Here is a 52712-nt window from a genome sequence, read left to right as displayed (position 1 = left end):
GCCGCACCACTACGCGCCAAGCGCACCAGAGCTTACGGGCGCAATCGGCGCCAACAGGTGCGCTCCCCTCAGTGCGACCCCACCCGCAATCGTGCCGCTTTCCGTTCCGTGTGCACCCGCTGTGCGATGACCAGACCGGCCGCGGCCAGGCCGATGGTCACCGGATACCCCATGAACCGCTCCAAAAGGCCAGGCAAGGGCACCTCCATCCCAGTGAGTCCGCCGATAATGAGCGCAGCGATACAGAGCAGGCCGCACACGCCAAGGAACCAGCTCACCGGTGTCTGACGGAACCACAGGATGCCCAACAACAGCAGTGCGAATCCGCCACCGATGAAGAACATCAGGGCACCAGCAAAATGCCATGGCGAGTCGAGGTCTTCGGGCACCAGGCCAACAAGGACGGTTCCAACGCCGGCCACTCCGGTGAGGATACGGATGGCCACAGCAAGGATCCACGGCACGGTCAGCACGCGGGCGGCAGCAGAATCAACCGCAACAGACCGGAACCGGCGGGCAGCAACACCAGGCTTTGCCGCGACGCACAGAAGTCCCGCGGTCAGGAACAGCGCACCCAGTATCAGGGCCAGCCCCTGGACCACGAACGAGGCATTCATCAGCACGTGCAACGGCGAGCACACGGCCCGGTCCTCGTACACGCCGCAGGACACCGCTCCGAGGTCGCTGATGTATCCGGCTGCGCGGCTGTAGGGCTCGGGACCGGCCCACGCCTGAATGACGGCGGCCTCGGCCACGAAGTATTGGACGACGCTCAGCTGCGCCCACCCGCCGATGTTGGCCCGGATGTTACGGACGTCGGGAAAGAACGATCCGGCCTGCGCCGGTGCAGTCGAGGGCCCTGTCATGCTCGCCAGCCTAGCGGTGTTCGGGCAGCGCCCCGGCAGCTTGTATGCTTGTAGTCGTGTCCGGGCCCTTGAGCTCCAGCAGTGGGATTCAGAGCCATGGACATACAGGCCCTCGTAGCTCAGTGGATAGAGCACGGCTCTCCTAAAGCCGGTGTCGTTGGTTCGATTCCAATCGAGGGCACTTGAATCACCAGCAACCCACCCAGGACTTGCAGGCCTACCTGGCCGGCAGCTGGAGTGTGGAGCGAACCCTCCTGGACCGCGCCTCAGGCACCAACGGTACGTTTACCGGCGTCGTGCGCTATTCGTTGAATCCCGACGGCGGCCTGGACTACCGCGAAGACGGAACCATGCACTGGCCTTCCCATTCCGGCCCTGCTTTCCGCGAGTATGTCCTCGCACCAGGCGCCACAGCGGATTCGATGGACGTGTTCTTTCCCGACGGCAGGCCTTTCCACGTCATGAGCTTCTCCGAGCAAGGCAACCGGGACAAACACTGGTGCGATCCCGACGACTACCGCGTCAGCTACATCTACTTAGGCCCGGATTCGTTCAGCTTCACGTGGGATGTCCACGGACCGGCGAAGGATCTCCTGCTGGAATCGCACCTGGTCCGCATCGATGCCGGGAGGCAAGCATGAGTGGAACCGGCACGGACCTGATCGTGGTCAGCGCCGTCTGCATCTACAACGCGGATGGCCAGCTGTTAACCGTCCGGAAGCGCGGCACGGACAAATTCATGCATCCTGGCGGCAAGCCGGAACCCGGCGAAACGGCGGCTGAAGCAGCGTCGCGGGAACTGCATGAAGAGGTGGGCATCAAGGTTGCGCCGGACCTCCTCCAGCCGCTGGGTGTCTGGCTCGCGGTGGCCGCCAACGAAGCGGCGACCAACATCGAGGCCACCGTTTTCACAGCTCCCGGCACCTGGGAAGCCCACCCCTCGGCGGAGATCGCCGAGATCCGCTGGCTGGACCTCAACGGGCCTTTGCCCAGCGATCTGGCGCCGCTGCTAACGGATCACGTTATCCCGCTGCTGACCACGCCCACCTAAGGACAGCGCTACAGCTCCGGGACAGCTTCCTGCGCCACCGCCGTGGCCTCCGCGAACTGCGTTTGGTACAGCTCGGCGTAGCGACCGTCGGCGGCCAGCAGTTCGGTGTGCGTGCCGCGCTCCACGATGCTGCCGTCCTCCACCACCAGAATGGCGTCGGCCGCTCGGATGGTGGACAACCGGTGTGCAATTACGACGGCGGTACGCCCCTCGAGCGCCTCACCCAGGGCCGCTTGGACTGCGGCCTCGTTGGTGGAGTCCAGCGCTGCCGTGGCTTCATCGAGAATCACCACGCGGGGCTGCTTGATGAGCAGGCGGGCGATGGTGAGCCGTTGGCGTTCGCCGCCGGACAGACGGTAGCCGCGCTCCCCCACCACGGTTTCGAGGCCATCGGGCAGGGACCGGATCATTGGTTCCAGGCGTGCCCGCCGGAGCACATCCCACATGTCTTCTTCGGTGGCATCCGGTCGGGCGAGGCGCAGGTTGGAGGCGATGGTTTCGTGGAACAGGTGCCCATCCTGGGTCACCATGCCCATGGTGTCCCGCAGGGAATCGAAACTGAGATCGCGAACGTCCACACCGGCTCCTGGCTCTCGTCCGCCAAGGCGCACCGCGCCGGAGTCGACGTCGTACAAGCGTGAGAGCAGTTGTGCCACGGTGGACTTGCCGGCGCCGGAGGAACCCACCAGAGCTACGGTCTGTCCAGGTTCTACCCGGAAGCTGAGGCCGTGCAGGACTTCCTCCCCGCCCCGGGTATCCAGGGTGGCAACGTCTTCCAGGGAAGCCAGCGACACCTTTTCGGCGGAGGGGTAGGAGAAGCGGACGTCGTCGAATTCCACGGCCACAGGGCCTGCGGGCACGGTAAGGGCGTCAGGCTTCTGCGTGATGAGTGGCTTCAGGTCGAGGATTTCAAAGACCCGCTCGAAACTGACCAAGGCACTCATGATTTCCACACGGGCGTTGGACAGAGCTGTCAGCGGGGCGTAAAGACGGGTGAGAAGGAGAGCCAGGACCACCACATCGCCCGGTGCAAGCTGTCCGCCGAGCGCCAGCCAACCGCCCAGGCCGTAGACCAAGGCCAAGGCCAGCGCCGACACCAACGTCAGGGCCGTGACGAACGTGAACTGCAGCATGGCGGTCCGGATTCCGATGTCCCGGACCCGGCCCGCCCGGTCGGCAAATTCACGGGATTCCTCATCCGGGCGGCCAAACAGCTTCACCAACGTGGCCCCGGGGGCAGAGAACCTTTCGGTCATTTGCGTGCCCATGGCGGCGTTGTGCGCGGCCGCTTCACGGCGGAGGTCGGCCAGTTTTGAGCCCATGCGCCGGGCCGGGATCAGGAAGATCGGCAGCAACACCATGGCCAGCACCGTGACCAGCCATGAGGTGTTCAACATGACCACGAGGGTCAGGGCCAATGCCACCACGTTGCTGACGACGCCGGACAGCGTGCCGGCGAAGGCGGACTGCGCCCCGATGACATCGTTGTTCAGGCGGCTGACCAAGGCACCGGTCCGCGTCCTGGTGAAGAACGCGATGGGCATGCGCTGCACGTGGTCGAACACGCGGGTGCGGAGGTCCACAATGACGCCCTCGCCAATGATGGAGGACAACCAGCGGGTCACCAGCCCCACACCTGCCTCGCCCACCGCGACGATGGCGATCAGGACCGCAAGCCAGATGACCGTGCCCACCCCGGCGTTGGCAATGATGGCATCCACCACCTGGCCTGCCAGCACGGGCGTGGCGACAGCCAGGAAAGCACCTGCGATGGAAGCGATCACGAAGGCAATGAGCTTGCCCTTGTGCGGGGCGGCGAAGGCCATGACCCGCTTCAGGGTTTCCTTGGAGAACGGCTTGGATCCGCTCTTGGCAGTGGTGATGTTGTACAGCGAGCTCCAGGCCACGCGGTCCATGCTCATGGTTGCTTCTCCTGGCTGGGGGTGTGGTGCAGTTCCTGGACCTGTCCGTTTTCAAGGTGCCAGCGTGAATCGAGCCGCACGTTTTCCAGCAGCCGGCGATCATGGGTGACCAGCAGGAGTGCGCCTTCGTAGCTTTCCAGCGCCTCTTCGAGTTGCTCGATCGCCGGGAGGTCCAGGTGGTTGGTGGGTTCGTCCAGCACCAGCAGGTTCACGCCGCGGGCCTGCAGCAACGCAAGGGCCGCACGTGTCCGCTCCCCCGGAGACAACGAATCCACGGTGCGCGAGGTGTGGTCGGCCTTGAGTCCGAACTTGGCCAGGAGCGTCCGGACATCGGCGCTGTTCCAGTCCACCAGCACGGCTTCGACGGCGTCGCCAAGCGGCTGCCCGCCGTCGAGCAGTCCACGCGCTTGGTCAATTTCGCCGATGGCTACAGAGGCACCCATGGAGGCATCGCCGTCGTCCGGTTCCTGCGTTCCAAGCAGCAGGCGCAGCAGCGTCGATTTGCCGGCGCCATTGGGTCCTGTGATGCCGATGCGTTCGCCGCCGTTGAGTTGGAGGTTCACCGGTCCCAGCGTGAAGTCACCTTGGCGCGCGACGACGTCACGCAAGGTGGCGACGACGGCACTTGAGCGGGGTGCCTGGCCGATGCTGAACTGCAGCTGCCACTCCTTGCGCGGTTCCTCCACCTCGGTCAGGCGGGCAATGCGCGACTCCATCTGCCGGACTTTCTGGGCTTGCTTCTCCGACGACTCGCTGCTCGCGGCGCGACGGATCTTGTCATTGTCCGGGTTTTTCTTCATGGCGTTGCGGACACCCTGGGAGCTCCACTCCCGCTGGGTGCGTGCGCGGGAAATGAGGTCTGCCTTGGTGTTGGCGAACTCGTCATACCGTTCACGGGCGTGGCGCCTGGCCACGGCGCGCTCCTCGAGGAACGCCTCGTAGCCGCCGTCATACACGGCCACGGAATTCTGGGCCAGGTCCAGTTCCACCACGGTGGTCACGCAGCGGGCCAGGAATTCGCGGTCGTGGGATACCAGGACAACACCGCCACGAAGGCCCTGGACAAAAGCTTCGAGGCGGGCCAGTCCGTCAAGGTCAAGATCGTTGGTGGGTTCGTCAAGGAGGACCACGTCGAAGCGGCTGAGCAACAGTGCTGCCAGAGCCACGCGGGCAGCCTGCCCACCGGAGAGCCCTGTCATGAGGGCGTCGGCACCCAGTTCCAGACCGAGATCGGACAGCACGGCCGGTATGCGGTCTTCAAGGTCCGCCGCCCCCGAGGCCATCCAGCGGTCGAAGGCCAGGGAGTAGGCGTCATCGGCTCCCGGGGCCCCGGACCCGAGGGCTTCTGCGGTGGTTTCCATCTCCACAGTGGCCTGGGCGCACCCTGTCCGGCGCGCAACGTACGCCGCGATGCTCTCCCCCGCGGTGCGCTCGTGTTCCTGGGGCAGCCAGCCCACAAACGCGTCCGAAGGCGCCAGGCTGACGCTGCCCGCCTGCGACTGGTCCACGCCGGCAAGGATGCGAAGCAGCGTGGACTTCCCGGCGCCGTTCGCACCCACGACGCCCACAACATCGCCGGGCGAAACGGTCAGGGAAAGGTCGGAAAAAAGGGTGCGATGGCCGTGGCCACCGGCAAGATCCTTGGCCACCAAGGTTGCTGTCATGTGTGTATCCTCCAGCAGGGAAACGCAGGAATTCAGGCCGCGATTCCCGCAGGCATGGAAAAACCCGTTGGTCCGGACTTGGGGGGTGTACGGACCAACGGGTTCAAGCATCAAGCATAATTCAATGTGGCGTCGGCGTAAAATCGTTTCGTACTCCCACTTACGGCTTCCTGAAGTCCTGCCCCGCGACCCGTCCCGGAAAGTTCCCCATGCCCTTACCCTCCAAGGCGTTCCAGCGCTGGCTTCACGGCGTCGCGCCCGATGCCAGCACCGCTGATGTCTGCAGGATCGCCGGCATCAAACGAACAACCCTGGCCCAGCAACTGGTCCGCGGCAAGGTTGCCGAGTCAACGCTGGTGAGCATCAGCCGCGGATTCCAGGTGGATCCGGTGCAGGCCCTGGCCACCTTTGATCTCTATGCCGATCTCAGGGGCGGCCCGGTGCCGCCGACACCCTGCGAACTGGTCAGCCAGGTCGCCACCATCGATCTGCTGCGGGCAGTAGTGGAACGCAGTGAACAAAGCCCGGCCCCCGCGGCCTTTCTTTCTGAACCGCCGCACCCTACCTCGGTGCGGAACTGGGTGGACGCGATCGACGACGGCGAGTTGCGGCACCGGGTCAGCGAAGCCACCGGGATTGCGCCACAGAACTTCTCTGCCCACCTGACGGCCAACAGGCTGCCGCCGGAACTGGCCATCGCCACGTCCCGGGCTGCCGGCGTCGGACCTGCCGGGGGGCTGGTGGCTGGAGGGTTGATCACCGAGGCCGAGGCCGGGTGGCCACCGAATGTCCGCCGGGAAGCCCTGGACCGAATGACCCGAAGCTCGCTGGTTACTCTGGCCGGCGAACGGCTCCTGGCACTGGGCAAGACCCTGAAACGCCAGGAACAAGACCACGAACGTACTGAACGAATTTGGGAGAACCTCGGATGACGGCTGTGCTGCCTTGGGTGACGCTGGTTGTATGCCTGGCTGTCACCGTTGCACGGATCCCCAGCGCGTTGCGGGGCGAGAACCGCGTGGTGTTCTATATTTTCTCGTTGATCTCGCTGAGCATCTTCATCAGCATCGAAGCGCCTTATCTGGTCCTTGACGGCTGGCTTGGCGGAATCAACGTCGGCAATCTGGTTCTCCGTTTCCTCCTGTATGCCACGTTCTTCCTCATGGGCATCAAGATCGCCACCGCGTTCGGTTCGCCGTCCGCCGTCCGTGCCATCCGGGGTCCGGTTGGTCTTACTGTCGGGGCCATCGTGGCCATCCTTACCGTGTACTTCTTCGTCATCACGGACACGCGAGGGTCCTCAGCGGGCATGAGCGGACTGACGTGGGGGCCGTCGCTGGAGGCCTATGCGTTCATGGGCCGCTTCTACCCGGGCTTCGTTGCCGCCTGCCTGGTACCCGCAATCTGGCGGACGGTGGCGAGCGCGGCACCTGTCCTGCTCCGGGTTGCTTCAGCGTTGCTGCTCCTGGGGCTGGGCTTGCTCCTGCTGTCCCAATTTTTCCCGTTGATCCCCTTCTCGGAGGCGTGGCTGAGGGTACTCATCAACTACTCGGCAGCCATGTCCACGTGCATCGGACTGGCCGGAATCTGGTTCTCCAAGGCCTATTCGCGACGAAAACGACGTCTCGCAGCGTAAGACTTTCACAAAAGCATTAGATCGTGGCACAATCATGAATGTGTGAACACGGTTGCAGCCTGACACCGGAATCAGAGAACGGGTTTCCGGTGGATGTGGCGCCCATGGGATCACAATTGGGGGGATGAGTGGTGGCGGGCTGTTGGGGACCGCCCCCACTCAGCCTTTTTAACGCCCCTGTTGCCGGTCACCAGCGCCCCACACCCAGCAAGGCTCCTTACGGTGGCTAAGATGGCTCCATGAACAGCCTTCGCACCCGCCGCTCCGTCATTGCCGCAACTCTGGCCTCGGCCGCCCTTGTGCTCACAGCGTGCGGTGGAGGTTCAACTCCCGCGCAGTCAGGCGGAGACACCTCCCTTTCGGACGTCAAGTCCAAGGGTGAGCTGGTCATCGCCACCGAGGGCACGTACCGCCCCTTCAGCTTCCATGCCGAAGGCGCCGGGGACCTCACCGGTTTCGATGTCGAGATTGCCCAGGCTGTGGCCGGAAAGCTCGGCGTGAAGGCAACGTTCCAGGAAACACAGTTCGATGGCATCTTCGCCGGCCTGGACTCCAAGCGCTTCGACACCATCGCCAACCAGATTTCCATCAACGACGAACGCAAGGCCAAATACGAGTTCTCCACCCCGTACACCATCTCCACCGGAGTAGTGGTGACCAAGTCGGACAACACCAGCATCAACAGCTTCGCGGACCTGAAGGGCAAGACCACCGCCCAGTCGCTGACCAGCAACTTCTACAAGATGGCCGTGGAAGCCGGCGCCAATGTGCAGGCCGTGGAAGGGTGGGCGCAGTCCGCCACGCTGGTCCAGCAGGGCCGCGTGGACGCGACGGTGAATGACAAACTGACCTACTTGGACTACGCCAAGAACACACCGGACTCGGGCCTGAAGGTTGCTGCGGAGGCACCGGACAAGACGGAAAGCGCGTTCGTCTTCCGCAAAGGTTCAACGGAGCTCACCTCGGCCGTGGACAAGGCCCTGGCCGACCTCCAGGCAGATGGAACCATGGCGAAGATCTCCGAAAAGTACTTCGGCGCGGACGTCACCAAATAGATGAACTGGGACCTCATCTGGAGTTCCTTCGGCCCGCTCATCACCGGCGCCGTCACGGGGACCATTCCTCTGACGCTCGCTTCCTTCGCCTTCGGCCTGGTGCTCGCTTTGGTGGTGGCCCTGATGAGGCTGAGCCCCAACTGGCTGCTGTCCGGAATCGGCCGTTTCTACGTCTCGGTCATCCGTGGCACTCCGTTGCTGGTACAGCTGTTCGTGATTTTCTTCGGACTCCCCAGCATTGGCATCCGGCTCGATCCCTGGCCGAGTGCCATCATCGCGTTCTCGTTGAACGTGGGCGGTTACGCGGCCGAGATCATCCGGGCAGCCATCCTGTCCGTGCCCAAGGGCCAATGGGAAGCCGGCCACACCATCGGCATGTCCAGGCCGCAAACCCTGGTGCGCATCATCCTCCCCCAAGCAGCCCGGGTATCCGTTCCCCCGTTGTCCAATACCTTCATCTCGCTGGTGAAGGACACCTCGCTGGCATCCCTGATCCTGGTGACCGAACTGTTCCGCAATGCCCAGCAGATCGCTGCTTTCAGCCAGGAGTTCATGGCCCTGTACCTGCAGGCCGCCTTGGTGTACTGGGTCATCTGCCTGGTCCTTTCCACCGCGCAATCCGCCGTGGAAAGGAGATTGGACCGCTATGTCGCCCACTAACGAATCACGTTCCCCATCGGTCCTGAAGGCCCGGAACCTCGCCAAGGCATTCGGCAGCAATGTGGTGCTGCGCGACATCGACGTCGATATCCGCCGCGGTCAGGTGGTGGCCCTCATCGGGCCATCGGGATCCGGCAAGACCACCGTCCTGCGATCACTCAACGGCCTTGAAATTCCCGACGGCGGCACGGTGGCCTTCGGGGACAGCGACGGCGGCGGGGAACTCGCCATCGACTTCGGCGCGAAGGTTGGCAAGAAGGACTTGGCCGCCTTGCGTGACCGCAGCGCCATGGTCTTCCAGCACTACAACCTGTTCCCGCACATGACGGTCCTGAAGAACATCACCGAAGGCCCCATCCAGGTCCAGAAGAGGCCACGTGCCGAGGCCGTCGCGGAGGCAGAACGGCTCTTGGAACGCGTGGGACTGGCCGATAAACGCGACGCCTACCCCTTTGAACTCTCCGGCGGCCAGCAGCAACGCGTAGGCATCGTCAGGGCGCTGGCGCTCAAGCCCCAACTGCTGCTGTTCGACGAACCCACCTCAGCGTTGGACCCGGAACTGGTGGGTGAAGTCCTGGGTGTCATCAAGGAACTCGCTGAGGAAGGCTGGACCATGGTGATCGTGACCCACGAGCTCGCCTTCGCCCAGCACGTGGCGGACGAGGTCATCTTTATGGACGGCGGTGTGGTGGTGGAGCGGGGCCCCGCTGCCGAGGTCCTGCGTGCGCCCACGCAGGAACGGACCAAGCTTTTTGTGAAACGGCTCCAGCACGACGTCTAGGAGAGACAAGAAAATGGGGGAAAAGACTTTGGATACAGCAGCCGATCCCGGCCGCAGGAAGTCCCGTCGTACCGTCATCATCGCTGTGGTGGTTGCCATCGCTGTTGTGGCTGGAGGGCTTGGCACATGGTTTGCCCTCTCCCGCCCGGCAGGCGTCCAGCGCGCAGATGTTGTCCGCCTGGACAAGGAACGGGTAATACTGGACAACTCAATGAATCTCTACGACCCGCTGTTCAACCAGTTTTCGCTCCGCTACTCCAGCGTCATGTCCGAAAACGCGGAGCAGCAGGAAAAGGACAAGGTCCTCAACCGGGATGGTGAACGATTGAAGCGCGAGTCGCGGACCAACCTGGACCGGCTGGAACGGATGGGATCCTCTGCGGCAGTGAAGGAACAGGACATCAGCGACGCCTTCAACGGCTTCAAGGAGCACTACGGTGCTGTGATCTCCTACAACGACCAATTGGTGATCAACACGGCAAACATCACCCAGTCCGTTGGGGGACCCTGCGCACCATTGCATTCAAGCCTGAATGTTGGCGCCGAGTCGTATTCCGAAGACTACGTCAAAGGGGCCGATGCCTGCCTCGGCGCGATCGCCGCTGCCAAGGTCAACACCGATGCTGAAACAACCGAATTGCTGACTTCTGTGGAAGGCATTATCCGCGGGCAACGTGATAAGCAGCAGGAAGTCCTGGACGCCAAGGACGACTTTGAGCGGCTCGCCAAGCGCACCCTGGCAGGCCTGGCCATGCTGGACATCAATGATGCTTTGGCCAAGGCCGAAACCACGTATGAGGGCTCCGCGAAGGCGAAGTACAACCAACTGGTGACCAACGCCAATGACTCCAACAAGGCGTTTGAAAGTGCTCTCAAGAAACGCACGGATCAATTTGATGCTTCCGGCAAGGACGGGGAATAGGCCATGACGATTGAACCCGACCCCACGCAACAGCCCGATCCCCTGCAGGAAACCCCTCCCAGCCAGCAGCCGACCCCCAGGAAGCGCAGGCTGGCACTGGTCTTGACCTCTTGTGCTGTTGTCCTGTTGATCGTTGCCGCAGTGGCTGTTGTGGCCGTGACGCAATTCTCCGGACAGCAGCGCAAGGAAAACCTGCAGCTCCTGAAGGAAGACAACCTCACTGCCCTGGTGGACGCACGGAGCAAGCTTCAACCCGCGGCCAATGCCTACCTTGCCGCGTATAAGAAAGCACGGAACGCCCCAGCCTCACAGGAGGAGGCGGAGAAGAACTCCGTGAAGGAGCGGGACGAGTTCCAGCAGGCTGCGGACGCGGCCCGGGCAGCGATGGCGAAAGTGAAGTCCGGCCACGACTCCGGTGGGGACGGAATCGACGTCGCAGTGGGACAACTCGAAGAGTCGTACCAAGGCTTCATTGACCACATGGAGGGCTTGGTGGAGTCATACCCGCAGTTTGAAGGTCTGTTCAGGGCTGACGGGGCAGGCTGCAACGGCCTGTTTGTCGGTTCCAAGGCCGCCACGCTTCGGGAACGTCAAACCTTGCTGGGCCAGGCCGCAGCCCCTTGCCGCGAAGCAGCCGGCCAGCTCAAGCAATCCAAGAACGTGGCCTACGTCGAATTTGCCCGAACCTTTGACAACCGGGTGGCACAGCTCGAATCCAACTCCGAGATCACGGCCAAGTCTGAAGAGAACTACAACGAATTTGTAAAGCTCAAGGACCAAATGGTCCAGAAGACAGCTGAAGCGACCGCGCGCAACGCCTCTGAGGAGGAATTGTTCAAGATTGCCGACGAAGCCAAGGCCCTCAACACCCGGATCAAGAACAACAGGTCGGAGTTTGACTTTGCGGCCAAGCGATACCTGTCGGGAGTCAAAGACATGCCTGTCCTGGTGGAGGAAGTCTTCACGAAGAAAATCGCGGCCGAGATCAAGAGCTACGACTCTGTGATCCCCCTGCGTGTTCAGATTCTGAAAGACGCAGTGGACGTCGAATTGGTCGAATAACCACCCCGGCACCATCACAAAACGCCGACGGCTTTGCAGGATTTCCCTTGCAAAGCCGTCGGCGTATCTTCTGTCCTTCCGGGTCAGCGTGCGAAGCGCAGGGTCACCAGTTGGAACGGCCGAAGCACCAACTCCACCTCTGAGCGTTCCCCAACAGTCACTCCAGGCGCCTCTGCAACGCGTTCAAGCAGATCGGTGGCAGTGGCACCGGCCGCCGCAAATCCGGGCCTTACAGTGGCAGCTGAGCGCTCCCCCAGCGACTCGTAGAGCCGGACGATCACGTCGCCGGATCCGTCCTCGGCCAGTTTCACGGCTTCCACCACAATGGCCGGGTTGGAGACCAACACCAGTGGTTCCACAGAGTGCCCACCCGTCACGAACCGCGGCTTCAGGTTGGTGCGGTAGCCCTCTTCCACGGCGTCGGCGATCGCAGCGCCGGGCCTGATGGAAACCTCCAAGGTGTGCTCTCCCCGGTCTGCTTCAGGGTCCGGGAACCGGGCCGAGCGCAGCAGCGAGGTGCGGACCGTCGTCGTGGTTCCGCCGTCGGTGCGGACCGCCCTGGTGACGTCGTGTCCGTAGCTGGAGGAGTTGCTGACCGCTACCCCATAGCCGGGCTCGGCGACATGGATCCAGCGGTGCGCGCAAATTTCGAACTTGGCAGCTTCCCAGGACGTGTTGGTGTGGGTCGGCCGGAAGACGTGGCCGAACTGCGTCTCGGACGCCGAACGATCCGCCCTGACGTCCAGCGGGAAGGCGACCTTCAGCATCTTTTCGCGTTCCTGCCAGTCCACCGTGGTGGCGATCCCCAAGGACTTGGCACCGGCGTCGAGCGTGATGCGCTGCGTGATGGTGGAGGCGCCCACCTTGCGCTGGACCACCACGACGGCGCCAACCGGCGTGCGCTCGAGGTCGATGGTGTCCGCTTGGGTCAGTTGGGTGACGTTCCTGCGATAGAACTCTTCGATGTCCCACGCGTCCCACTCGTTGGGCGTATCCCGGAACAGCTCCAGCAGGTTGCCGGCCTGCCCGGGGGCTATGGCGTCACGGCCGCCGGCATGGTCCACCAGGGAGGTCAGCAGGCCGTTCCCGTCCAGGACTGCACGAATGATGCCGTTGTCCAGCACGAAGCCTTCGCCGGATTCCTCCACCTGGACACCGGTGCCGGATCCATTGGCTTCAGCGATTGCCAAGGCGGGCACGCCGCTGCGCGAATGCGGCGCTGCGTTGAGCAGGTAGCTTGTGCTGCCAGTCCCCACCAAGGCCTGGGCGGCATGGCTGATGATGGCCTCAAGGTCACGGGAAATGGCCTCATAGTTGCGCTCGGCATCCTGGTGGACCCAAGCGATGGAGCTGCCCGGCAGGATGTCGTGGAACTGCTGCAGGAGCACCAGCTGCCAGAGCCGCTTCAGCTCGGCTTGGGGATACGTGTAGTCCGCACCGAGACGGACGGCGGCTGTGGAGCACCACAGCTCGGCTTCGCGCAGCAGATGTTCGCTGCGGCGGTTGCCGCGCTTGGTCTTGGCTTGGCTGGTGTAAGTTCCGCGGTGCATTTCCAGGTACATCTCGCCCACCCAGACCGGCAGGTTGGTGTATTCCGCCTCGGCCTTGGTGAAGAAGTCCTTGGCAGTGCCCATCCGGACCTTCGGCGAACCTTCAAGGTCTGCAGTGCGGTGCGCGGCGGCCACCATTTCGCGCGTAGGTCCGCCACCGCCGTCGCCATATCCGAATGGCACCAGGGACATGGTTCCGCGGCCGTGGTCGCGGTAATTGCGTTCGGCGTGAGCCAGTTCGCGGCCGTGCAGTTCAGCGTTGTACGTGTCCACCGGCGGGAAATGCGTGAACAGCCGCGTTCCGTCGATGCCCTCCCAGGTGAAGGTGTGGTGCGGCATCCGGTTGACCTTGTTCCAGGAAATCTTCTGTGTCAGGAACCACCGGGAACCGGCCTCCTTCACGATCTGCGGGATCGCACCGGAGTAGCCGAAGGAGTCCGGCAGCCAGGCCTCCTGGCATTCGACGTCGAATTCCTTCAAGAAGAAGCTCTTGCCCTCCACGAACTGGCGGGCCATGGCCTCGCCGCCGGGCATGTTGGTGTCCGATTCCACCCACATACCGCCCACGGGGATGAACTGACCTGCCTTAACCTTTTCCCGGATCCGGACAAAGAGCTCAGGGAAGTACTCCTTGATCCACGCCATCTGCTGGGCCGAGGAGCAGGAGAACACAAAGTCAGGATCCTCATCCATGAGTGCCACCACGTTGGAGAACGTCCGGGCACATTTACGGATGGTCTCACGGACGGGCCACAACCATGCGGAGTCGATGTGGGCGTGGCCTGTAGCCAGGAGCTGGTGGGCGGAAGCATAGGCGGGCCGGCCCAACACTTCCTTCAGCGCTTCGCGACCGGCCGCCGCAGTCCCGGCGACGTCGTCCGGGTCCATGACGTCCAGCATCCGTTCCAGCGCCCGCAGGATTTCATGGCGGCGGGGAAGTTCCATGGGAAGTTCATGCATGAGTCCACTCAGCGTCCAGATGTCCTGGTTGAGTTCCCACACGGTCTCGTTCAGCTCTGCCATGGCGATGCGGCCCAGGCGGTACCGGGGCTCGTCGCCGGACGTAGCTTTGTCTCCCAGCGGAGTGGGAGCAAAGGACCATCCCTGGGCAACGTCGGGGTTCGCTGCAGCTTCAACATAGAAATCCACTGAGTGTCCGCCGCCAAGCAGCTTGACGGGGACGTGATAGTTGCGCGGCGAGATCGCCTTGATGATGCTGCCGTCGGCGCGCCAGGCAGTGCCTTCGCACTGGAACCCGGGGACATCGCTGTTGAAGCCGAGGTCCACAATGATTTCCACTGACGTGGATTCAGCCATGCCCCAGTCCTGCGGGACTTCACCCTGCAGGTGGAGCCATTTGGTGCTCCAGGCCTTTCCCCACGGGGCGCCGTGCTCCTGCGGGGTGAAGAGCTGGCGCACGGCCTCGGCCGCCGGCACGGGCTCGCCCGGAACATCCCAACTGCTGAGCTGCAGCGGTATGGCTCTGCCGTAAATGGCCGGAAGAATGCGTTCCCGAACGAATCGATCGAGGCGCTGTTCAGTGATCCGGCGGTCGTCGTGCAATTAATTCCCCTTTGGGCTTTAGCTGAATTTCACGCTTGGCACACGCACCAGGGGTGCAGGTTCGGACGGCGACTCTGGGTTCGCCGCGCTTCCAATCGATGGATAAAATCTACGTTGTTCCAGCCTATTAGCCAAGTGATTGTCGGCTATCTCCCACGGACACCGCGTCTGCCGGGGCAGGTTCCGCGACGATTCTGTCCCGCCCGGCGTAGACATTGAGACTGTGCCCACGGCTGAACCCGGCCAATGTAATGCCCGTTTCTTCGGCCAATTCGGCCGCGAGGCTTGAAGGTGCGCTGACCGCGGACAGTACGGGAATACCCGCCATGGCCGCTTTCTGGACCAGTTCAAAGGACGCCCTGCCGGAGACCTGGAGGACCGTGCCACTCAGCGGCAGCATGCCCGCCCGCAAAGCCCAGCCCACTACCTTGTCCACCGCGTTGTGCCTGCCGACATCTTCCCGCAGGCAGAGCAGCTCGGTAGTGCCGTCGTCGTGGATCCGGAAAAGTCCCGCAGCATGGACGCCGCCTGTTTTATCGAAAACCGCCTGCGCCTCCCGGAGACGGTCCGGCAAGGCGGCCAGGGCGCGGACCGGGACCGTGACGTTGTCCTCGTGCGGACTGTGATGGGAGGACTTGCGGACAGCTTCGATGGAGTCCGTGCCGCAGATTCCACAGGAGCTGGAGGTGTAGACGTTCCGGCCGGTGTCGGGCCGCACCACGTCAGGCCGAAGTTGGGCGTCCACCACGTTGAAGGTCTGCACGCCGTCTTCGTTCTCCCCCGCGCAGAATCGCTCGGAGATCAGTTGGGCAGGCTCCCAGATGATCCCTTCCGAGACGAGGAATCCCGCCACGAGGTCGAAGTCGTCTCCGGGGGTCCGCATGGTCACGGAGAAGGACATCTCCCCCAACCGGATCTCCAGGGGCTCCTCCACTGCCAGGACGTCTTCCTTATATCGGACGGGATGCTCCAGCGCTTGCGGGGAGCCATCCAGGACAAACTTATGCACCTTGCGGCGCTGGGTCACACGTCCCATATCAGGCTCCGCCCTCCTCTGTCTTCACAAAACGTACGGTCATGGCTTTGTAGCCGGGGGTGTTGGATTCCCGTGCCACCAGTTCGCGATGCACCAGCGCGTTGGCCTCAGGGAAGTACGCCGCGGCACAGCCCTTGGCCGTGGGGTATCCGATGAGCCGGAACTTGTCGGCCCGCCTTTCCGTTCCCGCGAAGGTGGAGATGACATCCACCAGGTCCCGGTCCTCGAAGCCCAGTTCCTTCAGGTCATCCGGGTGGACCAGGATGACCCGCCGCCCCTCCGAGACACCGCGATACCGGTCATCCAAACCGTAGAACGTGGTGTTGTACTGATCGTGGCTGCGGACGGTCTGGAGGATCAAGTGGCCCGGCGGTGCCTCAAGGTACTCAAGCGGCCGCACGGAGAAACGTCCCTTGCCGATGTCCGTGGCGAAGGTCCGCGTATCCCGGGGCGGGTTGGGCAGCACGAAGCCGTTCTTGGTCCGAACCCTGGCGTTGAAGTCCTCGAAGCCCGGTATGACCCTGGAGATGTGGTCCCGGATCACGTCGTAGTCCTCGGCCATGGACCGCCAGTCCACGCTATGGTCATCGCCCAGGGTCGACTGGGCCATCCGGGCGACGATCACCGGCTCACTCAGGAGGTGCTCAGAGACCGGCTCCAGCCTCCCCTGCGTCTTGTGGATGACGGACATCGAGTCTTCCACGGACAGGAACTGCTTGCCCTTGGGGTGTTTGTCGTCGGTGTCCGTCCGGCCCAAGGTGGGCAGGATCAGGGAGGTCTTGCCGTGCACCACATGGGCACGGTTGGGTTTGGTGGAGATGTGGACCGTCAGCCCCGCCCGCTTCAACCCCTCTTCCAAGGCTGCCGTGTCGGAGCCGGCCGCAGCGAAGTTCCCACCCATGGAGACAAAGACATCCACGTCGCCCTTTTCCAGGGCGTGCTGGGTCTCCACGGAGTCATAGCCGTGGTCGCGCGGCATGTGGAAGCCGAATTCCTTATCCAACGCAGCCAGGAATGATTCCTTGGGTTTCTCCCAGATCCCCATGGTGCGGTCGCCCTGCACATTGGAGTGTCCACGGACGGGGCAGGCTCCGGCGCCACGCTTGCCGAAGTTCCCTTGAAGCAGCAGGAGGTTGATGATCTCGCGCAAGGTATCCACCGAGTGCGGCTGCTGGGTCAGTCCCAGGGCCCAACAGATGATGGTTGCCTTGGATGCAGCCATCATTTCCGCGGCCTTGGTGATTTCTGCACGGGTCAGGCCGGTGGCCCGCTCGGTCTCCGCCCAGTCCAGCACCGAACGCGCGTCTTGGTATGCGGCGAATCCCTCCGTCTGCGCCGCAATAAAGGAATGATCGACGACGGTGCCCGGGTTGCGCTTCTCTTCCTCCAAGAGGAGGTGGCCCAGTGCTTGGAACAACGCGAGGTCGCCACCGACCTTAATCTGCAGGAATTCGTCCGCGATGGTGGTGCCACCGCCAATGACGCCGTTGAGGGACTGCGGGTCCTTGAAGTTCAGGAGGCCGGCCTCGGGGAGCGGGTTGACGGCAACGATCTTCCCGCCGTTGTTCTTGCAGTCCCGCAGTGCGGACAGCATCCGGGGATGGTTGGTTCCCGGATTCTGGCCCACCACCAGGACCAGTTCAGCGTGGTGGATATCCTCCAGCGAGACCGTGCCCTTGCCGATTCCAATGGTGGGGTTCAGGGCGCTGCCAGAGGATTCATGGCACATGTTGGAGCAATCAGGCAGGTTGTTGGTGCCCAGGCTCCGGGCGAACAACTGATACATGAAGGCGGTCTCATTGGCCGTGCGGCCGGAGGTATAGAAAACGCATTTGTCCGGCGTGGTGGCGTTGATGTGCTCGCCGATCAGGGCGAACGCCTCGGTCCAGCTGATGGGCGAATAATGGGTGTCCCCGGGCTTGATGACCACGGGTTCGGACAATCTTCCCTGGCTCCCCAGCCAGTATTCCGTCTTGTTTTCGAGGTCAGCCAGGGAGTGTTTCGCCCAGAATTCAGCGCCCACAGTGCGGGTAGTGCTCTCCTCGGCGATCGCCTTGGCGCCGTTCTCGCAGAACTCGGCGGGGCTGCGCCTGCCTGTGATGGATTCGGGCCAGGCACATCCCGGGCAATCGAAGCCGTCGTGCTGGTTGACCCTGAGCATGGATCGGACCGTGCGGGCTACACCGGCCTGGGCGTAACCGCGTTCAAGGGCCACCGTGACAGCTTTGAGGCCGGCAGCGGCCTGTTTGGGCGGGTGGATTTGCAGGTCATCTTCATTGATGTCCTGTTCTGGAGCATGCCTGTTCATGAGTCCATCATTGCACTTTGTCGGCACCCTTTACCCGGTTCGCTGCAGTGCTCCGGAGTCCAGCGCTCAAGCGTCCAGCGCGCTCCAGTCCACCGGGCCGGAGGGGGCCTTCTTTGCCTGGCGCGCAGGAGCCTTGCGGGGTTTGTCGTCCGCGGCTTTGGGTGCGGGCAACGGTTTGCCCCACGGCAAGGCAAACGCCGGGACCAGCTCGCCCAGCTGGACCCCGTGGGGCGGAACCACCATGATCCCGTCCGCGCCGGCCAGGCCCCGCATCATCCCGGGACCCGTGTGCTGCGCCGGCGACGCCAGGCCATAGACCAGCTTGAACGGCATCAGCCGGGTCCGGCCGGGATCCGCCTCGAGCATAGCGCCGCAAGGAACTTCACCTACCCCGTCCAGCTGCCGATGACCCAATGCCGCCAGCAACGGAGCACCCACCGTCAACAGCGCCATCATCGCGGCAAGTGGATTTCCCGGCAGTCCCAGCACGAACCGGCCATCGGGCAGTTCAGCCAACACGGCAGGATGACCGGGGCGCATGGCAATGCCGTCGATCAGCAGCTGGCCGCCAAGTTCCGCCACCGCCCGCCTGAAGTGGTCGGTCCCCGAGCGACCTGTCCCGCCCGTAGTGATGACGACGTCGGCCGGGGGTTCAGTCTCTCCGTAGGGGTCATCCGCTGTGAGTTCGCCCAGGGCCGGCTCGGTGTCCTGGAGGGCGGAGATCCACTCTTCATAGTTGTCGCCGACCCTGAGCTGCTCTCCTGCGATGCCACCCAGAAGCTCCACAACAGCACCCAATTGCGGGCCGAAAGTATCACGCACTTGTCCGGGCCGAGGGACCCCCTGGGCCACAACCTCGGAGCCCGTCAGCAGAAACCTGGCCAGTGGCTTGCCGAGGACCTCCAAATGGTCCAATCCGGCCAGCGCGGCCAAAGCGATGTGGGCCGGATTGAGCACGGTTCCGGTGGTAAGCAGGACTTCCCCCTCCGCTGCCTCTTCTGCGGCTTTGCGGATGTGCTGGCCGTTGCGGGGTTCGCCGGGCTTGGCGCTTCCGCCCAGCGCAAGGACCGGGAGGCCGTCGTCGTCCGTGGTGATGACGCCGCTCTCGCTGCGAAGTACTGCCTTGGCGCCCGGCGGAATCAGCCCTCCCGTCACAATGGGACTTGCCTGGTGGGGGGCAAGCCTCTGGCCTGGTTCGCTAAGGATCCACGGCCCGCTTCCGTTGACGGCCCAGCCGTCCATGGCTGAGGAAGCGTAGTGCGGCATATCCTGCACTGCCAGGGCATCGGCAGCGAGGGTGCGTCCGAGGGCTGAGCTGAGCGGCACAGGACCCGCAGGGATGGGAGTGGCAACATCGAACGCGCGCTGCCGGGCCTCCTGCCACGTGTGTGCCGCGTGATGGCCCTCTGCAGGGGCCTCCGTCATTCGGCGTCAGCCTCGGACTCCGAGTACTCCTTGGCAATCTTGCGGGCCAGTTCCAGGGCGGCGTTCATGGCCGCGTCATCGCTTGCCTGGCCGATGCCGCGGGCCATGCCTGCCGCGTAACCGGCGATGAAGGTGGTCAAGGGCGCTGCGGGGCGCACCACTGAATGCGCGGCCACTCCGGCAACGGCGAGCACTTCGTTGACGTCCACTTCAACGCCTTCAAGCTCGAATGCCTGCAGCAGTGTGCGGCACCATTCCTCGAGCGTCTCTTCCTGGCTCTTCACGTCCGCCTCCAACTTGTAGTCAATGCCCAGGGCCGCAGCGTCCTCCCATGTATCCACGTCATCCGTGGAGCCTGCGGGGACGCCAACGTCCAGCAGGTTCAGCCTAGCAAGCAGGCGGAACACTGAAGAGTCCGTTAACCCGGAACCTTGGGAAGCTACGGCCACTTCGCGGTCCAGGGCTGCGGTGTCGTATACCCCCAGGAGCGGTTGCTTCCGTCCGTCCTCGGAAACTGCCATGGCACCCTCCACTCCGGGGTGCGCTGCCAGCGCTTCCCACAGATGGGAGATTCCACGGGAGGCATGCGGCATGTCGCAGGCGAGAATCAAAGTCCACGGGGCGCCCGCACCGCTGCCTTCCAGCGCAGTCAACCCGGCAGCAATAGCAGCGGCCGGACCCGCGAATGCCGGTTCCTCCCGTGCCCGCAGCACTTCGACCGGCAGTGTCCCACCGCCCGTTCCTGAAGCATCAGGACCTACCACCACCACGGCCGTTGCACCCCGGACCGATTGCAGGGCACGCGACAGGAGCGTTTCGCCGTCGTACGTCAACGATGGCTTGGGCACGCCACCGAGGCGGGTGGCCCTGCCACCCGCCAGAATCACGGCATTGAACTCCATCCGCCCAGATTACCGGGGCGGCCGGAGTTCAGCAGAAATCGATCAGGCAGCGGATTCCGGCAACAGGAACGGGTCCCAGTCCGGCGCAGGTTTCTCGAGTTCTTTGATCTGCCACATGGTTCCCTGGGGCACCCCGGGCGTGAAACGGAGTTTCCAACCCATTTCAGCCAGCGTGTGGTCGCTCTTGGCGTTGTTGCATTTCAAACACGCCGCAACCAGGTTTTCCCAGGAATCCGCGCCGCCCCTGGATTTGGGGTGGACGTGGTCTATGGTGTGGGCTGTTTTCCCGCAGTAGGCGCAGCGATGGCCGTCGCGGCGAAGGACCCCGCGTCGGCTCACGGCGGTAATCCTGTTGTACCGGGGACGGATGTAGCGGTTAAGGAGGATCACGGAGGGGCGTCCAAGAATCTCCTGTGGCCCGACGACAGGCTCGTCGCCTTCGGCCACTACGCTAGCTTTCCCAGTCAACACAAGGACCAGCGCCCGGCGGAATGTTATTACCGCCAGCGGTTCATATCCAGCATTCAGAACGAGTGTGCGCATGCACGTACCTCTTCACGGCCGCACCCGTCAGGGGCACGAGGGCCGGCTGCCCTCTGCTTGTACGGGCTGTGGATCGACAAGATAAGGGTAAGCACTCATATGCCGTATCAACGAATTTTTCCGTCGTTTCCCGTGCAGTGTCGTTAAGAGTTCATGCGAGGTTAAGGCGTCGGGAGCCGAATCCGTCCGTTAAAGCAGAACACCCCGCCGGCCTGAGCCTGCGGGGTGTTGCTGTCAAAGCGGAATGCTGGATCAGCCGTTGACGCGGATGAAAACCGGGCCGGAGCCGACGTTGACGCTGAACAGTGCCGTGGTGGATCCGTTCCATCCACCGTGGACTGCCTGGCCGTTGCCGACGTACACAGCGATGTGGGCCTGTCCGGCGAGACCGCCGTTGGCGTAGTAAGCGAGGTCGCCGGGCTGTGCTTCCGCTGCGCTGACCGTGCGGCCAAGGGAGAGGTAGCCGGCCGGCCAGTCGTGGAAGTTGATGCCAACTGCTGCCAGGGAGTTCGTCACCAGCATGGTGCAGTCCTGGGTGACGCCGAGCTGTGCGTAGGCGGCAGCGGCGATTGCAGCGCCAAGGCCACTGGCAGCGGCCGGAGCCTTTGCCGCAGGAGCCGCGGGGTTGACGGCCAACGTGGCGTTGCCGGCAGTCGCCGTGCTTTCTGCGGCCTTCTTGGTTTCTACCTTCGCAGGAGCCTTCTTCTCTACGGGAGCCGGAGCCTGCACCGTGGTGACCACGGGGCGCTCGTAGGAGATGGCAACGGTGGAGTCCGCAGCGATGGTGGCCTGGACTACCGACTGGACGTCAAGGGTGGACGTCGAGGTGGACTCACGGTCCACGTTGGTGTCGGCTGCGTTGGCAGCAACACTGCCGGTCAGGACCAGGCCTGAAGCTGCGGCAATAACAGCCGCCTGGCGGCCTACGCCGCCGGCGTTTTCACTGACGGCCTTCGCGATCACGGCAAGCGAGCTGGTCTTGGGGGCCTCAGCGCGATGCCGTGCAACCTTGGATGCACTGGTCATGGTTTTCTCTTTTCGTATCCGCGTGTAGTTGGGGTACACGCGGCTCATTGGTGCGCCAGCACTTGGGGGCATGCTGGCGAACCCCGAACCGGATTGTTTCTAGCGGAGGGTAAAGAAGGAGGACGTGCCCGTGGAGGCAGCCGAGTGCAGGAGCGTGCCCTGTCCCGGGTTCAAGGCGCTGATCATCATGCCGTTGCCAACGTAGATGCCTACGTGTGCTCCGCCGTTCTGCATGACCAGGTCACCGGGGGCAGGAGTGCTGGTGGGCTTCATGGCAGTCCAGGCGTTGACGCGCGGGATGCTGATGCCAGCCTGGGCGTAGACCCACTGGGTGAAGCCGGAGCAGTCCCATCCGTTGGGCGTGGTGCCGCCCCAAACGTACGGGTGGCCGATGCCGGTGTAGGCGATCGCGGCGAGGCCGGAAGCGGCGGCGCTGGAAGCAGCGTCCTTGGCTTCGGACGACTTCGCGGTCACAGCGGCTGCGGTGGTCTGGTTGCCATTGGCCGCGGTCCGCTGGGTGGTCTGCGAAGCGCGCTGGACAACCTTGGGAGCTTCCTTGGTGGCCACTACAGGGCTTTCGAAGGAAACAGTGGCGGTGGGCTCTGCGGTGACTACCGCAGTGGTGACCATCTGCTGGGTGCTGGAGGCTTCCGACTTGGAAACGTCGGTGTCCGCTGCCTGGGCCGGAAGACCGACACTGAGGACGAGGCCTGAGGCTGCTGCCAGGACGACGGCCTGGCGGCCAACGGTACCGGCGTTGGATGAAACAGCCTTGGAAAGCGTGTTCAAGGGGTTCGTGCGAACCGATTCAGCGCGGTGGCGCGCAGGGGTAGTGCGTGATGACACGTAGGTAGCCTCTCCCAATGCCTGCGAGGTGAGCTGTCGGATTCGGATGGGAGTCATCCGGCCACGCTGCTTCAAGGAAGCTTTGCGACTTAACCCCAAGGCCTTCTTGCGAAGACCAGAAGTGGTTCCCCCGCCCCTGCCAGACGATTTATGCGAACGGACCTCGAGTGGTGGCAGAGCTAGGCAATCCACTCAAGTGCACCGGCCCCCTAAAAAGCCGATGCGCTTTGTACGGTACAACAGTTGAACGCGAATGTCACATTCAGGTCACGGGGTGTGTCACGAATGCGAGAGACAACCATCAACTGGACTTAGAGCCAGCCCATGGGGTCAACGACTTCACCGTTGACCTGTACTTCAAAGTGGAGGTGGCAGCCTGTGGAGGCGCCCGTGGTGCCGCTCAGCGCCACAGTGTCGCCGCGGCTGACCGTCTGGCCTACTTTGACGGTGAAGGACGACAGGTGGTTGTACGTGGTCTCCAGGCCGTTGCCGTGGTCTACCACGACGCGGTTGCCTCCGCCGTACTCGTGCCATCCGGCAAAGGTGACCTTGCCACTGGCCGCGGCATGGACGGCGGTGCCGCACTGGGCCACGAAGTCCTGGCCGCGGTGGAAGTCGCCGGAACCACCCGTGAGGGGGCTGACGCGGTAGCCGAACGGGGAAGCCGTCGTCAGGGTGTCCAGGGGGCTGGCCATGGTGCCTGTGGACGAGGCGCGCTGGATGCTGCCGGCGGACTGCGCGCTGAGCAGTTGCTTCAGCTTGCCGTCGGGGTCGGCTGCGGTAGCTACTGCGGCACGGCTGAAATCGATCTTGGCTGATGCAGCGGCGGAAACCTCGGGCTGGCTGCCACCTGTGACGGCCAGGGCCGACTCGGTCTGGCCGGATTCCGAGGTGGCCATGACCGGGCTCGTGGCCGGCAGACCGACAGTCAGGGCAAGTCCGGTGGCGGCAAGCGCAACTCCGGCCTTTTGCCCGACGCCACTGGCTGCGGCGAAGTCGGCAACCTGGCGCAACGGGCTCTTACGGCGACGCACCTGGCGTTCGGTGTCGCGTGGCCGGATCTCCGATACGACGCGGGCTGGCCGCAGCTCAGCAGCGGGGCCGGACGCGCGGCGGCGGCCCCTGACGTTCTGCGTTGTCAAACTCTGTTCCTCTCTGAAAAGCCTGCGAAGTTAGCTGTCGGATTCGGGTCAGAGAGTTCAAAGACCCGGTCCGCACGAAGCGCTCACGGCACACAGGTATCCCAGGAGGGACTTGCGTCAATGGGCACTTCTGCTGCGGACTTCACCCCAAGGCTGCTTCTTTAGACAGCCGCTTGTGGTTCCCCCGCCTCTGCCAGTGGTGGATGACACACCTGTTCCGTTGGCAGAGCTCGGCTCCGGAACAGGTAACGCTTTGGTATCAGCGCTAGTAGATAACTATAGGCGATTAAGCCCCGCAGTAATAAATTCGTTATCAACAGGAACAGGCATGGCGCGGCGGTCCCTTATCACTAATCCTGAAAAACCGCAGGTCACACGCGCGCCAACAGCTCGAAAGTGAGATATGACACCGCGTGAAGGGAAGGGGGCGTCAGCTGACGGAGACGAAGACGTGCGCCGCCACCTCGGGCGGAAGTTCCAGTGCACCCTCGATGCCGGGGACCCGGACGGAAATGTACTCGCCCACGCGCTCCAGCGAGACAGCCGCGCCGGGGCGGATACCGCCCTCATCCAGTTGGGTGAGGAGTTCAGGCTCAACCTGGATGGGCTCCGCCAAGCGGGTGACCGCCACGCGGGAATTCGGCGCATAGCCGTCCATGGCCTGCAGGAGGTTGACGTCGAGGCGGGGGAACGGTTGGCTGGCAAGTCCACCGAGCGCTTCAAGGCCCGGGATGGGGTTGCCGTACGGGGATTCGGTGGGGTGTTCCAGAAGTTCGTAGAGCCGGCGCTCCACACGCTCGCTCATCACGTGCTCCCAGCGACATGCTTCGTCGTGGACATAGGCCCAGTCCAAGCCAATGACATCAGCCAGGAGACGCTCGGCGAGGCGGTGCTTTCGCATGACCTCGGTGGCGCGCTTCCGCCCCACCTCGGTCAATTCCAGGTGGCGGTCGTTGGAAACAATCACCAGGCCGTCGCGCTCCATGCGTCCGATGGTCTGGGAAACAGTGGGTCCGGAGTGCCGCAGCCGCTCGGCGATGCGGGCCCTGAGAGCCACAATGTTTTCTTCTTCAAGCTCCAAAATGGTCCGAAGATACATCTCAGTGGTATCGATCAGATCCGTCATCCAGCTCAGCTCTCCTCGAACGCAGTTCCTTGCGTAATCTCCACCGTACCGCGTCCCTTGCCGGGTGGACGGTGTGCACCGCCGCCCCATGAACGCCAACCACCAGCCTAGCTTATTTGGAATTACTCTGGATAATTCCGGTCGCATATGGTTGGCCGGCGTTCCACGTGGCGGACTATGACGGCCACAGGTTCCTGCCTCCGCGCCCGGTCAGGCAGAATTGGGGTGTCGAAGGGGCAGATAATGCCACCTGCCACGACCCATCTCTAGCCGATACCCATTGGAGCCACACGTGAGCGACAACAGCATCACCATTCCCGCCGATCTGCTGCCCAAGGACGGCCGCTTCGGCGCTGGACCGTCCAAGGTCCGTCCGGAACAGATCGAGGCCTTGTCTGCCGCGTCGTCCACCATTCTCGGCACGTCCCACCGCCAGGCTCCGGTCAAGAACCTTGTGGGTTCGGTCCGGGAAGGCCTCAGCCAGTTCTTCCGTGCGCCCGAAGGATATGAAGTTGTCCTCGGCGTCGGCGGATCCACGGCATTCTGGGATGTCGCCGCATTCGGCCTGGTGGAGAAGAAGGCCCAGCACCTCTCGTTCGGCGAGTTCGGTTCGAAGTTCGCTGCTGCCACCAACAAGGCGCCGTTCCTTGATGCCTCCTCGATCATCAAGGCCGAGCCTGGCACCCGCCCGGTGTCGCAGGCCGAAGCCGGCGTCGACGTTTACGCCTGGCCCCAGAACGAGACCTCCACGGGTGTTGCGGCTCCCGTCAAGCGTGTCCAGGGCGCCGACGACGGCTCCTTGATCCTGGTGGACGCCACGTCCGCTGCCGGCGGCCTGGATGTCGACGTCGCCGAGTCCGACGTCTACTACTTCGCCCCGCAGAAGAACTTCGCCTCCGACGGTGGTCTCTGGCTGGGCCTCTTCTCCCCCGCCGCCCTGGAGCGTGCGGCACGGATCAAGGCCAGCGGCCGCTGGATCCCGGACTTCCTGGACCTGCAGACGGCCATCGACAACTCCAAGCTGAACCAGACGTACAACACGCCTTCCCTGTCCACGTTGGTCACCTTGGACGCCCAGGTGCAGTGGCTCAACAGCAACGGTGGCCTGGACTTCGCCAGCAAGCGCACGGCGGACTCCGCCAACCGCATCTACTCCTGGGCCGAGGCCTCGGAGTACGCAACGCCGTTCGTCACGAACGCCGAAGACCGCTCCAACGTCATCGCTACCATCGACTTCGACGACTCCATTGATGCCGCAGCCATCGCCAAGGTCCTGCGCGCCAATGGCGTGGTGGACACTGAGCCTTACCGCAAGCTCGGCCGCAACCAGCTGCGCATCGCGACGTTCGTCGCCATCGAGCCGGACGACGTTTCCGCCCTGCTCGCCAGCATCGACTACGTGGTGGGCGAACTGAAGAAGTAGCACCACAGGCTGCCAGTCGGCGTCGTTCGGAAAGTTCCGGACGGCGCCGCTGCCGTCTAACGCCGCTGCCTGTTAAGCCACGACGACTAAGCCGCCACCCACGAGAGCCCGCTTAGCGAACCAGCCCCGGGCCGTCGTCGTCCTCGTCGGTGACCGGACGGGCCAGCAACGACTCCACCCGGAAATGCCGCAGGCCACTGGCGCGGCGGTCGAAGCGGAGGCGCAACTGCTTGGCGCGGATGATCCAGGCCAAACCCACGACGGCGGCGCTGACGCCGGCCAACGCTGCAACGCCCACGGCCCACCGCGGCCCGCCAACGTTGGCCACCCACCCCACCAGCGGCGCTCCAATCGGGGTGCCACCCATGAAGATCGCCATATACAGGGACATGACCCGCCCGCGCATGACAGCCTCGGTGGTGGACTGCACGTAGCCGTTGGCGCTGGTGATCAGGGTCAGGGCGAACAGGCCGCAGGGAACCAGGGCCAAGCCAAAGAGCATGGCATTGGGGGCCAAGGCCGCCAGCGCGCTGGCGACGCCGAATCCACCGGCGGCAATGAAGATCAGCCGCAGGCGGGGCCGTCCGCGTCGGGCAGCCAGCAAGGCACCGGTCACGGATCCGATGGCCATAACCGAGTTCAGGAGTCCAAAGGCTCCGGCATCCATCCCGAACTGGGTGCCCACCATCGCGGCAATGAAGAGGGGAAAGTTCAGTCCGAACGTGCCCACAATGAAGACGGCTGCCAGAACCACTTGGATATCGGGTCTGTTGCGGACGTAGCGGAGGCCCTCACGGATCCGCCCTTTGCCCGCGGCTGCCCGAGGCTGGACTCGAAGCGAGGACGCCGGAATGAGCTTCAGCGCCCAGAGCATGGCAACAAAGGACACAGTGTTGATCAGGAACACCCAGCCGGGACCCACCACCACCGTCAGCACACCGGACACGGCCGGTCCAATCATCCGTGCCACATTGAAGGAGGCACTGTTGAGGGCTACTGCGTTGGGCAGGTATTCGTCGGTCACCAGCTCGGAGACGAAAGTCTGGCGGACGGGGGCGTCCAAGGCCGTCACGATGCCCAGCAGCAACGCGAAGACATAGACGTGCCACAGTTCAGCCACCCCCAGCAACACCAGGATTCCCAGGCCCGTACTCAGGAGTGCCATGGCTACCAAGGTGATGAGGAGCAGTTTCCGCCGGCTGTAGCGGTCGGCCAGCAGCCCTGCCCAAGGGGCGAGGAACAGCTGGGGACCCAGTTGGAGGGCCAAGGTAATACCCATGGCTCCGGCGTCGTGCGCGGTCAGGTGGTCAAAGACCAACCAGTCCTGCGCGGTACGTTGCATCCACGTGCCGATGTTGGAGATCAGGGCACCGAAGAACCAGATGCGGTAGTTGAGGATTCCGAGTGACCTAAAGGTGGACATCAGCGTCCGCCTCCACTCTGGTCACCCCGGGTTTCCGCAATGCTTATTCAGCCCCGGCTTCGTCGTAGTCCTCGTCGGAATCTTCGGACTCGTCCGCGTCCCCGGCATCCTCAGCGGACTCAGTCGCCTCGTCTTCGTCGGCCTGTACGGACTCTTCCGTGACATCCTCCACGGTTTCCTCCACCAACGGTGTCTCGTCCTCAGGGCGGACACGCTTGGCCCACGGCACCCATTCGGGCGCCAGGATGGAGTCATCGGAGGGCAGCAGGCCAAGTTCGCTCACGGTGACAATCTTGGACCGTGAATTGCGGGTCACCACGGCATACCACTGCCACCCACCGTAGCCGGCAAGCCTGGATTCAAACAGGTGGGTCACCACACGGTCGCCCTCGGACTTGGCACCGAGGTGTGCCCCGACTTCGCCGGGGCTGGCAATGCCCTCCACTGCCTCACGGGCAACCTCGACGGCGGCAGCGAGGAAGGCGTCCGGCTTGCCGATGCGCCACACGGGCAAACCGGCACGCGGCCTGTCGGCAACCGGCTTCCGCGCGGGGGCTTCCCCGATGCCAGGAGCCTGGGCAGCGTCAGGACCGGCTGCAGGGTTTGCCTGGGCGCCCCTTCCGGCCTTTGTTTCCTGTGCGGATTCCGATGTCATGGCCAGTCCTAGGCTTCCAGCTCGTCTGCAACCTTGCGCAGCGCCAGGCTGATGGCCTTGGCCTTGTTGCCGTCCGGGTATTTGCCGGAGGACAACGAGCCGGAGAGGTTGTCCAGAACAGTCACCAGGTCCTGCACCATGGGGGCGAGGTCCTTGGCGTTCATCCGCTTGGCCTTGGCAAGGGAAGGCGTCTTTTCCAGGACGCGCAGCCCCAGTGCCTGTGCTCCGCGGCGACCGTCGGCCACGCCGAACTCCACGCGGGTTCCAGCTTTAAGCTCCGTTACGCCCGCAGGCAGGGACGTCTTGGGCAGGAATACTTCCTGGCCGTCCTCAGCCGCGAGGAATCCGAAGCCTTTTTCCTTGTCATACCACTTGACCTTGCCGGTAGGCACGTAATCAACCTTCTTCGTTTCTTGCTCTGGGAGACACGTCGGGCCAAACACCGCATCCGCAGGGTTCTGCGGGATCGAGGGTGACAGCCCGGTCCGTGTTGGTCTGTTCCTTCAAGGTTATCCTGCCCGGCCCGCTATTCCCGCCTTGCCGCGATCACAGAGGGCCGGAGCCGTTCCGAAAGGGCGGCCTCGACGCAGCAATACCTCCCATTCCGGCGCTGCTGCTAGCGTTGGGGACATGACTTCCCCGGGTTACCGCCGCCCCCTCATGATCATCGCCGCAGTGATCGCGGTGGCCTCCTTGGCCGCCGTCGGCGCTGTCATGGCGATCGCTTACAACAGCGGAACGGCCCCGGCGTGGATTACGTCGACTGCCCTTTACGGCCTGCCCGTAGCCTTCATGCTCGCAGTGGTCCTGGTGCTGGACGCTGTCCGCCAGCGCCGCCGGCAATAACCGCCCCACTGACAACCAGCTGACCTGCTGACAGGCAGCAACGGCCCGGGGGCGGTAACGTTGGATTGATGTCCCTCATACGCGCGCTCAGCAAGGAACTGGAAGCGCGCAGCGACGATTCGCTGCGGGCCTTGTTTGCTGCGCGACCGGACCTGATCTCCCCCATGGCCCCCGACTTCGCGGCCCTGGCTGCCAGGGCGAGCGCCCGCGTCAGTGTGCAGCGGGCCTTGGAACGCCTGAACAAACCTGAGATGCAGGTCCTTGAAACACTCCATCTCTGCACCAACGCCGATACCGGCCACAGCATCTCCGCAGCCGGCCTGAAGAAGGTCATTGCCGGGTCCACTCTTTCGGCGCTGGACCCGATCCTCGCCAAATTGCAGGATCTGGCACTCGTCCATCGGGCGGACCCGCCCGCTGGCGCACCGGCCACCTCCTCGCGCCAGCGCTTCTACCTTCCGGTGGGCAGCCTCAAGGACGTCATCGGCATTTACCCGGCAGGCCTGGGCAGGAGCTACACGGAATTGGTGCGGCTGCAGCCCGCCTTTGCCCAGCGTGTTGTGCAGTTGGTGGCCGAACTCCACCAGAGCGGTGCCGGCATCCACCCTGCCAGCACCCCCATGGATGCTGCCCTTGCGCTCCAGCGCTGGACCTCCACACCGGAAAGCCTGCGCTCCATCCTGGCAACGGCACCGGAGCGGACCGTTGGCCTCCTGGACAAGTTCGGCAGCTGGGCCATGGGCGCAGTACCCCAGGCTCAGCGGCGGGCCTCCGTCACCCACGAAAGTCACGACGTCGGGCCTATCGACTGGCTGTTGGCGCGCGGCTTGCTGGTCCCCTTGGACGCCGGCCACGTGGAGCTCCCCCACAGTGTGGGCCTTGCGCTGCGCGGCGGCGCCATTGTGGATGACTTCACGTTGTCGCCGCCGGTTCCGGAGCTGGGCCACACCAGCGCTGCCCTGCGGCGCAACGCTGCCATGGGGGCCATCGCGGAGATCCTGCGGCTGACCGGTGAACTCCTGTTCGCTGTGCGGGAGCAGCCTTTGGCCACCCTCCGGAGTGGTGGTGTGGGTGTGCGCGAACTGCGGCGCCTTGCCGAGTCCATCCGTATGGGCGTCCATGAAACCGCCGTCCTCTTGGAGTTGTGTGCCATGGCCGGGTTGCTCCGCCTGGACGTGGACAGCTCTACATGGATACAGCCACCGTCGCTGGAGTGGCTCAACCTCCCCCGCCAGGAACAATGGCTTTGGTTGGTCAATGCCTGGCTGGCCAGCGAGCGTGCACCTTCCCTGGTGGGCCAGCCTCTCACCGGTCCTGCGTCGTCGGCCTCCCATCAAGGCGCCGCCGGTACCACCATCAACGCGTTGTCCGCTGAAGCGCAGCGGCCTGATGCCCCGGTGGTCCGACGACGCGTCCTCGAGATCCTGCATGAACTCACCGCGGAAGCCGCCGCACCGGATGGCAAAGCGCCCGTCCTGGATGCCAGGGCAGTGCTGCAGCGGGCCGAATGGTCGCAACCGCGGATGTCGCGGCGGTTCAGTTCACTGGTCCGCGGCATTCTTGAGGAAGCCACGCTTCTTGGCCTGATGGGTTCAGGCGCTTTGACCCAGTTGGGTGCCGCTATTGCCGACGCCCAACCCGAACAGGCCATGACCATCCTCGGCGAGCATCTGCCCGCCGCGGTGAACCACATCCTCCTGCAGGCCGACCTCACCGCCGTGGCACCCGGCTACCTGGCGCCGGAGCTGAGCGAGACACTGCTGTTGATGGCCGACGCCGAGGGCCAGGGCCCTGCGTCCATCTACCGTTTCTCGGCTGCCACCATCCGCAGGGCGCTCGACGCCGGACAGGATGCGGAATCGCTGTTGGCGTTCCTCCGGGAGCACTCGGCCACGGAGGTGCCCCAGCCCTTGGCGTATCTGGTCCAGGACACTGCGTCCCGGCATGGCCGCCTGCGGATCGGTACGAGTGCCAGCTTCATCCAAAGCGATGACGAAACGGCCATCACCGATCTGTTGCGGGAGGCCCGTACGTCGGCATTGAGCCTGGTGCGTATAGCCCCGACGGTCCTGACGTCCTCAGCCAGCCCCCGGGAAACTGCCCGCGTGCTGCGCGAGCTGGGACTTTCCCCTGCCGTGCAAGAGGCCGAGCCCGCCGTCGTGCGTTTCAAACGGACAACAGCGGTGCCGGGCAGTGCCCGCCCTGTCTATACCGCGCCGCGGACGGCTCCCCCGGACGACGACGTTGACGCACAGTTGTCGGTCCTTCGGCAGCACCGCGGAGTGCGGTCCGAAGCGGCGGGCGAGGCGTCCACGCAGCTCGGCCTGGAGACGCTGCAAACCGCCATCCGACTCAAACAGGCCGTCACCATGAATGTGGTGGACAGCTTGGGGAATGCCAACACCGAAACCGTTGTTCCTGTATCCGTCTCCGGTGGACGTGTCAGGGTGTTCGACCCCGCGAAGGACACCGAACGGGTGCTTTCCATCCACCGGATCATCGATGTGGAACCCGCAGGAGAGCTGCGCTCGTGAAAAGGACTCAACAGTGACCGACGGTCCGCTGATCGTACAAAGTGACAAGACCATCCTGCTGGAAGTGGACCACGAGCTCGCCACCGAGGCACGCCATGCCATTGCCGCCTTTGCAGAGTTGGAACGCGCCCCCGAGCACATGCACAGTTACCGGCTGACACCGCTGGGCCTCTGGAACGCGCGGGCCGCGGGGCTGGACGCCGAGCAGGTGCTGGACACCCTGCTGAAGTACTCCCGCTTCCCCGTGCCGCACGCCCTGCTGATCGACATCGCAGAGACCATGTCCCGCTACGGTCGGCTGCGCCTGGAAAAGGATGCCCAGCACGGCTTGGTGATGCGCACCGACGACTACCCCGTGTTGGAGGAAGTCATCCGTGCTAAGAAGATCGCTCCGCTGCTGGGGCCCAGAATCGACGGCGAAACGGTGGTGGTGCACTCCTCGCAGCGGGGCCAATTGAAGCAGCTGCTCCTCAAACTTGGGTGGCCGGCGGAAGACCTGGCCGGGTACGTGGACGGGCAGCCCCACCTCATCATGCTGAACGAGAGCGGCTGGCAGTTGCGCCCGTACCAAAAGCTGGCCACGGAGAACTTCTGGGCCGGCGGCAGCGGCGTCGTCGTACTCCCCTGCGGTGCCGGTAAGACGCTGGTGGGTGCGGCCGCAATGGCGACGTCCTCCACCACCACACTGATCCTGGTCACCAACACCGTCTCTGCCCGTCAGTGGAAGGATGAGCTGCTCAAGCGGACCTCCCTGACCGAAGACGAGATCGGCGAATATTCCGGCGCCGTCAAGGAAGTCCGCCCTGTCACCATCGCCACGTACCAGGTCCTCACCACCAAGCGTGGCGGGCTCTACCCACACCTGGAGCTCGTGGACGGGCACGACTGGGGACTCATCATCTACGACGAAGTCCACCTCCTGCCCGCCCCGATCTTCCGCATGACCGCCGACCTCCAGGCGCGGCGCCGCCTTGGCCTCACGGCCACCTTGGTTCGGGAAGACGGCCGGGAGGGCGAGGTCTTCAGCCTCATTGGGCCCAAGCGGTACGACGCACCGTGGAAAGACATCGAAGCGCAGGGCTACATCGCCCCTGCAGACTGCGTGGAAGTCCGCGTGGATCTGCCTCGGGACGAACGGGTGGCTTACGCCATGGCCGACGACGCGGATAAGTACAGGCTCTGCGCTACCTCGGAAACCAAGACCAAGCTGGTGGAAGACCTCGTAGCGGTCCACAAGGGCGAACAGCTGCTGGTGATCGGCCAGTACATCGACCAGTTGGACGAGATCGCCGAACGCTTGGACGCTCCCCTGATCAAGGGCGAAACCACAGTCAAGGCGCGGCAGAAACTTTTTGATGCCTTCCGCAAGGGTGAGATCCATACGTTGGTGGTGTCCAAGGTGGCCAACTTCTCCATCGACCTCCCCGAAGCCTCAGTGGCCATCCAGGTGTCGGGCTCCTTCGGCTCACGCCAGGAAGAGGCACAGCGGCTGGGCCGGCTCCTGCGCCCCAAGCAGGACGGCCGCGCTGCCCGCTTCTATTCATTGGTAGCCCGCGACACCCTGGACCAGGATTTCGCCGCCAAACGGCAGCGTTTCCTGGCCGAACAGGGTTACGCCTACCGGATCATGGACGCCAAGGACGTGGGCAACGACGTGGGTCAGGAACAGTAAAGCCCCGGCCTGAAGCGGCAAACCCTTGCTATTCATGTCCAGCAACTTTACGATTCCAAGTGAAGCTCTCCGCCCTTAATGGTTGCCCCTGGTCCAGGCATCCAGGCGGCCAGCCGTCGGCGGTGGGGGAAGCCCGCAGCCAGGGAGCCGGCGGTTCGAAGGCCTAGAAGAATCTGAGAATTTTCCACCAGAGGATTCCCCAATGCGCAAAGCCCTCCTGGTCCTCTCCGCGATTGTCCTGCTGTCAGCACTCGCACAGCTGTTCTTCGCCGGATACTTCCATTTCCAGAACACCATCGAAGCCCAGCGTGAAGCGGGCGTCTACCACGCGGTGAACGGACAGTACGTACTCCGATATTCAGCACTGCTCGCCGCGATCGTCGCTGCCATTGCCCGGGTGGGATCCCGGACGATCTGGTTGGCCGCAGGCATTTTCCTGCTGACGTGGCTCCAGTTGTTCATTTTCATCATCGGCGGCATGCTGACAGGTTCTTCGCCGGAATTCATCACCCCGGCAGGTTCGTGGGTTGTCTCAATCCACCCCATCGTCGGCGTGATGATGATCTTCATGTCGTACTGGCTGTTCATCCGCGCCCGGGCGGCAGCCCTCAACCCACAACCTCTGCCTCCCAAAGCTGCATCCACGGATGCTTCAACGTCGCCCTCCACAGCCTGACCAGCGGCAGCTGTGACCACCTCACAGCTGTTGGCGGTTGACCTGGTGTTGTCCGTCCTCGCGGCCGGCGCCTGGATCACCGCTGTTTGGTTGACTGTTTCCTCAACCAGGTCCACCACCAACCGCGCTGTGGACGCGTCACGGGCAGCCGGCCTGGGCGTGCTGGTGGTGGGTGTCGCCGTCGCATTGACGGTGGCGCGTTATGCCTTACTTCCTGCTTTGGTGGCCGGCAGTTGGTGGTTTGCCAGCGAACGCACAACCATCAACCTGCCTCTGACCGCCATCCCCGCGGCTTGGGCCGCGCTGGCCGGTGTTCCGTACTTGCTGAGGAGGCGGAACACCGGCTCCACTACTGAGGGAACAACACCGCCGCACCCGGCCCGGGAACACCCGGCCCGGGCCCGGGAGTGGGCAGTCCTGGCCGTGGTGGCGGCTGCGGCGTCGGCCGTGGCTTCGCTCGCCCTGACGTTCATCCTCGGACCTTTCCCAGCACCGTGGAGCGTCGCGGTGCTATTGGCCCTGATGGTGTTGACGGTGCTGCTGGCCAAGCTCGTGCTGTTCACGCCCCGCCGCCTCAACCGGACAGGGGGTGGAGTTGAGGGCGACGTTGCGGCAGGACTTGAAGGTCGCACCAGCGGCGCTCCGCCATGGGGCAGGCGTCCGACGGCGGCTGCCGCAGTTGCCGGGCTCATGGCGTGTACCGCTTTGGGCTCCGGAGTCTTCGCCTGGCTTGGGAGCCGGTCAGCCGACGGCGCGGTGATCGCGGCCGCCGTCGGGCATCACGAGGGCGGCAACGCCGCGCCCGTTGCGAATCCGACGCCTGTAACCAGCCTGCTGGGCGAGTCCCCTGCCAATCCCGTGGTCAGGCGCTACGAACTCACGGCCCGGGTGGAGCAGGTGACGCTGCCGTCCGGTCAGCGCACGGAAGCCTGGACGTTTGGCAGCCTTCCGGGCCCTGCGTTGGAAGCCACGCTGGGCGAGGTGATGGAGGTGGAGCTCAAGAATCGTGATGTGACTGCCGGTGTCACCCTGCACTGGCACGGCTACGACGTTCCAAATGCCATGGACGGAGTAGCCGGTGCAACCCAGGATGCCGTGATGCCCGGGCAGTCCATGACCTATCGCTTTACTGCTGCCCAAGCCGGCACGTACTGGTATCACACCCACCAGGATTCAGCCGAGGGGGTCCGCAAGGGCCTCTACGGCACCTTCGTCGTGCACGATCCCACCGTGTCCCGCGCAGAAACGGACATCGTGGTGGCCGGACACGACCTCAGCGGTCTGGGGTTGCTGGGCTCCTCAGACCGCACGAGTACGTACTCGGCCGCGCTGGGATCGAGCGTAAGGATGCGGCTCATCAACACTGATTCCCTGCCGCAGCGCTACCTCGTGGAGGGGACATCCTTCAAGGCGGTGGCGGTGGACGGAACCGAGGTGAACCAGCCTGGGGAGGTGTCCGGCCAGCTGGTGCGGCTGGGGGCCGGTGGCAGGGTGGACATCGCCTTCACCATGACGGACCGGCCCGTGACCCTTCGCTCCGACTCCGCGTCCAGCGCTGTTGTTGTGGCAGCTCCGCCCGATTCCCCTGACGTCACCGTCCCTGAGAAGGCCCCTCCCGGGATCTTCAACACCACCCCTGTGCTCGACCTGCTGGACTATGGCGAACCGAGGGCCGGGTCAGGGCTGGAGGAAGCCGCCACCACCCGGGAAGAGGTGGTTGTCCTGGACCGGCAGTTCCGTTTTGTTGACGGCATACCGCGATACGCGTTTACGGTGAACGGCGCTGCGTACCCACTGGTTCCGTCCATCGATGTAGCCCTGGGCGACACCGTGAAAGTGACGGTGATAAACCGCACCGCGGACCCCCATCCCATGCATCCCCATGGACACCATGTCCAAGTGCTCAGCAGGAACGGTGTGGCACCCACGGGCTCGCCGCTTGTCCTGGACACCGTGGACGTGCTGCCCGGCGAAGTGTGGGAGCTTCTGCTCCACGCTGACAACCCGGGGATCTGGATGGACCACTGCCACAATCTGGATCATGCCGCCGAAGGAATGATGATGCTGCTGAAGTACCAAGGCGTGTCATCGCCGTTTGTCCATGGCGGCCATGCGGGGAACCGGCCTGAATAGTGCAGGCGGTTCAGCGCCTAAGCAACCATCCGGCGGGTGTTCTGGACGGTGACGTGGTCCACCACGGCCCAGCAGTCCTCGTCACGGAGCTGGGCACTGGCGAAGCGCTCGGCGGCCGCGAGGTCATGGAAGTCCTCCCGCCTGACCCTGCCGGTTTCGCTGTCAAGGTAGGTCACATGGAACTCGGTTTCCACCGTGTCCTGGTGCTGGTGAATGCTGACTGGAGCTGCTGCGTTTGCCATGTTTAAAGTGTGGAACGGGGCACTGACATTATTGGAAGCATCCCCGGGCGTGTTCGGAATTAGCCGCATTCAGGCGGCGGTGAGGTACCGCGCGGATACTTCACGCACTGTATCGCTGAGAACGTCCAACACCCTGGAAGCCGTCTTCCATCGCTGCCAATAAAGCGGGACATCGAAAGGCCTCTCCGGGGCAAGTTCAATGAGGCTGCCGTCGGCAATATCGGGTCCGCATTGGACCTCCGGGATCAGCCCCCAGCCCAGGCCAAGCCGGATCGCGTCACCGAAATCGTGGGAGGCCGGAACATAGTGGCGGGGCCCGCGTCGTTCCGTCACTGGTTTTCCGGCTTCGCCCGGCCACGACTGCACAAAGGCCCACTGATAGGTGTCCTTACGGTCGAAATCCACAGTGGGGGCTGCGTTGAGGGCCTCTCCGTCCAGGCCTTGGGGGAAATCAGGGAACCACCGGTCCACATAGCCCGGCGCCGCGACGGCCCTGTACCGCATGACGCCCAGGCTTTCCACACGGCACCCTTGCACGGGCTCGGGGGTCGCAGTCACCGCAGCCATGACTGTACCCGAGCGCAGGAGGGACGTTGAGTGCTGTTCGTCGTCCCGGTGGAGGTCGAACGTGACGTTGAGATCGTTGGGGACGCCCGCCAGTGCCTGCAGAAACCACACGGCCAGCGAATCCGCGTTGACCACGATCGGCACGGCAAGCTGTGCCCCGTCCGCACCCAGCCCGAGCTCCCTTCCTGCATCCGCTTCGAGCTGGGCCACTTGGCGGGCCAAGCGGAGAACCACCTCGCCCGCTTCGGTGGCTTTGGCCGGATTGCTCCGCTGCAGCAGGACACGACCCGCGGATTGCTCCAAGGCCTTCAATCTCTGGGACACCGCGGAAGGCGTGATGTGCAGGAGGCGTGCTGCGGAGTCCAGTGTGCCCTCGGCGAGGACGGTGGCGAAGGTCAGCAACTGTTCGGAAGGAAACTGTGGCATAAGAGAATCTTATGCCACATCAGTATCATTAGCTGGTCTAAAGGCAAGGCCGCCCGTAGTTTCAAATGGTGACTTATACCGACTTCCTCCATTCCGCAGGCCTCGGCCTTGCCACAGGCCTGGCCCTCATCGTCGCCATCGGCGCACAGAACGCCTTCGTGCTGAGGCAGGGCATTCGTGGCGAGCACATTGTTCAGGTTGTGGCGGTCTGCGCATTGTCCGACGCCGTGCTGATCGCTGCCGGCGTCCTTGGCACCGGCGCCCTTATTACGGCAGCCCCGGCCGCCGTCGTCGTTCTTCGCTATGTGGGGGCCGCCTTCCTGGTGACGTACGGCATCATGGCCGCACGACGCGCTCTCCGACCCCAGACCCTGACGACCAGCAACGAATCGACCCACGACGGCGGCGCGAAACGCGGCGTCGCAGCGGCCGTCACCACCGTCCTGGCGCTGACGTGGCTCAACCCGCACGTCTATCTGGACATCGCCCTGCTGGGTTCGATCGCCAGCGCGCAGGGTACCCCCCTGCAGTGGTGGTTTGGGGCCGGTGCCATGCTGGGCAGCATCCTCTGGTTCTGCTCGCTGGGCTTTGGCGCGCGTTTTCTCCGTGGTTTCTTCGCGAAGCCCTTGTCATGGCGGTTCCTGGACGGCGGCATTGCCGTGACCATGGTGGCGCTGGGCGCGGGCTTGGCGTTGGGTACCTGAGGTGCCGCGTTCGTGCGGGGCGTGAGCCCCATCCAGCCACGCAGTCCGCTCACATGCAGCATCCAGAGAACTCCCAGTTTCTGGGAGCATCATGGATGTCATGAAAAAGAACGGCCCCGAAGCCAAGCTCCTTGTCGTCGATGACGAACCCAACATCCGCGAGCTGCTCTCCACGTCCCTGCGTTTTGCAGGTTTCGAGGTCGTTGCCGCGTCCAATGGCCGCGAAGCCCTCGCCGCAGCCGATCTCCACTCTCCGGACCTCGCTGTCCTGGACGTCATGCTCCCGGACATGGATGGTTTTACGGTGACGCGCCGCCTCCGCGCAGCCGGCAAGCACTTCCCCGTCCTGTTCCTGACCGCGAAGGATGACACCGAGGACAAGGTCACCGGCCTGACCGTGGGCGGGGACGACTACGTCACCAAACCGTTCAGCCTCGACGAAGTGGTGGCACGCATCCGCGCCGTCCTCCGCCGCACGCAGCCGCTGGAAGACGACGACGCCGTGATCCGTGTCGACGACCTTGAACTCGACGACGACGCCCACGAGGTCCGCCGCGGCGGCACCGTCATCGAGCTGTCCCCTACCGAGTTCAAGCTCCTGCGCTACCTTATGCTGAACCCCAACCGGGTACTTTCCAAGGCCCAGATCCTGGACCACGTCTGGGAATACGACTTCAACGGTGACGCCTCGATCGTTGAGTCCTACATTTCGTACCTGCGCCGAAAAGTGGACATCGATCCCGATGCCGCCGCCCTCATCCAGACCAAGCGCGGCGTGGGCTACGTGCTGCGAACGGCAGAGAAGCGCTGACCTTGCTGCAACGCTGGAAGTCGGCGTCCCTGAGGTCGCAACTCGTCGCCATCATCATGGGCCTTCTCCTGTTGGCCCTGGCGGCGACGGGCGCGGGAACGCTGACGCTCGTCAAGAGCTACCTGCAGGGCCAGGTGGACGACAAACTGAAGGCCGCCGTTGCGCTGGCGCAGGACCAACAGTCCTTTGATAAGTTGACCCAGCCGAACCCCACCGCGCCCAACGACTCCGCTGTGCCCACCGACTACTCGCTGACGCTGTATGTCCCCGGGCTTGATCCCTACCCTTTCGGCGGCAGCCAGACTGACCGTCCCGCAGTCTCCAACATCACCTCGACCGAGGCCAAACAGCGCGGCAATACCCCCTTCCAGGTCAAAGGCACGGCAGGCACCAACTGGCGTGTAGTTGCCGTAGGCGTGGTTGCCAACGGGCAAAATGGCGTGGTCATCATCGGGCTGCCGCTTACCCCGGTGGACAAAGTCATGGAGCACGCTGTCCTGGTAGTGGTGGGCGTTGGCCTGTTGACGCTGGTACTGGCCTTCTTCATTGCCACCTGGACGGTGGCCCGGTCCTTCCGGCCCTTGGCCAAGGTGGAAAAGACGGCCGCTGCCATCGCTGCGGGAGACCTCTCCCGCCGTGTGGACATCGATAACCCCCACACTGAGGTCGGCAGGCTCGGCGGTTCCCTGAACGCCATGCTGGCCCATATTGAGGCCTCCTTTGCGGCCCGCGCCGCTTCCGAAGGACGTATGCGTCGCTTCGCGGCCGATGCTTCCCACGAACTGCGCACACCCTTGGTCACCATCCGCGGTTTCTCGGAGCTGTATCGTCACGGCGCCTTGGCCACTGAAGAGGACGTGGCGATGGCGATGGGCAGGATCGAAAGCGAAGCCAAGCGCATGGGCTCCATGGTGGAGGACCTGCTGATGCTGGCCCGCTTGGACGAGCAGCGTCCGCTGCAACTCAAGCCCGTGGATCTGCAACTCCTGGCACACGATGCCATGGTGGACACCAAGGCATCCTTCGGGGACCGCAACATCACGCTCACAGGACTCGACGGCGCCTCCCCCACCGCGGCTCCCGTCCAGGGCGACGAAGCCAAACTGCGCCAGGTCATTGGCAACCTGGTGGGCAATGCCTTGAGGTACACGCCGGAAGGAAGCCCCATAGAGCTCGCTGTCGGTGTTCGAACAACGCCCACCGAATCAGTCTCTGTGATTGAGATCCGCGATCACGGACCCGGTATTCCGGATGAGGAAACCAACAAGATCTTCGAACGGTTCTACCGCGCGGATACGTCGCGCACCCGGGAGACGGGTGGCAGCGGACTGGGTCTCGCTATTGTTGCCGCCATCGTGGGCTCCCACGGCGGTACCGTGCGGGTCACGGAGACCGACGGCGGCGGGGCCACCATGGTGGTCAGCCTTCCGTTCCGTGAGGAGCCGGCCGAGCTGGTATCAAGCTAGCGCACGCTGTTGTCCACATAACTGTGTCGTCCGGCAGTTGTCCACATAGCGGCGACGCTGTGTTCCAGGGTTGCAGGCGGGTGCTTAGGCTCAATGATGTGGCCCACGCATCCCACCGCAACCTGCGGAACATCTTCGTCGAAAGGCACCACCCATGAGCGTCATTTCCGTCGACACCGAGTTGCTTCAGCTCAAGTCGGCCAATGTCAAAGGAACCGTGGATCGCATCAGTTCTGATGTGCTGACCATGAAGCGGGGCCTGGACGAACTCGAGGCAACGTGGCGTGGATCTGCCGCCACCAACTTCCGGTCCTTGGTCCTTGAATGGTCCATTACCCAGGGCAAAGTTGAAGCCTCGCTCGCCTCCATCAACCTGGCACTGTCCTCGGCCGCAGCGAGTTACTCCGAGGTGGAGCAGGGAAACACCCAGCGCTTCGCCTACTAACCATCCCACCCATGAGCTCCTGCGGGGCCGGCTGTCTTCCCCCTGTGCATGCCGGCCCTGCAGGTCATGAGTCTGCGGGATAGAGTCCCCCGGGCTCCAGCTTCGCTAGCTCTCCAGAGTCCCCTGGTGGAACCGGAGCCGCCATTGGCCACGGTCCAACATCCAGACTGAACTGCGCAGGGCTGATCCCGTGTGGGCGAGGCTGCGATAGTTCAGCAGGATGGTGTTCTCGCTGAGACGGTCGGCACTGAGCAGCTCAAGGTCAGTGGGCTCGCCTGGATCCTCTTCCAAGGCCATCATCATGGCGTCCCGGGTCCAGAACCGTCCCGAGCTGCCGATCTCTGCGAAGTCCGGGTGGAGCAGCACTCCGATCCTGCCAATGTCAGCGCGAACATCCGGCCGAAGCAGTTCCCGTTCCAAGGCAAGCACCGTCTCCTCGGCGGAGAGCGCCTGGGTGGAAGCATCCTCGAGTTCGCTGAAGAGATCAGGCTGGCCAAAGATCCCGGACTCTCCAAAGAGCGTCGGCTCAAAATGTGGTCGGGAGCTGCGCTCGGCCTTCGATGGAGCGGACCCAACTGTTGCTCTGGGAGCGTTCGCCGATCCCAAGGAGGTGGCCGCCGCCCCCACAACCGCTGCCCCTGCGATAACGGGGTCTTCATGCCGGAGGTGGGTTTGTACCAGCGCTTCCGCCTGCAGCTGCGCCTGAGCGGGTCCCTGGGCGCTTACCGTGGCATCCAGCGGTGCCTGGTCCCGCCGCCCTTTCGCGTCGCCCTTCCCAGGGGCGCCAGGGAACCCTGGGCCGCTCCGGTGCGCGACACCCTGCTGGTAGGCCGTTGCAGCGGCGCGTGCACGCTCATCGGCGGCCTCGTTCAGGTCATGTCCGGCGTGCCCCTTGACCCATTCGAACCTGTACTTGCGGCCCACGATCGCCTGGTCGATGTCCTTGAGGAGGTCCACGTTCAGCACAGGCTTGCCGTCGGCTTTGCGCCAGCCTTTGCGCTTCCATCCCGGCATCCACTTGCTGATGCAGTTGATGACGTACTGGCTGTCGCAAAGGATCAGCAGGTCTTCCTCCGGCACATGTGCCGTGGAACGGAACAGATCCAGGACGGCCATGAGTTCACCCTGGTTGTTGGTGCCGTGCGGCCAACCTCCTGCGCGCCAACAGGAGTCATCAACGTACCAGGCCCAACCGGCCGGCCCAGGATTGCCGAGGGCGGACCCATCAGCGGCAGCAATAATTGTCATGACCTTAATCCTGCCAGACCCCACCGACACTGAATCCGTGCTAGCACAGCAAGACGGCGGCCCCCACCAGGTGGGGACCGCCGTCGTTTGCTCTAAAGCGTGACGCTTGGGCGCTGTATTGCTACAGCGTGGGGACTTAGAAGCCGCCCATGCCGCCCATGTCGTCGCCGCCGGCAGCCGGAGCGTTCTTCTCAGGCTTGTCGGCAACTACAGCCTCGGTGGTCAGGAACAGACCAGCGATGGAAGCAGCGTTCTGGAGAGCCGAGCGGGTGACCTTTACGGGGTCGTTCACACCAGCAGCCAGAAGGTCTTCGTAGACACCCGTGGCAGCGTTCAGGCCGTGGCCCGAAGGCAGGCCGCGAACCTTGTCCACCACAACGCCGGGCTCGAGGCCGGCGTTGAAGGCGATCTGCTTCAGCGGAGCGTCGATGGCAACCTTGACGATGTTCGCACCCGTTGCCTCGTCACCCTGGAGGGTGAGGTTGGCGAATGCCTTGGCACCGGCCTGGATGAGGGCTACGCCACCACCGGCAACGATGCCTTCTTCAACAGCAGCCTTGGCGTTGCGGACTGCGTCCTCAATGCGGTGCTTGCGTTCCTTGAGCTCAACTTCGGTTGCGGCACCGGCCTTGATGACTGCAACGCCGCCGGCCAGCTTGGCCAGGCGTTCCTGCAGCTTCTCGCGGTCGTAGTCGGAGTCGGAGTTCTCGATCTCGGCGCGGATCTGGGCCACGCGGCCTGCGATCTGCTCGGCGTCGCCGGCACCTTCAACAATGGTGGTCTCGTCCTTGGTGACAACAACCTTGCGGGCGGTGCCGAGGAGTTCCAGGCCGGCGTTTTCGAGCTTGAGGCCAACTTCTTCGGAGATGACCTGGCCACCGGTGAGGATGGCGATGTCGGCCAGCTGCGCCTTGCGGCGGTCACCGAAGCCCGGAGCCTTGACGGCAACGGACTTGAAGGTGCCACGGATCTTGTTGACGATCAGGGTGGCCAGGGCCTCGCCCTCGATGTCTTCGGCGATGATCAGCAGCGGCTTGTTGGACTGCATGACCTTCTCCAGAACCGTGACGAGTTCCTTCACGTTGGAGATCTTGGAGTTGACGATCAGGATGTACGGGTCTTCGAGGACCGTTTCCTGGCGCTCTGCGTCGGTGACGAAGTAAGCGGAGATGTAGCCCTTGTCGAAGCGCATGCCCTCGGTGAGCTCAAGCTCCAGGCCGAAGGTGTTGGATTCCTCGACCGTGATGACGCCTTCCTTGCCCACCTTGTCCAGGGCTTCGGCGATGAGGCTGCCGATTTCCGGGTCACCGGCGGAGATGGAAGCCGTAGCTGCGATCTCTTCCTTGGTTTCGATCTCCTTGGCGGAGGCCAGCAGTTCCCTGATGACTGCCTCAACAGCCTTCTCGATGCCGCGCTTGAGGGACAGCGGGTCGGCGCCGGCGGCAACGTTGCGCAGGCCTTCCTTCACCAGTGCCTGGGCGAGGACGGTTGCAGTGGTAGTACCGTCGCCAGCGACGTCATCCGTCTTCTTGGCAACTTCCTTGACCAGTTCTGCACCGATCTTCTCGTAGGGGTCGTCCAGCTCGATCTCCTTGGCGATGGAAACGCCATCGTTGGTGATCGTGGGGGCGCCCCACTTCTTTTCGAGGACGACGTTGCGTCCACGCGGGCCGAGGGTGACCTTGACGGCGTCTGCGAGGATGTTCAGGCCCCGCTCGAGGCCGCGGCGTGCCTCTTCATCAAATGCAATGATCTTGGCCATAACGGCGGTAGTCCTTTCGGGACAGTCGTTAAGAAGGTACCTGTCAGATGGGGTGCCCGCGACGGACGGTCCTTTGCCCGCGGCCTCTGTATGCCCCGCGCTCCGGACCTCACCCCACCAAGGTGTTTCTTGATCCTCCGCTGGAACGAACACCGCCCACCGCCGGGGTAAGCCGGGCTGGACTTAGCAGTCGAACCATAGGAGTGCTAAATCAATAATTAGCACTCGACCGGGGAGAGTGCAAGCAGAGATGCCACTTTGCTCTATAAACAAAGGGCTTTCAGCCGAGGGCTGACGGAGACGGGTCGAAACCCGATAAGGCGCTACGCGACGCGCACACCTTCGGCTTGCGGACCCTTTTGCCCCTCGCCCAGTTCAAACTCAACCCGCTGACCCTCTTCAAGGGCGCGGAAGCCGTCCATCTGAATGGCGGACCAGTGTACAAAGACGTCGTCACCCGACTCATCCACAGTGATGAATCCGTAGCCTTTTTCGGCGTTGAACCATTTGACGGTTCCCAATGCCATGATGCCCACACTTTCGCAGTAGCCAAGACCGGTTGCCGGGATCTCCGTACCGGAATCAATCCACTGTAACCACAGTCACTCTGCCGGCGCTCCCCATGGAGGCCCGGGGCATCACTTTTGTTATTGAGGCTTAACCGAGTTGGGGCTTCAGGGCCACTTGGAGGCCAGAGGTTTACTGGTAGCCCGGTCCTGCCACAACAACCAACTGCTGCTGCACCTCGGGCGATTCAACGATCGTCTGGATGCCCAACAAGGTGCCCAACGCCTCGGCGTTAACCTTCTGCTCAGGCGCGTTGTAGAAGATCACGGACGTCTGCTGCGGCAGGCCGCCCCAGTTGCCCACGGTGCTCAGCGTCCAGCCGTCGGCTTCCACCAGGCCGGCCACGCGGCCAGCCAACCCAGCGGTGCCGGCACCGTTGTACACGGCAACCGGGGTGGACTTGTCGACCGGCGCGGAGGACGACGTTGCAGACGGGCTCTCTGAGGGCGTCGGCTCGCTGGATGCGGACGGTGCACTGCTGGATTCGCTCGGAGCAGCAGAGGGCGAGGCATCAGTCTGCTGCGGGGCCGGCGTGGAGACGCTGGGCGCGGCATTGGGGGCCACCACGCCGAGGTTTGGAAGGACCAGGAAGGCCACCAGCCCCAGAACCAGGGCTACCGCCCCAACGGTCAAGACCGGCCACAACGTGGGACGCGTGGTTTCCTGGGCATCACGGTGAACGCCCTGCCGGGAAGTGTTCTGCGGGACCTGGTCGAATTCGTCCTTGGCATATTTGGTCATGGTGAAGCGTTGTCCTTGCTGGTTGCTGCTGACAGATCAGCCTGGCGATTTACGCGTCGGACCCCAAGCGACGTGCCGTCCGCGCACGCTGGCGGGACGTACGTAGTCTACGCAATCTCTTGACGAGCATGGGATCGTGGGCCAACGCGTCTTCGGTATCTATGAGCGCGTTGAGGATCTGGTAATAGTGTGTTGCCGAGAGATCGAACAGTTCACGGATGGCCTGCTCCTTGGCCCCTGAGTACTTCCACCACTGCCGTTCCAAGGCCAACATCTGCTGGTCCCGTTCGCTGAGCGGGGAGTCACTGAGGGTCCCGGCCGCAAGGTCTGCGAGGGCAAACCCGGTTGACTGCGGCGCCATCGGTTCCGGTGCTGGTTCTGCCACGGCACACTCCTTCGACGCGTGTTGGGGGAAAATGTCCTACCCCCATGTTACGGGCGAATAACAACGCTGTCATTCGCCGGGCCGGTACTGCACAGGAGACAATGGCGTGGTGAATGGCGAGGATGCACTCTTTGACCTTGAGCCGACGGACCTGGACCATGCCGGTTTTGCCGGGCTCCCCGGCCGCCCGCTGGAAGAACTGATGGCGCAGGACTGGGCTGATGCCCTGCGTCCCGTGGAAGGGCAGCTGCGGAGCGCCTTGGACTTCGTCGCGACCCAAGCCAAGAACGGAACCCACGTCCTTCCCTCGGCCGGCAACCTTCTGCGCGCCTTCCAACAGCCGCTGGCAGACGTCAAAGTACTGATTCTGGGCCAGGACCCGTACCCCACGCCGGGACACGCCGTCGGGCTTTCCTTTGCAGTCTCGCCACGGACGCGGCCCATCCCGCGCAGCCTCGCCAACATCTACCGGGAACTGCACGACGACCTCGGGCTGCCTCCCCGGGTCCATGGAGACCTCACCGCCTGGACGGACCAAGGCGTCCTCCTGTTGAACCGTGTCCTCAGCGTCACCGCCGGAGATGCCGGCTCCCATCGTGGCAAGGGCTGGGAGGCCATCACGACGGCGGCAGTCACCGCCGTCGCCCGCCGTACGGACGGTGCGGGGCGGCGCAGCCCGTTGGTGGCCATCCTCTGGGGCAAGGACGCCGAGGGCGTACTGCCGTTGCTGGAGGGAGCGCCGTCCATCGTGTCGGTCCATCCCAGTCCGCTCTCGGCCTCCCGGGGCTTCTTCGGTTCCAAGCCCTTCAGCCGCAGCAACGAGCTGCTGCTGGAACAGGGCGCCGAACCCATCAACTGGGAACTGCCTGTCCTGTAACCTTCGACTCATCCCCAGCGGACGTGCAGCAAATTAGCTTAGGCTTACCTACATGTCTGCTCTCCCCGTGACTTCGTCCGCCACCCGTACAACCCGCCCGCAGGTCAACCTGACAGTCCTGCGGAATGAACGCCTTTCGCCGCATATGGTGCGGATCGTGGCCGGCGGACCGGGATTCAGTGACTATGCGAACAACCAGTACGTGGACCGCTACGTCAAGATCGTCTTCCCCCAGCCGGGCGTCGAGTACCAGCTTCCGCTGGACCTGTGGGCCATCCGCGAGACCATGCCGCGGGAGCTGTGGCCGCATACCCGGACCTACACCATCCGTTGGGTAGACCTTGAAGCCCAGGAATTGGCCATCGACTTTGTGGTGCACGGCGACGAGGGACTTGCAGGTCCTTGGGCAGCCGCAGCCGAACCCGGCGATTCGTTGGTCTTCACAGGACCCGGCGGCGCCTACAACCCGGCCCCGGACGCCGACTGGTACTTGTTCGCCGGCGACGACGCCGCGATCCCGGCCATTGCAGCATGCGTGGAGGCTCTTGCCCCCGATGCCCGCGGAACCGTGTTTCTGGAAGTGGACAACGAGGCAGACATCCTGCCGATTTCCGCCCCCGCCGGAGTGAACCTGCATTGGCTGCAGCGCAACGGAGTACCTGCGGGCGCCAGTGACTTGCTGCTCGATGCCCTGCGCACCACCGAATGGTTGCCCGGCCGGGTGGACGTTTTTGCCCACGGCGAGCGGGGTTATATGAAGGGCCTCCGAGAGATCTTCTTCGTCCAGCGTGGATTGGAGCGTTCCCAGGTGTCACTGTCCGGCTACTGGGCGCAGGGTCGCGTGGAAGAAGTATTCCAAGCCGAGAAGAAGCTTCCGGTCGGACAGATCTAGATTCGGCACAGATCTCTTATAGCCGAACGGCGCTGCCTCATGGCAGCGCCGTTCGTGTTGTGTCGCCTATCGCCTGCGGACCCTGCGCCGCTCATTGCTGGACAGGCCCTTGGTCAATGGCCGGGCAAGGTTGTCGCCAAGCACGATGCCCGCAGCCACTCCCAGGACAATCGCCCCTGCGTTCAACATGCCGCCCGCACCCAGCAGAATGTCTCCCTCCTCGACGGTCAAAACATACATGGACCGGAATATAGTGAGGCCGGGAAGCAGGATCAACGCGGCAGGAACTGCAACCACCAGCTGCGGCGCTCCGAGTTTGAGCGCCACTACCCGTCCCAGCAGGCCAATGACCACGGCCGCGACGGCGGGTGACAGGCGATCGCCGAGCCCGGCGGCGCCAGCCCCCCACAGAACGAAGAATCCCACTATGCCGACTGCCGCCGTCGGGATCAACAGACGCATTTGCGTTTGTTCGGTGACACCGATGGCCACCACCGCGATGGCGATCAGGATGGCCTGACCCCATAAGGGATACGCATCGGGGAATGTATCCGTGACGTCCAGGACCTCGCTGCCGATCAGCGTGCCGACCACCACTGCGACGCCGATACCCGCCACGATGGCACCGAACGTCAGCGCCGTGGAAAGGAATCGTCCGGCTGCTGTCACCGGGAAGCCGTTGATCGCATCTTGAACGGACGAGACAAGTCGACCCGTTGGCAGCAACAGGAGGATTCCGCCGGCAACCACAATGGACGGAGCAATGTCCACACCCGCCCACCGCAGCATCAGCGCGATAAAGGTGACCAGGAACGCGCACGCCATGGTGTTGAAGAAGTCCGCAGTGCGCCACCGTGCAAGCTGGCGTGAGAGCAGGCTGATCAGGATATTGGAGCAGAAAGCCACCGCGGATGCGCCCAGGCCACCGCCCAGGACCCCCACGAAAACCGCGGAGAAGATACCGAAGGCAATGGTGACCATCCAGCGCGGGAACGGCTTGGCGCTGCGGATGATTTCGTTCAAGCGGCGCACGGCTTCATCGCGGCCCACTCCGCCGGCAACTATGTCAGTAACAAGCTGGTGCACCTGCGCCAGGCCGGCGTAGTTGTTGGTCCAGGATCGAACAACGCGCAGCAGTGTGATGGGCGTCTGGTCCTTGGGCGCGTAGTTGATGGCCACCGACTGGTTGGTGATGTCCACTTCAACGTTCTTCAGGCCAAGGGCGGCCGTCACAGCGATCATGCTCGTTTCGACCTCAAGGGCGCCCGCTCCATAGCGGAACATGACCTCCGCCAGATGCAGGGCGAAGTCGATGGTCTTGCGGGCCGAAGCATCCACTCCCACTACCTGGATGGTGGGGTTGGCATAAGGGCTTCCCGCCAAACGGTCCACGATGTTCATGGGCGCCGTGGGCGGGCTGTCACCTTGGACCAGACGCATGAGCATACGTTTGGCGTTGACGTTCTGCCTGACCTGGGATGGCCTCAGCGGCTGGGTTTTGGGCAGCCCGTCAGTATGGGGCCTGCTGGCGGACCCGTCGGGGCGTTCAGTCACGCGGCGATCCTCCCTTGGCTTGTGTGATTAGCGGTTCCTCCGAAATTTTCCTACTACCGGCAATTTCTCCAGTGGCAATCGTCCCAGTACTGTCTGGGCAGCTCCTGCGAGCTTCCTGACCACGCGATAGGCGTTGAAGATGAGCGGGTTCACCGGTGCAACGAAGTCCCCTGCCAACTGGACCACCTCGCCCCCGAATCCCTTCTTGAACTCGTAGCCGCCGTGGCCGGTCTCGTCCTGGCCTTGGATGCCAAACGTGCCGTAGAAGTTATAGCGCGAGTATCCGTTGTTGAGTGCGTGCAGCATCATGCCCCAGTACAGGGATGTAGCGCCGTTGAAGTAGATGTAGTCCTGCACGGTGCCGCCAATGACGCACACCAGTTCGTCGCCCGAGCAGGCAAAGTGGATGGCAGCCACAGTGGCCACGCCTACGGAGTCCGGGAAGCGTTCGATGTCCCTGAGGCTGCGCTCATAGCTGTCCACCAGATCCTGGACTACCTTGACCCGGTTGGCTTTCTTCTTGCTGCCGGTCTCCTCGACCTCCCGCTTGAGCTCTGCGAGGGTCTTTGATTCAGCCTCCAGCCGTTCCGTGATGGACGCCCGGTACTCAGGAATGTTGATCTTGGCCATCATGAGTTTGGTGAACTCATCCGATGTGTTGCGGAGCAGTTGCTCGTAGTACTCGCGTTCGCGGTAGGTGAAGCCTTTCTCGTCTCCGGCGGTGCTCAGCGCGCCGTAGAACTCATCCAGCGTTTCCAGAGTGGCCTGCTCCAGGTACACGCCGTTCTTCTCGGCTTTACGGATGGCCTTGCGGGTGCGGTAGTTCATGCCCATGATGAGTTCTTCGGAATCAGCGATCCCGTCGAGCTGCTTGATGAACATCCAGTTGATGTTGGCGAAGTTCATATCGAAGCCTTGGTGCTTGAAGCCCAATCCTTCGAATTCCTTCAGCAGGGGACGGTTGTCCTCCACCTCGGGGTGCTCCGCGCCCTCTTCGTCGCGCGCGATGTACCGGATGTTGGGTGAGATCCGCAGTTCAGCGGCTTTCTTCGAGGCCGCGTGCTTCTTCAACTGCTCGACGACGAAGCGAACCACTGCGGGGTCGCTGTAGTCCATCAGTGGTCCCTTGGCGCAGTCTGCGATTTTGTAGCCCAGGCGGTTGGACGAGTAGACGAGCTTTCCTGCAGCAATCAGGCTGCCCCTCTGCATGACCCCGAAGAGTTCCACTTCCTGGCCACGGGCACGCTGGAAGCGCGTGAGGTCCATGGACTGGATGAAGCTCCCCTGCGGGTGTCCCTTGGCAAAGGTCTCGAAATCAGCGTCACTGAGAATCACGAATTCCATGGCGGTTCCAGCCTCAATCGGAGTCAAAGAAATTACCTCACCTAAAAGTAGATTTGCACCCGTTGGTGGCCGGGGCGGGCCTGACGTTGTTTGGCTTGGTGGCTGCGGTGGCCGTCAGTAGAACTGGCCGCCGGTGCGCATGGTCTCGAGTCGGCGGAAGATGCGTTCCGCACCTTTGAGCCACAGCTTGTATCGGACAGGTCCCAGGGCGAGGTCGTAGCAGCCCACAAAGTCCGTGACGGTTTTGGTGAAGCTTGTCTTGAACGACCCCAGCCCGTAGAGCGGGTGGCTCTTGTCCTTGATCCTTGCAGCAGGCGGCGTACCGCAGAAGTCGTACTCCACGCAGCCCAGTTCCTGCATGCGCTGGATTGCCGCCCACTGTGCCAGGTGTGAGTCACCGTACTGCTTGCGGTTCTGGGTGGATCCGCCGTCTTTGTAGGTGGCCTTGGAGCCATAGTTGATGACGAAGGCGCCCACGCTCGGTGCCCCATCCTCGTGGACGAAGAAGAAGTGACCCTGCCCCCGGCTGCAGAACTCTTCCCAGAACTTCGCGTAATACTCGTAGCTCCGCAACGGCATGGCACCTTTGGCGTCCATCGTGTTCCGCATGAGGGCGTAGAGCTTGCGGTAACTGTCCTCCCCTGGCTCGGCCTGAACCACCTCGCACCCTTCGCGTTCGGCCCTGCGGACAGCGTTGCGGGCACGCGAGGAGATGCTGCGGAGGACCTCGTTGGCGGGCGCTGAGATATCCAATATCGCAGTGGAGTCGTTGGATTGGATGTTCGGTGCCTTAACCAAGCCAGCCGCTTTCAGTTGCGTCACCGCCTCGGGTGACTCCACGACGTCGGGCTCGATCTTGATGGTGAAGACCTTCATCTTCTGTTCCTTGGCCAACGTGGCAATGGCCGTGAGCATGGGGTTGATGTCCTCCACGGCGGCAGCGTCCGGCCCCTTGATGAGGTACCAGAGCCGGCCCAGAACCGGGAACTTCTTTTCCAGGAGCAGGTTGTAGCTGGTGTAATCGGAGGCCTCCACCACCAGGCGGCGGACCAACCAGCCATTGCCGTCCTTGACGGCCGCGTAGGCGTCCGACTGCAGCATGTTGCCGCCGTTCGGATTGGCCGTGACGTGCTTGTCCCAGTTGTCGATTTCCTCGGCGGTGGCAAAGCGGGCGGTGAATTCTCGCAAGGTGGCCGTGTCCAATCTCAGGGTTTTGGTGCAGTGTTCAAAAGCGTGGTGGCATGCGGACATGCAGCCCCAAGTCTATCGGGCCGGGAAAAATCTGCTGGTTTACGGGCAAAACCGCAGTCTTGCGGTTACTCACAAGCGAATCTGGTCCGCGCTCTCCAGCTGGATGGCCTTCGGTTGCTTTCCCAGTTCCCGCTGGCCGCTGGCGAGTCGGTCCGCGTTGGTGAGCCTGCTGAGGCTAAGTCCTGTCAGGTCCGCGATCTGACCGATGGGGACCTGGAAAGTCCGGAACGGTCCCAGCGGAGGTGGCTCTCCCTCCAGAAGCTTCTGGTCGATGGCCCTCTTCAGTTCCACTTTGCCCAGCAGCGGCGACTGGTCCAGGACGAACCCGACGGCGGCCAGCGTGGCATCGTTGGTCCAGGCCGCGATCTTCCAGAACTTTCGCGGGATCTGGACGCCCCGGTAGGGCTGATCGTCGTCGAGGAAGACGGGTCCGGTGAAGACACTGAGCTTGGCGTCGTGGGCATCGGCGTGGTTCAGCACGTGATCCTCGAGCCCCACCCACAGTTCCTTGCCTTGGTTGAAGTCATCCACCTGCGGCGCAGCGTTGGTGAAGGCAAACGTGTCCTGGTTGGCTTTCTTGGCCGTGGCCGCGTCACCCCAGACTGGATCCAGCCGCCTCACCAAGTGGCCGCGGTCGAACGCGTTGTTCTTGTAAACGTCCGGGCCGGCCTGCTGTTCCCTGGGAATCCTGTCATCAAAATGCCAGGTGCCCTCACGGGCCAGCGGATTCAGTTCCTTGCCGTGGATATTGACCCCCACAATCGCCGCGAGTCTCCGGGCAGCCCGGAAACGCACGGAGAAGTGGATGTAGTCCAAAAGAATCGTCGTTGCCGACGGACTGGGCAGCTCAAGGCGTGCCCGCAAAAAATCCCTGTCGTATCCCCCGCTCATGGATACAGCATGGCACTAGGCACTGACAGTAAACAGACTCAGCATTCGACGACGTTGACGGCGAGGCCGCCCATCGCGGTTTCCTTGTACT

Annotated in this window: 48 protein-coding genes, 1 tRNA gene and 2 riboswitches; of the genes, 22 read left to right on the top strand and 27 right to left on the bottom strand. The window is 63.6% G+C overall.

Annotated features, from left to right (window positions below; translation table 11 throughout):
* Positions 1–68: 68 nt before the first annotated feature.
* Complete coding sequence (locus tag RQH14_RS21135) at positions 69–866, bottom strand: hypothetical protein (protein ID WP_311215085.1); 798 nt, start codon at positions 864–866, stop codon at positions 69–71.
* Positions 867–974: 108 nt separating this feature from the next.
* On the opposite strand from RQH14_RS21135, the gene RQH14_RS21130 reads away from it, so the two are divergent.
* From RQH14_RS21130 to RQH14_RS21120, 3 genes are all read left to right on the top strand, one after another.
* Positions 975–1047 (top strand) — tRNA-Arg (locus tag RQH14_RS21130).
* A 1-nt stretch (position 1048) separates the two neighbouring features.
* A complete protein-coding gene (locus tag RQH14_RS21125; protein ID WP_311215084.1) occupies positions 1049–1507 on the top strand; it encodes a DUF6314 family protein in 459 nt (152 codons plus the stop codon).
* The gene (locus tag RQH14_RS21120; protein WP_311215083.1) at positions 1504–1917 is read left to right on the top strand and encodes an NUDIX domain-containing protein; all 414 of its coding nucleotides are present in this window, start codon (positions 1504–1506) and stop codon (positions 1915–1917) included. The genes RQH14_RS21125 and RQH14_RS21120 overlap by 4 nt, the downstream gene beginning before the upstream one ends.
* Before the next feature lie 8 nt (positions 1918–1925).
* Here RQH14_RS21120 and RQH14_RS21115 read toward each other — a convergent pair whose 3' ends face one another.
* Positions 1926–3839 (bottom strand): ABC transporter ATP-binding protein, encoded by a 1914-nt coding sequence (locus RQH14_RS21115; protein ID WP_311215082.1) that lies wholly within the window; start codon positions 3837–3839, stop codon positions 1926–1928.
* Positions 3836–5503 carry an ABC-F family ATP-binding cassette domain-containing protein gene (locus tag RQH14_RS21110; protein ID WP_311215081.1) on the bottom strand — a complete coding sequence of 556 codons (1668 nt, stop codon included), beginning with the start codon at positions 5501–5503 and terminating at the stop codon, positions 3836–3838. The genes RQH14_RS21115 and RQH14_RS21110 overlap by 4 nt, the downstream gene beginning before the upstream one ends.
* Before the next feature lie 209 nt (positions 5504–5712).
* On the opposite strand from RQH14_RS21110, the gene RQH14_RS21105 reads away from it, so the two are divergent.
* From RQH14_RS21105 to RQH14_RS21075, 7 genes are all read left to right on the top strand, one after another.
* Entirely contained in the window at positions 5713–6435 is a 723-nt protein-coding gene (locus RQH14_RS21105) for a hypothetical protein (RefSeq protein ID WP_311215080.1), read from the top strand.
* Positions 6432–7139 carry a hypothetical protein gene (locus RQH14_RS21100; protein ID WP_311215079.1) on the top strand — a complete coding sequence of 236 codons (708 nt, stop codon included), beginning with the start codon at positions 6432–6434 and terminating at the stop codon, positions 7137–7139. The genes RQH14_RS21105 and RQH14_RS21100 overlap by 4 nt, the downstream gene beginning before the upstream one ends.
* 239 nt (positions 7140–7378) lie before the next feature.
* Positions 7379–8194 carry an amino acid ABC transporter substrate-binding protein gene (locus RQH14_RS21095; protein WP_311215078.1) on the top strand — a complete coding sequence of 272 codons (816 nt, stop codon included), beginning with the start codon at positions 7379–7381 and terminating at the stop codon, positions 8192–8194.
* Positions 8195–8854, top strand: coding sequence for an amino acid ABC transporter permease (locus RQH14_RS21090; RefSeq protein ID WP_311215077.1), 660 nt, complete (start codon positions 8195–8197; stop codon positions 8852–8854).
* Positions 8841–9635 (top strand): amino acid ABC transporter ATP-binding protein, encoded by a 795-nt coding sequence (locus tag RQH14_RS21085; RefSeq protein ID WP_311215076.1) that lies wholly within the window; start codon positions 8841–8843, stop codon positions 9633–9635. The genes RQH14_RS21090 and RQH14_RS21085 overlap by 14 nt, the downstream gene beginning before the upstream one ends.
* A gap of 13 nt (positions 9636–9648) precedes the next feature.
* Complete coding sequence (locus tag RQH14_RS21080) at positions 9649–10557, top strand: hypothetical protein (RefSeq protein ID WP_311215075.1); 909 nt, start codon at positions 9649–9651, stop codon at positions 10555–10557.
* A gap of 3 nt (positions 10558–10560) precedes the next feature.
* Positions 10561–11619: a hypothetical protein gene (locus RQH14_RS21075; RefSeq protein WP_311215074.1), complete on the top strand. Its 1059-nt coding sequence runs from the start codon at positions 10561–10563 to the stop codon at positions 11617–11619.
* Between the two features lie 83 nt (positions 11620–11702).
* On the opposite strand, the gene RQH14_RS21070 is transcribed toward RQH14_RS21075, so the two are convergent.
* The 10 genes from RQH14_RS21070 to RQH14_RS21025 form a co-directional block, all read right to left on the bottom strand.
* A complete protein-coding gene (locus RQH14_RS21070) occupies positions 11703–14732 on the bottom strand; it encodes a glycoside hydrolase family 38 C-terminal domain-containing protein (protein WP_311215073.1) in 3030 nt (1009 codons plus the stop codon).
* Positions 14733–14859: 127 nt separating this feature from the next.
* On the bottom strand, positions 14860–15768 hold the full coding sequence (gene fdhD, locus RQH14_RS21065) for a formate dehydrogenase accessory sulfurtransferase FdhD (RefSeq protein WP_311215072.1): 909 nt from the start codon (positions 15766–15768) through the stop codon (positions 14860–14862).
* A gap of 1 nt (position 15769) precedes the next feature.
* Complete coding sequence (locus RQH14_RS21060; protein ID WP_311215071.1) at positions 15770–18076, bottom strand: FdhF/YdeP family oxidoreductase; 2307 nt, start codon at positions 18074–18076, stop codon at positions 15770–15772.
* A gap of 66 nt (positions 18077–18142) precedes the next feature.
* Entirely contained in the window at positions 18143–19501 is a 1359-nt protein-coding gene (locus RQH14_RS21055; RefSeq protein WP_311215070.1) for a molybdopterin molybdotransferase MoeA, read from the bottom strand.
* Positions 19498–20403 (bottom strand): NTP transferase domain-containing protein, encoded by a 906-nt coding sequence (locus RQH14_RS21050; protein ID WP_311215069.1) that lies wholly within the window; start codon positions 20401–20403, stop codon positions 19498–19500. Before RQH14_RS21050 ends, RQH14_RS21055 begins: the two co-directional genes overlap by 4 nt.
* A gap of 42 nt (positions 20404–20445) precedes the next feature.
* Positions 20446–20946 carry an HNH endonuclease gene (locus RQH14_RS21045; RefSeq protein ID WP_024819811.1) on the bottom strand — a complete coding sequence of 167 codons (501 nt, stop codon included), beginning with the start codon at positions 20944–20946 and terminating at the stop codon, positions 20446–20448.
* Between the two features lie 252 nt (positions 20947–21198).
* On the bottom strand, positions 21199–21972 hold the full coding sequence (locus RQH14_RS21040) for an NlpC/P60 family protein (protein ID WP_311215068.1): 774 nt from the start codon (positions 21970–21972) through the stop codon (positions 21199–21201).
* A 99-nt stretch (positions 21973–22071) separates the two neighbouring features.
* Positions 22072–22818 (bottom strand): NlpC/P60 family protein, encoded by a 747-nt coding sequence (locus tag RQH14_RS21035; protein WP_311215067.1) that lies wholly within the window; start codon positions 22816–22818, stop codon positions 22072–22074.
* 4 nt (positions 22819–22822) lie between these two features.
* A riboswitch (cyclic di-AMP (ydaO/yuaA leader) is annotated at positions 22823–23004 on the bottom strand.
* Positions 23005–23129: 125 nt separating this feature from the next.
* Positions 23130–23960: a M23 family metallopeptidase gene (locus RQH14_RS21030; RefSeq protein ID WP_311215066.1), complete on the bottom strand. Its 831-nt coding sequence runs from the start codon at positions 23958–23960 to the stop codon at positions 23130–23132.
* Positions 23961–23964: 4 nt separating this feature from the next.
* Positions 23965–24206, bottom strand: a riboswitch (cyclic di-AMP (ydaO/yuaA leader).
* Positions 24207–24390: 184 nt separating this feature from the next.
* Positions 24391–25086 carry a metal-dependent transcriptional regulator gene (locus RQH14_RS21025; RefSeq protein WP_311215065.1) on the bottom strand — a complete coding sequence of 232 codons (696 nt, stop codon included), beginning with the start codon at positions 25084–25086 and terminating at the stop codon, positions 24391–24393.
* 292 nt (positions 25087–25378) lie between these two features.
* On the opposite strand from RQH14_RS21025, the gene serC reads away from it, so the two are divergent.
* The gene (gene serC / locus RQH14_RS21020) at positions 25379–26509 is read left to right on the top strand and encodes a phosphoserine transaminase (protein WP_311215064.1); all 1131 of its coding nucleotides are present in this window, start codon (positions 25379–25381) and stop codon (positions 26507–26509) included.
* Between the two features lie 112 nt (positions 26510–26621).
* Here serC and RQH14_RS21015 read toward each other — a convergent pair whose 3' ends face one another.
* Genes RQH14_RS21015 through RQH14_RS21005 form a run of 3 tightly spaced genes read right to left on the bottom strand, consistent with a single transcriptional unit; the run spans position 26622 to position 28979 of the window.
* The gene (locus RQH14_RS21015) at positions 26622–27932 is read right to left on the bottom strand and encodes an MFS transporter (protein ID WP_311215063.1); all 1311 of its coding nucleotides are present in this window, start codon (positions 27930–27932) and stop codon (positions 26622–26624) included.
* Positions 27933–27975: 43 nt separating this feature from the next.
* Complete coding sequence (locus RQH14_RS21010) at positions 27976–28587, bottom strand: DUF3027 domain-containing protein (protein ID WP_311215062.1); 612 nt, start codon at positions 28585–28587, stop codon at positions 27976–27978.
* A gap of 8 nt (positions 28588–28595) precedes the next feature.
* Positions 28596–28979 (bottom strand): cold-shock protein, encoded by a 384-nt coding sequence (locus tag RQH14_RS21005; RefSeq protein WP_089593906.1) that lies wholly within the window; start codon positions 28977–28979, stop codon positions 28596–28598.
* Between the two features lie 238 nt (positions 28980–29217).
* Here RQH14_RS21005 and RQH14_RS21000 point away from each other — a divergent pair, with 238 nt between their 5' ends.
* The 5 genes from RQH14_RS21000 (at position 29218) to RQH14_RS20980 (ending at position 36448) form a co-directional block, all read left to right on the top strand.
* Entirely contained in the window at positions 29218–29433 is a 216-nt protein-coding gene (locus RQH14_RS21000; protein ID WP_311215061.1) for a hypothetical protein, read from the top strand.
* A 68-nt stretch (positions 29434–29501) separates the two neighbouring features.
* Positions 29502–31967 carry a helicase-associated domain-containing protein gene (locus RQH14_RS20995; RefSeq protein WP_311215060.1) on the top strand — a complete coding sequence of 822 codons (2466 nt, stop codon included), beginning with the start codon at positions 29502–29504 and terminating at the stop codon, positions 31965–31967.
* 13 nt (positions 31968–31980) lie between these two features.
* Entirely contained in the window at positions 31981–33639 is a 1659-nt protein-coding gene (locus RQH14_RS20990; RefSeq protein ID WP_311215059.1) for a DNA repair helicase XPB, read from the top strand.
* Between the two features lie 202 nt (positions 33640–33841).
* Entirely contained in the window at positions 33842–34315 is a 474-nt protein-coding gene (locus RQH14_RS20985) for a hypothetical protein (RefSeq protein ID WP_311215058.1), read from the top strand.
* A 12-nt stretch (positions 34316–34327) separates the two neighbouring features.
* The gene (locus RQH14_RS20980) at positions 34328–36448 is read left to right on the top strand and encodes a multicopper oxidase family protein (RefSeq protein WP_311215057.1); all 2121 of its coding nucleotides are present in this window, start codon (positions 34328–34330) and stop codon (positions 36446–36448) included.
* A 17-nt stretch (positions 36449–36465) separates the two neighbouring features.
* On the opposite strand, the gene RQH14_RS20975 is transcribed toward RQH14_RS20980, so the two are convergent.
* Together RQH14_RS20975 and RQH14_RS20970 are read right to left on the bottom strand one after the other, a co-directional pair.
* Positions 36466–36690, bottom strand: a complete 225-nt coding sequence (locus RQH14_RS20975) for a hypothetical protein (RefSeq protein WP_311215056.1) — start codon at positions 36688–36690, stop codon at positions 36466–36468.
* Positions 36691–36759: 69 nt separating this feature from the next.
* Complete coding sequence (locus RQH14_RS20970) at positions 36760–37683, bottom strand: LysR family transcriptional regulator ArgP (protein WP_311215055.1); 924 nt, start codon at positions 37681–37683, stop codon at positions 36760–36762.
* Positions 37684–37748: 65 nt separating this feature from the next.
* On the opposite strand from RQH14_RS20970, the gene RQH14_RS20965 reads away from it, so the two are divergent.
* The 4 genes from RQH14_RS20965 (at position 37749) to RQH14_RS20950 (ending at position 41109) form a co-directional block, all read left to right on the top strand.
* Complete coding sequence (locus RQH14_RS20965) at positions 37749–38387, top strand: LysE/ArgO family amino acid transporter (protein WP_396136338.1); 639 nt, start codon at positions 37749–37751, stop codon at positions 38385–38387.
* A 100-nt stretch (positions 38388–38487) separates the two neighbouring features.
* A complete protein-coding gene (locus RQH14_RS20960; protein WP_089597209.1) occupies positions 38488–39198 on the top strand; it encodes a response regulator transcription factor in 711 nt (236 codons plus the stop codon).
* 2 nt (positions 39199–39200) lie between these two features.
* Positions 39201–40664, top strand: coding sequence for a HAMP domain-containing sensor histidine kinase (locus tag RQH14_RS20955; RefSeq protein ID WP_311215054.1), 1464 nt, complete (start codon positions 39201–39203; stop codon positions 40662–40664).
* 154 nt (positions 40665–40818) lie between these two features.
* Entirely contained in the window at positions 40819–41109 is a 291-nt protein-coding gene (locus RQH14_RS20950) for a WXG100 family type VII secretion target (RefSeq protein ID WP_311215053.1), read from the top strand.
* Between the two features lie 105 nt (positions 41110–41214).
* Here the strand turns inward: RQH14_RS20950 and RQH14_RS20945 are convergent, their stop codons facing one another.
* From RQH14_RS20945 to RQH14_RS20925, 5 genes are all read right to left on the bottom strand, one after another.
* Positions 41215–42357 carry a ribonuclease HI family protein gene (locus RQH14_RS20945; protein ID WP_311215052.1) on the bottom strand — a complete coding sequence of 381 codons (1143 nt, stop codon included), beginning with the start codon at positions 42355–42357 and terminating at the stop codon, positions 41215–41217.
* Positions 42358–42493: 136 nt separating this feature from the next.
* Complete coding sequence (gene groL, locus RQH14_RS20940; RefSeq protein WP_311215051.1) at positions 42494–44119, bottom strand: chaperonin GroEL; 1626 nt, start codon at positions 44117–44119, stop codon at positions 42494–42496.
* Between the two features lie 323 nt (positions 44120–44442).
* Entirely contained in the window at positions 44443–44646 is a 204-nt protein-coding gene (locus RQH14_RS20935; protein WP_011773737.1) for a cold-shock protein, read from the bottom strand.
* 172 nt (positions 44647–44818) lie between these two features.
* Positions 44819–45427, bottom strand: a complete 609-nt coding sequence (locus RQH14_RS20930) for a LytR C-terminal domain-containing protein (RefSeq protein ID WP_311215050.1) — start codon at positions 45425–45427, stop codon at positions 44819–44821.
* Positions 45428–45476: 49 nt separating this feature from the next.
* Complete coding sequence (locus tag RQH14_RS20925) at positions 45477–45812, bottom strand: DUF3263 domain-containing protein (RefSeq protein ID WP_396136339.1); 336 nt, start codon at positions 45810–45812, stop codon at positions 45477–45479.
* 106 nt (positions 45813–45918) lie between these two features.
* Here RQH14_RS20925 and RQH14_RS20920 point away from each other — a divergent pair, with 106 nt between their 5' ends.
* Positions 45919–46689, top strand: a complete 771-nt coding sequence (locus RQH14_RS20920) for a uracil-DNA glycosylase (protein ID WP_311215049.1) — start codon at positions 45919–45921, stop codon at positions 46687–46689.
* Between the two features lie 52 nt (positions 46690–46741).
* Positions 46742–47581: a siderophore-interacting protein gene (locus RQH14_RS20915; protein WP_311215048.1), complete on the top strand. Its 840-nt coding sequence runs from the start codon at positions 46742–46744 to the stop codon at positions 47579–47581.
* Positions 47582–47647: 66 nt separating this feature from the next.
* Here RQH14_RS20915 and RQH14_RS20910 read toward each other — a convergent pair whose 3' ends face one another.
* From RQH14_RS20910 to RQH14_RS20895, 4 genes are all read right to left on the bottom strand, one after another.
* Complete coding sequence (locus RQH14_RS20910; RefSeq protein WP_311215047.1) at positions 47648–49135, bottom strand: threonine/serine exporter family protein; 1488 nt, start codon at positions 49133–49135, stop codon at positions 47648–47650.
* Positions 49136–49162: 27 nt separating this feature from the next.
* Positions 49163–50479: a peptidoglycan bridge formation glycyltransferase FemA/FemB family protein gene (locus RQH14_RS20905; RefSeq protein ID WP_311215087.1), complete on the bottom strand. Its 1317-nt coding sequence runs from the start codon at positions 50477–50479 to the stop codon at positions 49163–49165.
* A gap of 114 nt (positions 50480–50593) precedes the next feature.
* On the bottom strand, positions 50594–51682 hold the full coding sequence (locus RQH14_RS20900; protein ID WP_311215086.1) for a peptidoglycan bridge formation glycyltransferase FemA/FemB family protein: 1089 nt from the start codon (positions 51680–51682) through the stop codon (positions 50594–50596).
* Positions 51683–51799: 117 nt separating this feature from the next.
* Positions 51800–52621: a DNA/RNA non-specific endonuclease gene (locus RQH14_RS20895; protein ID WP_311215046.1), complete on the bottom strand. Its 822-nt coding sequence runs from the start codon at positions 52619–52621 to the stop codon at positions 51800–51802.
* Positions 52622–52712: the final 91 nt, after the last annotated feature.

Source organism: Arthrobacter sp. WCS2018Hpa-7 (assembly GCF_031843805.1).
Taxonomy (GTDB): domain Bacteria; phylum Actinomycetota; class Actinomycetes; order Actinomycetales; family Micrococcaceae; genus Arthrobacter.
Note: the sequence above shows the minus strand (reverse complement) of the source record. Positions and strands in the feature narration are given on the sequence as shown.

What these genes read in the sequence shown, in the direction of transcription:
- RQH14_RS21135 (WP_311215085.1), bottom strand. Translation starts at nt 866, where the DNA reads ATGACAGGGCCCTCGACTGCACCGGCGCAGGCCGGATCGTTCTTTCCC.
- RQH14_RS21120 (WP_311215083.1), top strand. Translation starts at nt 1,504, where the DNA reads ATGAGTGGAACCGGCACGGACCTGATCGTGGTCAGCGCCGTCTGCATC.
- RQH14_RS21115 (WP_311215082.1), bottom strand. Translation starts at nt 3,839, where the DNA reads ATGAGCATGGACCGCGTGGCCTGGAGCTCGCTGTACAACATCACCACT.
- RQH14_RS21110 (WP_311215081.1), bottom strand. Translation starts at nt 5,503, where the DNA reads ATGACAGCAACCTTGGTGGCCAAGGATCTTGCCGGTGGCCACGGCCAT.
- RQH14_RS21105 (WP_311215080.1), top strand. Translation starts at nt 5,713, where the DNA reads ATGCCCTTACCCTCCAAGGCGTTCCAGCGCTGGCTTCACGGCGTCGCG.
- RQH14_RS21100 (WP_311215079.1), top strand. Translation starts at nt 6,432, where the DNA reads ATGACGGCTGTGCTGCCTTGGGTGACGCTGGTTGTATGCCTGGCTGTC.
- RQH14_RS21095 (WP_311215078.1), top strand. Translation starts at nt 7,379, where the DNA reads ATGAACAGCCTTCGCACCCGCCGCTCCGTCATTGCCGCAACTCTGGCC.
- RQH14_RS21090 (WP_311215077.1), top strand. Translation starts at nt 8,195, where the DNA reads ATGAACTGGGACCTCATCTGGAGTTCCTTCGGCCCGCTCATCACCGGC.
- RQH14_RS21085 (WP_311215076.1), top strand. Translation starts at nt 8,841, where the DNA reads ATGTCGCCCACTAACGAATCACGTTCCCCATCGGTCCTGAAGGCCCGG.
- RQH14_RS21080 (WP_311215075.1), top strand. Translation starts at nt 9,649, where the DNA reads ATGGGGGAAAAGACTTTGGATACAGCAGCCGATCCCGGCCGCAGGAAG.
- RQH14_RS21075 (WP_311215074.1), top strand. Translation starts at nt 10,561, where the DNA reads ATGACGATTGAACCCGACCCCACGCAACAGCCCGATCCCCTGCAGGAA.
- fdhD (WP_311215072.1), bottom strand. Translation starts at nt 15,768, where the DNA reads ATGGGACGTGTGACCCAGCGCCGCAAGGTGCATAAGTTTGTCCTGGAT.
- RQH14_RS21060 (WP_311215071.1), bottom strand. Translation starts at nt 18,076, where the DNA reads ATGAACAGGCATGCTCCAGAACAGGACATCAATGAAGATGACCTGCAA.
- RQH14_RS21055 (WP_311215070.1), bottom strand. Translation starts at nt 19,501, where the DNA reads ATGACGGAGGCCCCTGCAGAGGGCCATCACGCGGCACACACGTGGCAG.
- RQH14_RS21050 (WP_311215069.1), bottom strand. Translation starts at nt 20,403, where the DNA reads ATGGAGTTCAATGCCGTGATTCTGGCGGGTGGCAGGGCCACCCGCCTC.
- RQH14_RS21045 (WP_024819811.1), bottom strand. Translation starts at nt 20,946, where the DNA reads ATGCGCACACTCGTTCTGAATGCTGGATATGAACCGCTGGCGGTAATA.
- RQH14_RS21040 (WP_311215068.1), bottom strand. Translation starts at nt 21,972, where the DNA reads ATGACCAGTGCATCCAAGGTTGCACGGCATCGCGCTGAGGCCCCCAAG.
- RQH14_RS21025 (WP_311215065.1), bottom strand. Translation starts at nt 25,086, where the DNA reads ATGACGGATCTGATCGATACCACTGAGATGTATCTTCGGACCATTTTG.
- RQH14_RS21015 (WP_311215063.1), bottom strand. Translation starts at nt 27,932, where the DNA reads ATGTCCACCTTTAGGTCACTCGGAATCCTCAACTACCGCATCTGGTTC.
- RQH14_RS21010 (WP_311215062.1), bottom strand. Translation starts at nt 28,587, where the DNA reads ATGACATCGGAATCCGCACAGGAAACAAAGGCCGGAAGGGGCGCCCAG.
- RQH14_RS21000 (WP_311215061.1), top strand. Translation starts at nt 29,218, where the DNA reads ATGACTTCCCCGGGTTACCGCCGCCCCCTCATGATCATCGCCGCAGTG.
- RQH14_RS20995 (WP_311215060.1), top strand. Translation starts at nt 29,502, where the DNA reads ATGTCCCTCATACGCGCGCTCAGCAAGGAACTGGAAGCGCGCAGCGAC.
- RQH14_RS20985 (WP_311215058.1), top strand. Translation starts at nt 33,842, where the DNA reads ATGCGCAAAGCCCTCCTGGTCCTCTCCGCGATTGTCCTGCTGTCAGCA.
- RQH14_RS20975 (WP_311215056.1), bottom strand. Translation starts at nt 36,690, where the DNA reads ATGGCAAACGCAGCAGCTCCAGTCAGCATTCACCAGCACCAGGACACG.
- RQH14_RS20970 (WP_311215055.1), bottom strand. Translation starts at nt 37,683, where the DNA reads ATGCCACAGTTTCCTTCCGAACAGTTGCTGACCTTCGCCACCGTCCTC.
- RQH14_RS20965 (WP_396136338.1), top strand. Translation starts at nt 37,749, where the DNA reads ATGGTGACTTATACCGACTTCCTCCATTCCGCAGGCCTCGGCCTTGCC.
- RQH14_RS20960 (WP_089597209.1), top strand. Translation starts at nt 38,488, where the DNA reads ATGAAAAAGAACGGCCCCGAAGCCAAGCTCCTTGTCGTCGATGACGAA.
- RQH14_RS20950 (WP_311215053.1), top strand. Translation starts at nt 40,819, where the DNA reads ATGAGCGTCATTTCCGTCGACACCGAGTTGCTTCAGCTCAAGTCGGCC.
- RQH14_RS20945 (WP_311215052.1), bottom strand. Translation starts at nt 42,357, where the DNA reads ATGACAATTATTGCTGCCGCTGATGGGTCCGCCCTCGGCAATCCTGGG.
- groL (WP_311215051.1), bottom strand. Translation starts at nt 44,119, where the DNA reads ATGGCCAAGATCATTGCATTTGATGAAGAGGCACGCCGCGGCCTCGAG.
- RQH14_RS20935 (WP_011773737.1), bottom strand. Translation starts at nt 44,646, where the DNA reads ATGGCATTGGGAACCGTCAAATGGTTCAACGCCGAAAAAGGCTACGGA.
- RQH14_RS20930 (WP_311215050.1), bottom strand. Translation starts at nt 45,427, where the DNA reads ATGACCAAATATGCCAAGGACGAATTCGACCAGGTCCCGCAGAACACT.
- RQH14_RS20915 (WP_311215048.1), top strand. Translation starts at nt 46,742, where the DNA reads ATGTCTGCTCTCCCCGTGACTTCGTCCGCCACCCGTACAACCCGCCCG.
- RQH14_RS20905 (WP_311215087.1), bottom strand. Translation starts at nt 50,479, where the DNA reads ATGGAATTCGTGATTCTCAGTGACGCTGATTTCGAGACCTTTGCCAAG.
- RQH14_RS20895 (WP_311215046.1), bottom strand. Translation starts at nt 52,621, where the DNA reads ATGAGCGGGGGATACGACAGGGATTTTTTGCGGGCACGCCTTGAGCTG.